This window comes from Rhodovulum sp. BSW8 (assembly GCF_003314725.1).
In the GTDB taxonomy this organism is placed as follows: Bacteria; Pseudomonadota; Alphaproteobacteria; order Rhodobacterales; family Rhodobacteraceae; genus Rhodovulum; species Rhodovulum visakhapatnamense.
The window spans coordinates 1-55,329 of sequence record NZ_QNVX01000001.1 but is presented as its reverse complement, the minus strand read 5'-3'; the positions used below and the strand labels follow the sequence as shown (position 1 = coordinate 55,329).

Sequence of the window (55,329 nt, the reverse complement as noted above, 5' to 3'; positions counted from 1 at the left end):
CATCACCCACCGTCAGTCCGGGAGCTTGAATCATTCAGCCGTAGCGGTTTCAAGCAGATCAATGGGTCCTGAGCCTAGACCCGACGCGAGCCGCAAAAAAACCCTGAAAGCTCCCCGAGCGCGCCCAGATCCGAGGCGATAACGTAAGGGTAGCTGCAAATGGCTTCCCTCGGCGTCACGCTCCATATCAGCCCCCACCCAGGGCGTGGCGCCGAGGCTTCCCTCCCCCAGGACATGGTCCGCGATTTCTAGGCCTGAGCTGTCAGGAGGGCACCGCCACGGGCGGCGTGTAGCGGCAGCCGCGCGGGGGTTGGGTCGGCTGCCATCTTTCCCGCATGATACCAAAGGTCGCCCAAACCGAACGGGCTTTCCCGGCGGCCCCGAACCATTCGCGGCGGGTGGCACCCCCCGATCAGGGTTCTGATACACGCGCTCGGATGCCTCGGGTCTCGGATGCCTCGGGTCTGGCCAGAACGCCCCAGATGCCACACACCTCCCCCGGAGAACGCTCGCGTGCCATCCGCACGCCAAATCCCACGAACCGCCCCCTACCCTCAGGCGTTCGGGCCGGAAGCAGCCGCGGACCGCCAGCCAGGGAACGATCCGGCGGTCCACGATGACCCGGAAAGGCCGCCAGAACGCCAGAGCCCGCCCCCCGGAAGCCGTCTCAAGTCGCCTTTGCCGAGACGTCGGCCTGCAGTCGGCAGGACGCGCCTTTCCCCGCCACGGCCAGAGCCTCTGGCCAGGGCGGTAACCCGGCGGGGCGCCCTGCGGCGGGCCGATGGCCCGGAGGACGGAACCGGTGGCACCCCAATGAACCGGCAACCCGGCCGGCCCCCTCTGGAAAAACGAAAAGCGCCACCGGAGCCTCAGAAACCCGCGCATGGCCCGCCGCATCGGCCCCGCTTCCTGCCCGGGCGATGGGTCCGCGCTTTCGCCATTGGAATTGTGGACGGCAGGTTCTACCCTGCCCCGGGTTCGGGATTGGTGCGGGAGGGTTTCATGCGCGATTTCCAGTTGCCGGGTCGCTCGGCGGTGTTTGCGACCAACGGGATGTGCGCGACCTCCCATCCGCTGGCCGCCAAGGTCGCGGTGCAGATGCTCGAGGCAGGCGGCAATGCGGTCGATGCCGCCATCGCCGGGGCGGTGCTGCTGGGGATCTGCGAGCCGCAGATGACCGGGATCGGCGGCGACTGCTTCGTGCTGGTCAAGCCCGCAGGCGAAAACGGAATCGTCGCGCTGAACGGCTCGGGCCGGGCGCCCAAGGGGCTTGAGGCCGCCAGCCTCCGCGACCGGGGGCTGACCGTCATGCCCACGGATGCTGCCGACGCGGTCACGGTGCCCGGCGCCATCGACGCCTTCTGCCGGTTGTCGAAGGACTGGGGCCGGATCGGGCTGAAGGCGAGCCTCGCCCCCGCCATCCACTATGCCGAAGCGGGCGTGCCGGTCGCGCCCCGCACCGCCTTCGACTGGGGCCGCGCCGCAGATCACCTGAAAGGCGCCGCGCGCGACTTCTACCTGCTGGACGGCGCCGCGCCGACCGCGGGCCAGGTCTTCCGCGCCCCGAAACAGGCCGAGGTGTTGCGCCGCATCGCGATGGACGGACGCGCGGGGTTTTATGAGGGTGAGGTGGCCGAGGACATGGTAGCCTCGCTGACCGCGCTGGGCGGCACCCATACGCTGGAGGATTTCGCGGCCACCGCCTGCGATTACGGCTCACCGGTCAGCGGCAGCTACAAAGGCGTCGAGCTGGTCGAGCATCCGCCGAACGGTCAGGGCGCGACCGCGATCCTGATGGCGAACATTCTGGCGAATTTCGACCTGCCGTCGATGGACCCGCTCGGGGCCGAGCGCGCCCATCTCGAGGCCGAGGCCGCCAAGCTGGCCTATGACGCACGGAACCGCTTTGTCGCGGACCCGGCCCACATGACCCGGCTCGACCACATGCTGGCCTCCGAAACGGCGGCAAAGCTGGCCGCGCTGATCGACCCCGACCGGGCGATGGCGAGCCCCGCGCAGCTGTCGGAATCGGTCCACAAGGAAACCATCTACATCACCGTGGTCGACCGCGACCGGATGGCGGTGTCGCTGATCTATTCGATCTTCCACAGCTTCGGCTCGGGGTTGGCCTCGACCAAGTTCGGCATCAACTTCCAGAACCGGGGCGCGGGCTTCAGCCTGACCAAGGGCCATCCGAACGAGGCCGCGGGCGGCAAGCGGCCGATGCACACGATCATTCCGGCGATGCTGAAGAAGGACGGCAAGGTCATCATGCCCTTCGGGGTGATGGGCGGGGCCTATCAGCCGAACGGCCATGCCCGGGTCCTGACCAATATCGTCGATTACGGGATGCATCCGCAGCAGGCGCTGGACGCGCCCCGCAGCTTTGCCGATCAGGGCGAGCTGCTGGTCGAACGCGGCTATGCCGAGGACGTGCGCGCGGCGCTGGCCGCCAAGGGGCATGCGGTGGTCACCCCGCCCTCGGCCATCGGCGGGGCGCAGGCGATCCTGATCGACGACGAGACCGGCGTTCTGCAAGGCGCATCCGACCCGCGCAAGGACGGCTGCGCGCTGGGCTACTGAAGCGGAATGGAGGCGGTCAGTTCAACTGGAACTGCAGGGGATACTGGCCGTCCTCGAACTCGCCGAACAGATCCGACAGGTCCGGGTGATCGACCGGCTCGCCGGTATCGTCGGCCACGAGGTTCTGCTCGGACACGTAGGCCACGTAATAACTGTGGTCGTTCTCGGCCAGCAGGTGATAGAACGGCTGGTCCTTCGAGGGGCGGCTTTCCTCGGGAATCGCGGCATACCAGTCTTCGGTATTCGAGAACATCGCATCCACGTCAAAGACCACGCCACGAAACGGATGCTTCCGGTGACGGACCACTTGACCCAGATGATATTTCGCGTGCGCTTTAAGCATGCCGTTGGAACCCCCGACTTCGAACACTAATCCCGGAGGCATACCCTTGTCCATGCGGCACCACGCTCCCTGGGGAAACACTCTGTGAACCTTATACTTACGGTCCTCGAGATTGTCGCCCCGGTATTCCTTCTGGCCGGGGTAGGATATCTTTGGGTCCGGCTCGGAAACGAATACCGGGTCCAGTTCGTCACCCAACTCGCGATGACGCTGTCGGTTCCCTGCCTGATCTTCACCGCGCTGATGAAGACCCAGATCGAGCCGCAGGCGCTGACCGCGCTGTCGCTGGCCGCGGCGGCGGCCTATGGCGGGGTGACGCTTCTGTGTTTCGGCACGGTGCGGCTGGCGCGGCTGGACCGGCGCACCTATCTGGCGCCGATCATCTTCGGCAATACCGGCAATATGGGCCTGCCGCTGGCGCTGTTCGCCTTCGGCGAGCGCGGCTTCGATTATGCGGTCGTCGTCTTCGCGGTCATGGCGATCTATTCCTTCACCTTCGGGGTCTGGCTGGTTTCGGGCGGCGGCTCGCCCCTGAAGGTGCTGAAAGAGCCGCTGGTCTGGGCCACGGTTCTGGGCGGGCTGTTCCTGTGGCAGGGCTGGCAGACGCCGACCTTCCTGACCAACGCGCTGAGCCTGATCGGGCAGATGGCCATTCCGCTGATGCTGATCACCATGGGGGTGGCCATCGGCCGGCTGCATCCGGGCCACCTGCCCCGCGCGGTCTGGCTGAGCCTCGTCAAGCTGGCGATCTGCCTGGGCGTCGCGGCGCTGGTGGGGCTGTGGTTCGGGCTCGACCGGGTGGCGCTGGCGGTGCTGGTGCTGCAGATCTCGACCCCGGTCGCGGTGACCTCCTACCTTCTGGCCGAGAAATACGGCGCCGATGCCGAGGCCGTGGCGGGGCTGGTTGTCGTCTCGACCCTGATGTCGGTGGTGGCGTTGCCGCTGACGCTGGCTTTCCTGATCTAGGCGGCCCGCCGCGCGGGCGCAGCTTGGGCGTTTCCCCCGGCGCCGATTTCACCTATGATGGTTCCAAACAAGACAAAAAACGGCAGTCGATACAGGTCAACGAGAGACAGATGGGCAGGTTCCTTCTCATCGCCGCATGCCTTTTTCTGGCGGCATGCGGTGACAAATCTCCGCCGCGCAATGTGGAAGACGCCTGCGCCATCGCGCGCGAGCGGCCCCAATACATGCGCGCAATGGAACGCAGCGAACGCCGCTGGGGCGTTCCGGTGCCGGTCCAGATGGCGGTGATCCATCAGGAAAGCAAGTTCGTGGGCGATGCCCGGACCCCCCATCGCTTCGTGCTGGGCATCATTCCGATGGGGCGGCAAAGCTCGGCCTATGGCTACGCCCAGGCCATCGACGGCACCTGGGACATGTACCGTACCAGCACCTCCAATCGCGGGGCGCGGCGGGACGACATCAACGACGCCACCGATTTCATGGGCTGGTACATGGCCGAGTCCCGCACGAAGCTCGGCATCCCGCTCAGCGATGCGCGCAACCAGTATCTGGCCTATCACGAAGGCCATGCCGGGTATGCCCGCAGCAGCTATCGCAGCAAGGCCTGGCTGATGGCGGTGGCGAACCGGGTCGAGGACCGGGCGCAGCTTTATTACGCGCAACTCATCACCTGCAGCCGCTGAGCCCCGCGCCGTGCCCGGGACCCGGACCGAGCCGCCCCCCGGACCGGCCGGGGGTCAGTGCCGCATGCGGTCGTTGGTTTCCTGGATGATGTTGAAAAGCCGGGCCCCCAGCGGCATCCCGGTCTTCAGCTCGCCCAGCACAACGGTAGTCTGGCTGCCGGTCTCGTCGGTGACGATCCATTGCCGCAGCTCGATCGGCTCGTTGGTGAAGACCAGTGTGATGGTGCCGTATTCGGGATGCTCGGGGTCCTGCGCGACGACGCGGGTCGAACTGCCGTCCTCTTCATGCCCCACAACCATCCGGGCGCGGCCCAGATCGACCTGACGCTCGAGGATCAGGTTCAGGGGCGTCCGCTTCAGCGGATACTGTTCGGGCGGCTGGTTGGATTTCTCGTCGAAGACCGCGACCTGCCCGCCGCCCGCCATCACCAGTGCCTTGTCGGGCGGAGCGTATTCGAACCGGGCCCGGCCGGGGCGCCGGATCGACAGCACACCGGTCGAGATCGAGCCGTCGGCGTTGATCTGGGTGAAATCGGCCTGCGCGGTCTGGAAGCTGTTCAGGTAGGCCGACAGAGAGGACAGCGGGATCGGGTCCGCCAGAGCAGGCGTGCCCGCCAGCAGGGCCGCGAGGGCCAGGGAAAGACGAAACGGTTTCATGGCTGCCAATCTAGCGCCGCGGACCGGGTATTTCACCTGCCCGGCCGTCACGAATGGGCGACCCGCCGCTCACGCCTGTTCCGGCACGAGGATCTCGCGCTTGCCCACGTGGTTGGCGGCACTGACCACGCCCTGATCCTCCATCTGCTCGACCAACCGCGCGGCCTTGTTGTAGCCGATGGCCAGCTTGCGCTGGATATAGGAGGTCGAGCATTTGCGGTCCTTGATGACGATCGCCACGGCCTGATCGTACAGCGCGTCCTCGCTGTCGGTATTGCCGCCCAGCCCCAGCACCAGGTCGATGTCGCTTTCCTTGTCCTCGTCCGGTCCCTCGACCACGCCGCCCACGTAATCGGGCGGGCCGAAGGTCTTGAGGTAGTTGACGATCTCCTCGACTTCCTCGTCGCTGACAAAGGGGCCGTGCACGCGCGAGATGCGCCCGCCGCCGGCCATGTACAGCATGTCGCCCATGCCCAGCAGCTGTTCGGCCCCCTGTTCGCCCAGAATGGTGCGGCTGTCGATCTTGCCGGTCACCTGAAAGCTGATCCGGGTCGGGAAGTTGGCCTTGATCGTGCCGGTGATGACGTCGACCGAGGGCCGCTGGGTCGCCATGATCAGGTGGATGCCCGAGGCCCGCGCCATCTGCGCCAGCCGCTGGATGCAGGCCTCGATCTCCTTGCCCGCGACCATCATCAGGTCGGCCATCTCGTCGACGATGACGACGATATAGGGCAGCGTCTTGGGCAGGAATTCCTCGGTCTCGAAGACGGGCTCGCCGGTCTCGTCGTCAAAGCCGGTCTGCACCGTGCGCTTGAACATCTCGCCCTTGGCCATCGCGTCGCGCACCCGGCCGTTATAGCCCTCGATGTTGCGCACGCCCATCTTGGACATCTTGCGATAGCGTTCCTCCATCTCGCCCACGACCCATTTCAGCGCGACGACGGCCTTCTTGGGGTCGGTGACGACCGGGGACAACAGATGCGGGATGCCGTCATAGACCGACAGTTCCAGCATCTTGGGGTCGATCATGATCAGCCGGCATTCATCCGGCGTCAGCTTGTACAGAAGCGACAGGATCATGGTGTTGATCGCGACCGACTTGCCCGACCCGGTGGTCCCAGCGATCAGCAGGTGGGGCATCTTGGCCAGGTTCGCGACAACCGGATCGCCGCCGATATCCTTGCCCAGCGCCAGCGGCAGCCGCTGTGCGCTGTCGCCGAAATCGCGCGCCGACAGGATCTCGCGCAGCACCACCTTCTCGCGGCGGGCATTGGGCAGCTCGATCCCGATCACGCTGCGCCCGGGCACGGTCGAGACCCGGGCCGACAGCGCCGACATGCTGCGCGCGATGTCGTCGGCCAGGCCGATGACCCGGCTGGCCTTGAGACCCGGCGCCGGTTCCAGCTCGTACATGGTGACGACGGGGCCGGGCCGGACCGAGACGATCTCGCCCTTCACGCCGTAATCGTCCAGCACGTTTTCCAGCATGCGGGCATTCTCTTCCAGCGCCTCTTCGCTGAGGTAATGCCGCTCGATGGTGTCGGGATTGGTCAGGAGCGACAGCGGCGGGTGCTGATAGCCGTCTTCCGAATCGTCGAATTGCAGGCCCGGCTGGGCCTCGTCGCGGGCACGCCGCGAGGGCAGGACCGACTTGCGCGGCGGCTGCTCGACCAGCTTGCGCGGCTCGACCACCGGGATCGAGGGGCGCGGCGGCTGGGCGGGCTGAGGCGCAGCCTCGTAAGGCGCCTCGTAAGGGGAGACGAACCCATCCTCGTCCTCGAAGGCATCGATCTCGGGCACGTCGATCCTGGCCCCCGGCGCGGGCGCCTGCGGCACGGTCAGCGCGGCGCTGCGCACCACCGGCGGCTCGGGGCGGAAGCCCGTCGGCACCGGCGCGCTGCGGGTCGCGCGCGACCGGATCACGTCGGCAATCCGCGCCCGGATGCGTTCTTCGGCGGCAGGCGTCATCGCCGGACCGTCCTCGTCCTCGTCATCGATCAGATCGGGATCGGCCCGGCGGCGAAAGACCGGCAGCCGCGAGAACAGGCCGCCCCGGGCGGGCGCCTCCTCGGCGTCGTCATAATCGTCCCCGTCGTCGTAGTCCGGGGCGACGGGGTCGGCCCGGGACGAACGGCGCGCCTGCACCCCCTCGCCATAGCGCACCGCGCCATGCAGGGCACCGCGCAGACCGCGCCCGGTGGCGCCGCGCAGCGCATCATAGCTGAGGATCAGGCCCAGCAGAACGCCGCGCCCGAACCGACGCAGCTCGTCCCGGTCGACGCCCATAACGAACAGCCCCAGCGCCAGCGCGCCCAGCCAGACCAGCGCCGACACAAGCTTGAGTCCGACGATGGTGTCGATCGGCACAAGCCCCAGCACCGCGCCCAGCACGGTATCGCCGAACAGCCCGCCCATGCCGAAGCTGTGGGTCCATTCGGGCGTCGGCACATGGGTCGCCGTATAGACCGAGGCCAGACAGACCAGGAAGGGCGCGAAAATCACCCGCGACAGCGCCCGGTCCTCGCCCCAATGGGCAGCGAGCCGGACACCCCAGGCCGCGGGCACCGCGACCAGCGCCCAGCCGCCATAGCCCACGACGATGTAGATCGGCGAGGCGATCGAGGCGCCGAACCGGCCCAGAAGGTTCTGCGCCGGGGCATCGGTCGCCGACAGCCAGCTCGGGTCGTCGGTCACGTAGCTGCCCAGCGTCATCGCCAAAAGCGCCGCCAGCAGCATCAGACCGATGCCCAGAAGCTCCTTGCCCCGCCGCTCGATGGCGGCCTGGGTGGTCTGGTCAAGCAGGGGTTCGCGCCGTTTCATCTGATAAGAAGCCATGCCCTTGCCCCCTCAACCGTACAGACAGTCGCGCAACCGGACCAGCGCCGCCGCCATTTCATCCTCGGGCGCCACCATGGCCACGCGGACAAAGCCCGCACCCGGATTGGCGCCATCGACCTCGCGCGAAAGATAGGCGCCGGGCAGAACCCGCACCCCCGTCTCGCACCAGAGCCTCAGCGCCGCCGTTTCGCCATCGGCGACCGGCAGCCACAGGAAGAACCCGGCCTCGGGCGGCCGGTAGCCCGGCACATCGCCGAGGATCTCGTCGGCGCGGGCGTATTTGCGCACATATTGCGCCCGGCTCGCCTCGACATGGACCTCCTCGGCCCAGAGCCGTTCTGCCGCGCGCTGCAGCGGCAGCGGTAGCGGCGCCCCGGCATAGGACCGAAGCTGCTTGATCCGGCGCAGGCTTTCCGGCCCGCCGGCGGCGAACCCGGACCGCAGCCCCGGCAGGTTCGACCGTTTCGAAAGCGAATGGAACGTCACCACCCGTTCCGGATCGGCCCCAAGCTCCTGCGCGACGGTCAGCGCCCCCGTGGGCGGGGTGTCACGATAGATCTCGGAATAGCATTCGTCGGCGAAGATCCGGAAATCGTGCTTTTCGGCCAGCCGGATCAGGTCGGCCCAGTAGTCGCGGTCGGCCACCGCGCCCTGCGGATTCGAGGGCGAGCAGAGATAGGCGATGGCAACGCGGTCCAGCAGCTCGGGCGGCAGCGCGGCGAAATCGGGCAGAAAGCCGGTTTCGGCGGTCGCGGGCACATAGACCGGATCGGCCGCCACTGCCAGCGCGGCCACGGCATAGACCTGATAGAACGGGTTCGGCGTCAGGATGACCGGCCGGGCGCCCGCTTTCGTCTCGGGGCACAGCGCGAGGGCTGCATTGAACAGCCCCTCGCGGGTGCCGTTCAGCGTGGTGATCTGGGTTTCGGGATCGAGCGCCACGCCGTAACGGCGGCCGACCCAGCCCGCGATGGCCGCGCGCAGTTCAGGTGTGCCCTCGTTCGGAGGATACTTGCCAAAGTCATGGGCATGCTCGGCGACGATGTCGGCGACCCAGTCGGGAAAGGCGTGCCTCGGCTCGCCGATGGTCATGTGCACGGGCACGCCGCCGGGCTCATGCACATCCAGAAGACGCCTGAGTCGCGGGAACGCGTAGTCCGGAAGGTTCGAGAACCGCTCGGGAAAGGTCATGGACCCCAATCTTGTCTGTCGTACTGCCTCGGTTCGGAGTCGTCAGGGCGCTCCGATTGTGCCTCACGATAGACCTTCGCCGCGCCGGGGTCCAGAAAGCCCGGCGCGGTCAACCCGGTGCCGGGCGAAGTTGTGGCATTTAGGTCAGGGCGCGTTCCGCCGCCGCGCCGATCCGCAGCAGCCGCTCTTCCGACATCGGCAGCCCCAGGAACGAGATCCCCGTGGACGGCACGCCGGTCGGCAGGGTCAGCACCGCGCTGCCCATCAGGTTGCCGATCCGGGTGTTGCGCAGCGCCAGCAGGTTCTCGGCCATGAAGAACTCGGAATCGGCCAGCAGCCGGTCGACATTGGGCGGCAGGATCGGACAGGTCGGCAGCAGCACCGCGTCATATCCCGCGATCCGCGCGGTCCAGGTCGCACGCAGCCGGTCGAGCAGCTGCCAGGCGGCGACATAGTCGGCCCCCAAGAAGGTCTTGCCGCCCCGGAACCGGTCCAGCACCGGCGGATACATCTTTTCGGGCTCGGCCTCGATCATCGTGCGCCAGGTTCCGTAGGCCTCGGTCGCGAACAGCACGCCCGCCAGCGCCAGCGCTTCGGCCACCTCGGGCGCCTGCCCCCGGACAATGGTCGCGCCCTCTTCGGCAAGCCGCCCGATGGCATGGTTGAACCCCGCCCGGGGCGCATCGCGCAGCCCGTCAAGCGCGACCGTCTCCAGCACCAGGAACTGTGTGCCCTTCAGGCTCGGCTCGGACAGATCGGCCGGTCGGCCCCCTTCCAGCGCGGCCAGCAGCAGGGCCGCATCCTCGACGGTCCGCGTCAGCGGCCCGACCGTGTCGAATTTCGGGCAGAGCGGCACCACGCCCTTCAGCGAGACCCGCCCCGAGGTGGTCTTGAGCCCCACCAGATCGTTCCAGACCGCCGGGATGCGCACCGAGCCCCCGGTATCGGACCCGATCGCGCCCGCCGCCAGCCCGAAGGCGACCGAGGCCGCCGCCCCCGAGGACGATCCGCCCGGCGCGCCCTTGGGGTCGTTGATGCAGGGCGGCGTCGCCGTCACCGGGTTCAGGCCCAGCCCTGAAAAGGCCAGTTCGGTCATATGGGTCTTGCCCAGGCAGACCAGACCGCCCGCAGTCGCCGCGGCCAGCACCTCGGCATCGCGGTCGGGCACCCGGCCCTGCAACAGCGCCGCCCCGGCCTCGGTCGCGGTGCCCGCGCTGTCGAACAGGTCCTTCCACGAGATCGGCACCCCGTCGAGCGGCCCGAGCCTGAGCCCGGCCCGCGCCCGGCCGCGCGCGGCCTCGGCCTCGGACAGCGCGCGCGCGCGGGTGGTGCGGGCATAGATCCGGTCGCGCAGCGGATGGCCCGCGATCTCGTCGAGGAAGGTCGCGGTCAGGTCCACCGGGTCGATCTTGCCTGTCTCGATCCCGCGGCCCAGATCGCCTGCACTCATTCCCAACCAGTTCTGCACCATACCCGGCCTCCACCGTCCAAAAACCTGCGCGCGAGGCTAGCGGGGCCGGGGCTTATGGACAATCCCGGGCGGACCGCCATATTCACGCCATGACCTACGATTCCGAGATCCTGATCGTCGGCGGCGGGCTGAACGGCCCGGCGCTTGCGCTTGCGCTGGCCCGCGCCGGGCTTTCCGTCACGGTGATCGACGCCCTGCCCCGGGCCGACCGGTCCGGCGACCGCTTCGACGGCCGGTCCTATGCGCTGGCCCTGGGCTCGACCCGGCTGCTGTCGGCCATCGGGGTCTGGCCCGGGCTCGTCCATCGCAGCCAGCCGATCCTCGAGATCGTCGCCTCGGACGGGCGCGCGGGCGAAGGGGCTGCGCCCTTCTTCCTCGACTTCCACCATGGCGAGATCGAGGAAGGCCCGATGGGCCACATGATCGAGGACCGCTACCTGCGCCAGGCCATGCTGGACGCGCTGGAGGCCGCCCCCCGGATAGCGACCCTGTCGGGCGAGACCGTGATCGCGCAAGAGACCGACGCGACCGGCATCGCGGTGACGCTGGCCTCGGGGCGGCGGCTGCGCGGCCGCGTGCTGGTCGGCTGCGACGGGCGCCGGTCGGGCACCGCCCAGCGTGCGGGTATCCGCCGAACGGGCCATGAGTACGGCCAGACCGCGCTGGTCTGCGCCATCGCCCACGAGCACCCGCATAACGGCACCGCGCATCAGTTCTTCATGCCGCCGGGGCCGCTGGCGATCCTGCCGCTGCCCGGCAACCGCAGTTCCATCGTCTGGAGCGAGCGTCACGCCCAGGCCGCCGCGATCCAGGCGCTGGACGACGCGGCCTATCTCGAGGTGCTGCGCCCCCGCTTCGGCGACTTTCTGGGCGAGATCCGGCTGGAAGGCGAGCGGTTCACCTATCCGCTGAGCCTGACGCTGGCCGATGCCTTCTGCGCGCCCCGGCTGGCGCTTCTGGGCGACGCGGCACACGGGGTGCATCCCATTGCCGGGCAGGGCCTGAACCTCGGGCTGCGCGATGTGGGCGCCCTGGCCGAGGTGCTGGTCGGGGCGAAACGGCGGGGCGAGGATATCGGCGCCATCGACGTCCTTGAACGCTACCAGACCTGGCGGCGCTTCGACACGACCCTGATGGCGGCCGGGACCGATATGGTCAACGCGCTCTTTTCGAACGACAATCCGCTGCTGCGGCTGGGCCGCGATCTGGGTCTTGGCGCGGTTGCGGCGCTGCCCGGACTGCGCCGCCGCTTTATCCGCGAGGCGGCCGGGCTGACCGGCGCCCTGCCCCGGCTGATGACCGGTCGGCCGCTTTAGAAGCCGGTCTTTCAGCGTTCCAGAACGAAATCGCCCGGCCATTCGGCCGGGCGTTTCGTTTGTCGCTCGATAGGGTTTGCAGCAGGCCTTGCGGCTCAGGCGCCTGCGGGCTGTGCCGCGCCGCGATTGCGCCGCCAGATCGAGAAGTTCAGCGCCCAGGCATAGCTGGTCCAGACCACATAGGGGGCAATCAGCAGCCCCGCGACCATGTCGACCCGCCAGAACGAAATCGCCATGGCCAGAACCGACAGCCACATGCCGCAGAGCACGACCAAAGCGGCGCCCAGCCGGTGCAGGCCGAAGAAGACCGGCGACCAAAGCGTATTGAAAGCGACCTGCAAGCCCCAGATCGCCAGGGCGTAGACCAGCAGCGGGCTTCCCGAGATCGCGACGCGGGTCGCCGCATAGGCCATGCAGATGTAAAGCACGAACCACGCCACCGGAAAGAGCCAGTTCGGCGGGGTCCAATTGGGTTTGTCGATGCGGTCATACCAGCCGTCAGGCGAGAAGAATGCACCGGTTGCGCCAGCCGCATAGGTGGTGGCGAGGAATATTCCGAAGAGGGGCCAATCGATCATCATGGATCTTAAATAGCCTCGCGGCGATATTGTTCCAATGTGGCACCGCGTCTCGCACGTTCCCGGGCCTCGAGCTGGGCCAGAATCGCGATGATCTCGCCCGCGCGGCCCTCGCCCCAGGGGTTGTCGGACGGCCGCCGGGTTGCCGTCGCCTCGACCAGATAGGCGCATTCGGGCAGCGGCTTGCCATACAGCACCGCAGATCGCGGCATGACACTGGCCACCATCGCCTGCGCCGCCGACCAGATCAGCCAGCCAAGCTTCTGGCCCTTGCTGGTATAGGCACGGCGGGTGATGTTGTCGTAATCGGCCCGGCGCACCTCGCGCCCGATGGCGGCATAGATATGACGCGCGGCGAAGATCCCGGGGCGGCACGAGAAGGGCAGCTCGGCCAGGCCCGGCTCGGACCGGAAGTAAAGCCGGTTGGCATCGGCCAGCAGCTTCTGGGTCAGACGGCGGATGCTGGGCGAGGGCTGGGGCCGGGCCAGGAACTCGTCGACGTCGAGCCCGACCTCGGTCATCCACTGCAGCGGCAGGTAGACCCGGCCCTCGGCCGCGTCCTCGCCCACATCGCGGGCGATGTTGGTCAGTTGCATCGCGACACCCAGATCGCAAGCCCGTGCCAGCGCATGCGGATCGCGGACCCGCATCAGCACCGCCATCATCACGCCGACCGCCGCCGCGACCCGCGCCGAATAGTCGTAGACCCCCGACAGCGTTTCATAGCGCCGCCCCATCGCGTCCCAGGCCATGCCCTCCAGCAGCGCCTCGGGCAGGGTGCGCGGCATCTCGAACTCGTCGACCACCGCCGCGAAGGCGCGGTCGCAGGGTGCGTTCCGGGGCTGACCGCGATAGATCAGGTCCAGCCGCTCGCCCAGCATCAGCACGGCGGCCGACTTGTCATGGGTCAGATCGACCGCATCGTCGGTCAGCCGGCAGAAGGCGTAAAGCGCCAGCGCCGGGTCGCGGACCCGGGCCGGCAGCAGTTTCGAGGCGGCATGGAACGAGTAGGACCCGGTGCGGATCGAGTCCTCGCAATGCTTCAGATCCGCCGGGTCGATCATCTCAGCCCGCCGCGACACGATCCGCATCCGGCACGAGCTTGGCCATCACCTCGGCCGAGGTGACGACGCTGGGCAGGCCCGCGCCGGGATGGGTGCCCGCGCCCACCAGATACAGGCCCTCGACCTCTTCGCTGATGTTGTGCGGACGGAAATTGGCGCTTTGGAAGATCCGGGGCTCCAGCGAGAACCCGGCGCCGAAGGGCGACAGATATCGCGCCTGGAAGCTGTTCGGCGTGAAGACGAGGCTGGTCGAGACATGCTGCCCGAGCCCCGGCATCAGCTTTTCTTCCATGAAGTTCAGCACCATCTTGCGATAGCGTTCGGCATTGGCCGTCCAGTCGACCGGGTGATCGGCATGCAGGTTCGGCACCGGCGACAGCGCATAGAAGGTGTCGTCGCCCTCGGGCGCGGCGGTCGGGTCGGTGACGCTGGGCCGGTGGATGTAAAGGCTCATGTCGTCGGCCAGCTCTTCGGGCTTGAAGAAGATGTCCTTCACCAGGCCCTTGTAGCGCGGCCCGTTCAGCACGGTGTGATGGCCCACGTCCTTCCACATGCCGCGGGTGCCCTTCGTGCCGAAATACCAGACGAACAGGCCCATCGACCACCGCTTCTTGGCCAGACTCTCGTCGGTCCAGCGCCAGCGGCGGGTGTTGCGCAGCAGGTGGCTGTAGGTGAAGCCCGAGTCGGCGTTCGAGACGACCACATCGGCATCGAGGACCTCGCCCGAGGCCAGCTTGACCCCGGCCGCCTTGTGCTTCTTGACCAGGATCTCGTCGACCTCGGTCTGCATCCGCAGCACGCCGCCCTGATCCTCGATGACGCCCGCCATCGCCTTGGCGATCGCGGCAACGCCGCCCATCGCGTAATGCACCCCGAATTCCTTCTCGAGATGGCTGACGAGGATATACATCGAGGTGACGTTGAACGGATCGCCGCCGATGAACAGCGGATGGAACGACAGCGCCATGCGCAGGCGTTCGTCCTTCACCCGGCTTGCGGCATGGGCATAGACCGAACGGTCGGCGCGCAGCATCCCGAAGATGTGCAGGACCTTGGCCAGCTCCTTCCACTCGCTCATCGGGCGGCGGCCGAGCCCCTCGAAACCGAACCAGTAGCGTTTCTCGCTGTCCTTCAGGAACTGGTCATAGCCCGCCAGATCGCCGGGCGAGAGCCGCGCCACTTCGGCCCGCATCTGTTCGGTGTCCTGCCGGGCACGGAAGCGCTCGCCATCGGGGAAGACGATCTCGTAGAACGGGTCCATCGGGACCAGCTTGACGTCCTTGTCGAAATCGCGCCCGCAGGCGGACCAAAGGTCGCGGAAGACCTGCGGCACGGTGACGATGGTCGGCCCCAGATCGAAGCGGTGGCCGTCCTGCCAGATCGCCGATCCGCGCCCGCCGGGCACGTCGAGCTTGTCGACGACGGTGACGGAATATCCCTTGGCGCCCAGACGCATGGCTGCGGCCAGCCCGCCCAACCCGGCTCCGATTACAACGGCGTGCGGGCGTTTGGCCCGAACGGCTTCATCCGCCAGGGCGGGATCGACTCGTGTCATCATGTCGCTAGGTTAAACCTGTCTAGTTTAGTTTACAATGCTTCTACCGGATACGCGCCGGGGGCGGCAGGTTCCTTGCGGTCGCACCCCGAAGAGCCCAGAAGATGACCGACAGCCGTTTAGGAGAGTCGCATATGCAAGTCGTCACCATCAGCTTTTTTCGTTATGACAACTGGGCTTCGCGCCTCGAGGCGCTGAGCCAGATGGCCCGCGGCCGCTACGCCTTGAAGACCGTTCCGGGGCTGGAATTCTTCAAGCTTCTGGGCACCGGCTCGGATGAGGGGTTCAATCCCCGCCCCAACGTCAACGTCAACGCGATTCTCTGTGTCTGGCCCGACATGGCGACCGCCAAGGCGGGCCTGAAGGGCTCGATCACCCACCGGACGCTGCGCGATCATTCCTGCGAGGCCTACACGATCTACCTGTCCCCCACCTCGGCCCGCGGCATGTGGTCCGGTGTCGAGCCGCTGAAGGTCACCGAAAAGGCCGAACCGGGCCCGCTGGCCGTGCTGACCCGCGCCACCGTCAAGCTGCCCATCGCGCTGCAGTTCTGGAAGCACGTGCCGCAGATCCAGAAAGAGGTCGCGGCCGACCCGACCTGCGTCTTCCACATGGGCATGGCCGAGGTGCCCTGGGTGCAGCAGGTCACCTTCTCGCTGTGGAAGGGCGCCGGCACGATGGCGGGCTTTGCCCATGGCGAGACCCCGCATGGCCACGCGATCCGGGCCGCCTATGGCGATCACTGGTTCAAGGAAGACCTCTATGCCCGCTTCAAAATCCTTGAGGAAGAGGGTACGTGGGAGGGCGGAAGCCCGATGGCCCTGCTGAAGTCCGACGCCAAACCGGCTGCCCCGGCCCCGGCCGCCCCGCCGGCGACCGAAGCTCCGGCCGCCAAGGAACCCGCGGCCGAGAAACCCGCGAAGCCCACGAAGGCCCCCAAGAAATCCCGGGGACCCAAGAAATCGAAAGTGACCGCATGACTCAACCCTTTCCCTTCTCCGCCATCGTCGGCCAGGAGGAGATGAAGCAGGCGATGATCCTCACGGCGATCGACCCGGGGATCGGAGGCGTTCTGGTGTTCGGCGACCGCGGAACCGGCAAATCGACGGCCGTGCGCGCGCTGGCCGCCCTTCTGCCGCCGATCCACGCGGTCGCGAGCTGCCCGGTCAACTCGCCCTCGCTGGACCGGTGCCCGGACTGGGCACACCTGACCTCGACCGAGATCGTCACGCGGCCGACCCCGGTGGTCGACCTGCCGCTGGGCGTGACCGAGGACCGGGTGGTCGGCGCGCTCGACATCGAGAAGGCGCTGACCAATGGCGAGAAGGCGTTCGAGCCCGGCCTGCTGGCGCGGGCGAACCGCGGATATCTCTATATCGACGAGGTCAACCTGCTGGAGGACCATATCGTCGACCTGCTGCTCGACGTCGCCCAGTCGGGCGAAAACGTGGTGGAACGGGAAGGTCTGTCGATCCGGCACCCGGCGCGCTTCGTGCTCGTCGGGTCCGGCAACCCCGAAGAGGGCGAACTGCGCCCGCAGCTTCTGGACCGCTTCGGCCTGTCGGTCGAGGTGACCTCGCCCAAGGACATCGACACCCGGATCGAGGTGATCCGCCGCCGCGACACCTACGAGATGGACTATGAGGGCTTCATGGAGAAATGGCGCCCCGCCGATGCCGAGCTGCGCGACCGGATCGTGGCCGCCCGTGGCCATCTCAAGACCATGGCCAGCGACGAGTCCGTGTTGCGCGACTGCGCCGAGCTGTGCCTGGCACTGGGCTCCGACGGGCTCAGGGGCGAGCTGACGCTGCTGAAGGCGTCGCGCGCGCTGGCGGCCTTCGAGGGGGCCGACGCGGTGACCCGGGCGCATGTGCGCCAGGTCGCGCCCTCGGCGCTGCGCCATCGCCTGCGCCGCGATCCGCTGGACGAGGCCGGGTCCACCACCCGCGTGGGCCGCGTGGTCGAGGAGGTGCTGGGTGAGTCTGCCTGACGGCATCTGGACCCGGGTCGAGATCGGCCTGAACGCACTGGCCGTCGATCCGGCCGGGCTGGGGGGCCTGTGGCTCCGCGCCCGGTCGGGGCCGGTGCGCGACCGGGTGATCGAGGCCCTGCCGGCCCTGCCCCTGCCCCTCAAGCGCCTGCATCCTTCCATTGGTGACGAACAGCTGTTCGGCGGCATCGACCTGACGGCCACGCTGTCCTCGGGCAAGCTGGTCGAACGGGCGGGCCTTCTGGCCGAGCCCGCGATCCTCGTGCTGCCGATGGCCGAACGGACCCAGCCGGGCCTTGCCGCGCGGCTGGCCGGGGCGATGGATCAGGGCACCGGGCATTGCCTGATCGCGATGGACGAGGGCGCCGAGCCGCAGGAAACCCTGCCCGAGGCGCTGACCGACCGGCTGGCGCTGCATCTCGATCTCGACGCCCTGCCCTTGGGTCAGACCGGGCGCATCGCGATGGATACCGAGGCGCTGGCCGCCGCTCGCGCCCGGCTGCCGGGCGTCCGTGCGGGCGATAAGGTGCTCGAAGACCTGACCGTGCTGGCGGTGCGGCTGGGCATCGACTCGTTGCGCGCGCCGATGCTGGCGCTGAAGGCCGCCAAGGCGCTGGCGGCACTCGCGGGCAATGACGCGGTCGATCAGGACGATCTGACCGCCGCCGTCCAGCTGGTGCTGGCGCCCCGCGCGACGCAATTCCCCGAAGAACCGGCCGAGGACGACCAGCCGCCGCAGGACGACCCGCCCCCGCCCGAGCCCGAGCAGGGCGACAAGGACCAGAACGAAGGCGAGGCGCAGTCGCTGGACGACCTGCCGCTGCAGGACATCCTGCTGGAGGCCGCCAAGGCGACGCTGCCTGCGGACCTGCTGGCGAACCTTGCCGCGAAGAAGGCCCAGCGCGCGGGCGGCGGCATTTCGGGCGCCGGCGCCAAGCGCAAGGGCAACCGGCGCGGCCGGCCGATCCCGGCCCGGCGCGGGCGGCTGGATACCGGCGCGCGGCTCGACGTGATCTCGACGCTGCGGGCCGCCGCACCCTGGCAGACCATCCGCAAGCGGGAATCGAGCTTCGAGCGGCCGCTGCATATCCGCACCGACGACTTCCGCATCAAGCGCTTCGAAGAGAAGTCCGACCGGCTCCTGATCTTCGTGGTCGATGCCTCGGGTTCTGCGGCGATGACCCGTCTGGCCGAGGCCAAGGGCGCGGTCGAACTGCTGCTGGCCGAGGCCTATGCCCGGCGCGACCATGTCGCGCTGGTCGCGTTCCGGGGCGAGGCGGCGGAACTGCTGCTGCCGCCGACGCGGTCGCTGGTACAGACCAAGCGGCGGCTTGCGGCGCTTCCGGGCGGGGGCGGCACGCCGCTGGCGGCCGGGCTGAAGACCGCTCTGGAACTGGCGATCCAGTCCAAGGGGCGGGGCATGACGCCGACGGTCGCGCTGCTGACCGACGGGCGGGCGAATATCGCGCTCGACGGCACCGCCAACCGGACGATGGCGGCCGAGGATGCGACGCGAATGGCGACCGCGATCCGCGCCAACGGCTATCCGGCGATGGTGATCGACATGGGCCAGCGGCCCGAACGGTCGCTGAAGGCACTGGCCGACACGCTGGGCGCGCCCTACATCCCCCTGCCGAGAGCCGACGCCAACCGGCTCTCGACCGCCGTATCGGCCGCTCTCGACGCCTGAGGGAACGCATGGACTGGACCCGGGACGGAAGCGATTGGCCGAACCGGGAGTTTTCCCGGTTCGTGCGTCATCGACCGCATTACTGGCATCTGCAGGTGGCGGGCGACGGGCCCGTCGTGCTGCTGATCCACGGCACCGGCGGCGCGACCCATAGCTGGCGCGATGTCTTTCCCATTCTGGCCGAACGCTATCGCGTGGTGGCGCTTGACCTGCCCGGTCAGGGCTTCACCCGGCTCGGCGCGCGGCAGCGCTGCGGGCTCGATGCGATGAGCCGCGACATCTCGGCCCTGCTCGATGGCGAGGCGCTGCTGCCGGACGCCATTATCGGCCATTCGGCCGGGGCGGCCATCGCCCTGCGGATGGTGCGCGACCTGAAACGGCCGCCGAAGGCGCTGGTCGGGCTGAATGCCGCGCTGGAAAGCTTCAAGGGGCCTGCGGGCTTCGTCTTTCCGATGATGGCGCGGATGATGGCGCTGAACCCGTTCTCGGCCTCGGAAATCTCGCGCTGGCTGGGAACGGCCGCCGGGGTCGAATACATGATCGCCGGGATCGGCAGCGAGCTTTCGCCCGAGGGGCTGGCGCTTTACCGTCGGCTGGTGGCCGACCGCCACCATACCGACGCGACGCTGGCCATGGTCGCGCAATGGTCGCTGGACGGGCTGCAGCACGACCTGCCCTCGATCGACGTGCCGACCCTGCTGATCGTCGGAGAGGACGATCGGGCGGTCCCGGTGTCGGGCTCGGTGCAGGCGGCGGCGCGGCTGCCGCGAGCAGAGCTTGCACGGTTCCCGGGGCTTGGCCATCTGGCCCATGAAGAGGCCCCCGAGGCGGTCACCGCCCGGATCGAGGCCTTTCTCGACGACCGCCTCTGACCGGCGGCCCGCGGTGCGGGAACAAAAAAGGCCGCCGGGAAGGCCGGCGGCCGTTTCGCGCGACAGGCGCCGCTTATTCGTGGGTGCCGAAGCTCGCGATATAGGCGAAGACGTCGCGGATTTCCTGTTCCTTGACGCGCTGGTTGGTCATCAGCCCGCGGCCCTTGGGGTCCTGGGTGAATTCGCGCAGGAAGTCGGTCGGGCCGGGCACGTAATTGACCAGCTCGTCCTCGGTCCAGACCAGACCCTTTTCGCCGGCCTCTTTCATGAGGTCGGAATACTTGAAACCCTCGATGGCGGCGGCATGACGGCCCGGCATCTTGAAGAGGTTGGGGCCGACCTTGGCATTGCGCCCGGCGACCACCTCGCCCGCGTCATTCTCGACGATGTGGCAGGTCTGACAGATCTTGTTGAACACCTTCTCGCCTTCAGCCGGATCGCCGGTCACATCGACGGCAAGCGCCGGGCCGGCAATCAGGGCTGCCGCGGCAGCGGCGAGCGCGAATTTCGAATTCATGGGTCTCTCCCTGACTCAACTGAACCGGTGCATACCATGGAACGCAGCCCCGGGAAGGTCAATCTATATGGGTCGCTAAACAAAGGGTTTCCGACCAATGGATGCATCCGCCGCGCCCCTGGAGCCGCACACGTCGGGCGCGACTTTCTGGTTTTAAAGGATTTCCAGGATCGGATGCCGAAGCCCGCAGAGTGCCGCGATTCGCCCGCCTTGCCCCGGTCAGGTCCGGGTCAGGTCCGGCCAAGATCGTTCGGGCGGATCTTGTCGTCCTCGGACCGCTCTTTGCGCTCCGGCAGCATCCAGCGCCAGAGCCGCTCGTCCGGCAGCGGCAGCACCATCAGCCAGTGTTCCAGAAGCGCCAGCGCGGTGATCGCCGTCAGCAGCGCAAAGCCCACCGTGTCATGCGGATCGCTGACCGCAAACAGCCGCTCCATGAAACAGGCGACCGCGAAGGTCAGCGCCGAAATCGAGAAAGGGAAAAGCCAGTTCAGCCGCGAGATCTTGAAATGGCTGGGCAGATGCGCAAGCGGCGTCGGCAGGAACTCGACATTGATCTTGGGCACGCCGAGGAAAAGGTTCAGCTTGGCCGAGATCCGCGCGAAGAACAGGATGATGAAGGTCCAGACCCCGACGCCGTTGGCGGAATCGTGGCTGGTGACCAGCATCGCGAAGAGAATGACCACCAGCAGCGTCTCGTGATAGGCGATGGTGCCATAGGCGCGCATGAACCGCTCCCAGCCGCGCGCATGCGGGTGACAGCGGGTGGTGTTGGGGCCGGTGACGACCCCGGTCAGGAAGGCCAGCTCCACCCAGCCCCAGATCGCGATGGCCGCGAGAAAGGCCAGATAGGCGGTCGCCACGGTTTCCACATGGCGGGTCATCTCGAACAGCCACACCCCGCCGCCCAGAAGCGGCAGGGCCATGACCGTCGCCCGAAGATGCGCAAGGCGTCCCCGGTGTTCGGCGCGGCGCACGACGATCAGGATTGCCCCGGTCGAGAACCACCAGATGAACAGGGCGGCCAGCGCCGCGAACCACGCCGTTGCGATCAATAGACAGGCTCCATGCGGGTCGAGGCAGGCACCTCATGCCGTTGCGCCGGAATGGTCAGAAGCGACAGGAACGCCCGGGCTGCCTTGGCCGAACCCGCCCATTCCGCGAGCTTGCCGGCGGCCCCGCCCTGCCGCCGTGCCGCGTCGATGGCGACGCTGGCCTCCTGCAGGGCCGTCAGCCCCTTCGCCCAGCGCGGATGGTCGATATCGAGCGTGATCGGAAAGATCTGTTTCGACAGGTCCGAGGTTTTGCGGAAGACCTCATGCCCGTACCAGTCGGTATCGACGCCCAGCGCCTTGTGGAAGGCGGGCCGCTGGTGGTCGCGCACATGCATGGTGGCGAAGACCGCGGTCAGGAAGAACTTGATCCACAGGACATTGACGCCCGAGGTCAGCTTGGGGTCGGTCTTCATCAGCAGCGCGAAGGCCTCGCCATGGCGGAACTCGTCATTGCACCATTCGCGGAACCACTTGAAGATCGGGTGGAACCGCTTTTCGGGGTGCTCTTCGAGATGGCGGAAGATCGTGATGTAGCGGGCATAGCCGATCTTCTCGCTGAGATAGGTGGCGTAGTAGATGAACTTGGGCCGGAAGTAGGTGTACTTCTTCTTCTGGGTAAGAAAGCCCAGATTGACCGCGATCCCGGCCTCGCGCAGCGCGTCGTTGATGAAGCCCGCATGGCGCGCCTCGTCCCGCGCCATCAGCTGGAACAGCTCGGTCACGTCATGGTTCGAGCCGCGCCGCTTCATCTCCTTGTAAAGCACGCAGCCCGAGAATTCGGCGGTGCACGAGCTGATCAGGAAGTCGATGAACTCCTTGCGCAACTCGGGCTCCATCCCGTCCCAGTCGACATGGTCCCAGGTCTCGTCCTTGCGGAAATGGCCCTTGTTCGGGTCGGCCTGCATCTCGGCGATCAGCGCGTCCCAGTCGGCCCGGACCGGCGTCACGTCGATGGCGTCGAGCGCCTCGAAATCGGTGGTGTAGAAGCGCGGCGTCAGCAGCGTGTCCTGCATCGCGACGGCGGTCGCGGTCTCGCTGTCCAGAACGGCCTGCTGTTCCTGGATCGCCAGGCCTTCCTCGACGGTGGTGGCATCGGCGGTATGGACGTTCACAGCTTCACCTCCTCGGAAAAGGAGAATTCGCAAAGCTCCATGAAGTCCAGATCCCCGGTCAGCCGCGTCCACAGACGTTCCAGCGGCGTCGCCCGGGTGATGACGGCGATGCGGTCTTCCCTTACCACTTCGCCATAGGGGGCCATGATCTCGGGGCCTTGCACCAGCACCTCGTCGCCCGGATGCACGACGGCTCCGTTGTTGAACCGCACATGCGCATGCAGGCTGTCGAACTTGTGCGAGACCTCAACCGTACACGGTGCGGTCTCCTTCCGTCGGGTGAACATTCCCATCTTTCGGTTCCCTGTTTTTGAGTGTGGAGGGCATGTTCCCGATCCCTCCGGTCAGTCCAGCAGCCGCGCGAAAGCTGCCGTGTTGTCGGCGCCGAAGCCGACCAGTTCCGCACGCCAACCGGTCCGGTCGTCGTACAGCGAAATCCGTCCGTCCTTGAACCGGACCAGCCGCACCGGGGCGTCGAGCGCCACACCGGCCTGCTTGCGCTTGAGCTCGAGCGCGCGCCAGACCCCGGCCACGAAGCCGCCCTCGTTTGGGGCGAACTCGAAGACCTGGGTGCCTTCGGTGTCGTAGACCTTGGCCGAGCCGTCGATCTTGGCGTCGATCACGATCTGGCGTTCCACCGCCACCGGCGCCCCGGCATCGGGCAGCGCGTCGAGCGGCCGGTCGGTCAGCCGGGCATAGGTGACGAGGATCAGCGCGAACAGCGCGACCCCGAACATGCCCTTGATGAGGATCGGCGGGATCTTCTCGCCGTGATCGTAGGGGCCGGTGTGCCGGTTGTTGCGTGCCATGTCTTAGTCTTACTCCGCTGCAAGCGTGTCGTCGTCCCCGACACGCGTGAGCCTGGGTTCGGAGACCCGCGTTTCCGCCGCGTCGGCGATCAGTCGTGCGACCTTCGCCGCCTCAGGGATGCAGCGGAACGCGGGTTCCGTGCGGGCCATCCGCCACGGGCGGACATGGGGCCAGCACAAGAGGTACGAGAACTTGGTGGTTCCCATCAATTCGAAGGCGATCGAGCCCGTGCCGGACTTTCTGAGGTCCAGATTGGCATTGCCGATCCAAGTGTAGGGCAGGTTCAGCGTCATATCGAGCGCCGCCCCGATGCGAAGGGCCACGCGCCGGTTGGTGACGGTATAGACGGTCGCCCGGGCCTGGACGAAGGCCGTGATCAGCAACAACAGGCAGACCACGGCCCCCAGGACCAGGAAGAACGAGGACGCGACCGCCGCCTGCGACCAGGGCATGGTCTCGGCGGCGACGATCATGCGCCAGAGGAAGAGGACGACGAAATAGCTCGCCACCCAGTAAAGCGCGAGGCTTTCCCGGGCGAGCGCCCACCACGCGGGCCGACCCTGCCAGAGGATGTGTTCCCCCTCGGGCAGGCGTTCCGGCAACCCCTTGATGGGTTCGACAGCGAAATCGTCGTCGGACATTGAGTCCCTTCCTCAGAACTGCGGTTCGAGCCGTTCGGCGGGGTCGGCGTAAAGCTTGCCACCCGCGTAATAGGCACAGACCTTGTCTTCTTCGAGTTTGGTGATCTGGCCCGACGACTTGATGGTCGGGACGCCGGCAAAATGCTTGCCGTAGATCGAGTGCACCGAAACTTCGGGCTTGAACCAGCCGATCTTGGCCAGCTGCATCGGCAGCAGGCGGCGGCCGCCGCCATGGGCGCCGTCAAGTTCCAGCTCGAGATAGCGCACCAGCTGTTCCGGCTCGTCGACCCACATGTCGACAATGGTGCCGACCTTCTCGCCGTCGCCCGCGATGACCGGCATGCCGCGCGGGTCGCGACCGGCCGAGACCTTGAAGGTCTTCAGCGCCGACAGCGGCTGGATCTTCGGATGGCCGCGGCCGTCAAGCTCGGGCTCGTCCTTGCGGGCAACCCAGGCGGCCGGACCCACGCCGTCGACCATCGGGTCGCCGGTCGGCTCCAGCGGGTAGCCGTTGTTCTTGGTGACCTTCTTCAGCGCCAGATCCGCGTTGCGGGGATCGGTCTGCATGTCGGGCACGGTTTTCTCGCCCTGGCCGTGCGGCAGCTTGAAGGTCTTCGCCGCGGGCAGCGGGAACATGCCCTGGTTCGGCGCGGGGTTCCCCATCTCGTCTTCCAGCGGGTAGCCCTCATGCATGTTCATCCGTTGGAGATAGAAAATCAGCCCAGCGAAGAACAGCCAGAACGACCAGATGGCCAGACTGGCGATGTCGAAGTTTCCGAAAAAAGCGTTGACCATGGGTATCGGTCCTCCGGGTCAGGTTGGGAAGTCGGCCAGCCCGATCTTGGCCGAGGAATCCCTGTTGGGATGGTTGCGGTCCTGCGGGCGCACAAGCGGCCCCAGAACCATGAGTGTCACGAAGAGAAGGACGATCTCAATGTGGTAGACCGCCGCGTATCCGGTGGCCGGCGTGTTGAGCCCTTCGCCCAGAACGCCCGCCGTCGCAAGATGCCCGATTCCGTCCCGAAGCCCGCCGCCCAGCGCCACGGCCAGCCCCGAGGCGGTCGCCTGCGCGGCCCCCCAGGCGCCCAGCGCAAGCCCGCGGCCCGCGAAATCCCGGACCGGCAGCGCCATCGCCGCGGTCAGCGTCGAGACAGAGAAAAGCCCGCCGCCAAAGCCGATCAGCATGGCGCCAAGGAAAAACAGAAGGCCCGAATGCAGCGGCCCGGCAAAGATCACCAGGGAGAAGGCCACGATGCCGCCGAGGATGCCAAGCGCCCCCATCCGGTGCGAATTCATGCCATGCCCGAGCCAGCGCGCCGCCAGACCGAAGCCCACCAGCGCCCCGAAGGCCCAAAGCGCGGTCAGAAGCGTGGTTGACGACACCGACAGCCCGAGGATCTGCCCGCCATAGGGTTCAAGCAGCACATCCTGCATCGAGAAGGCCAGCGTGCCGACGAAGACCACCGCCAGCAGACGCCCGGCGCTGCCGCCCCGCACGAAATCGCGCCAGGCATCGCCAAAGCTCGGCTGCGGCGCCTCGCGCTCTTCCCTGGACATCGGGCACATGCGCTCCTGTTTCCAGAGCGCGACGAGGTTCAGCAGGATCGTCACGACAGCCGCGCCCTGCACCACCCGGATCAGCCGGATCGACGAGAAGTCGCGCAACAGCCAGCCGATGACGATGGACGACAGGCCCATCCCCAGCAGGAACATCACATAAAGCAGCGCCACGACCCGCGGCCGGGTCTCGTCGGTGGCGCGGTCGGATGCCAGCGCCAGCCCCGCGGTCTGGGTCATGTGCAGCCCCAGCCCCGTCATCAGGAAGGCGATGGCGGCAAAGACCTCGCCCGCCCAGGTCGGGCCCAGCGTCTGGTCGCCCGACAACAGCAGCAGCGAAAACGGCATGATCGCCAGCCCGCCCATCTGCCAGAGCGTGCCGAACCACATGTAGGGGACGCGCTTCCAGCCGATGGCCGATCTGTGGTTGTCGGACCGGAAGCCCATCAGCGCGCGGAAAGGCGCGACCAGAACCGGCACGGCGATCATCATCGCCACGACCATCGCGGGCACCGAAAGCTCGACGATCATCACCCGGTTCAGCGTGCCCAGCAGCATCACCGTCGCCATCCCCACCGACACCTGGAACAGCGACAGCCGCAGCAGCTCGTGCATCGGCAGCCCGTCCGAGGCGGCATCGGCGAAGGGAAGGAACTTCGCCGACAGCTTCGTCAGGGGATGAGGCTTCTTGCTCATCTTTCAAGCTCCATGGCCTGGCTGATGTAGAACCCCTTGGCGACCCGCGCGACGGCACGAAGCCGTCCCTTCACGCCGGCCTTGCGCAGGGCGCCCGCGATCCGCGCCTCGGAATGCGGAATGATCCGGGGCGAGCGGTCCGACCGCGGAAAGAGCTTGCCCGCCACATGCATGACGCTCAGCAGCGGTGTCTTCGGCGCGACGGTGAAGACGATCTTGCCACGGGTCCGGGGCGCAAGCTTGCCCAGGGCCTCGGCGATGTCGCGGGCCTTGTAGTGGATCAGGCTGTCCATCGCCATGACATAGTCGAAACTGCCCAGCCGGTCGCTCAGCATGTCGCCCGCCACGAAGGTGATCTGGCGATGATACTTATCAGGGATCCGGCTTTTCGCCACGTCCAGCAGGCTTTGCGAAATGTCGCAGGCCACGACCTCGGCGCCGCGCTGGACCAGCTCCAGCGTCATCGGCCCGGCGCCGCATCCGGCGTCGAGCACCCGACATCCGGTCAGGTCGTCGGGCAGCCGCGCCAGCATCGCGGCGCGCATCTGGTCGCGCCCCTCGCGCACCGTCTGGCGGATGCGCGACACCGGGGCATCCGAAGTCAGATGCTCCCATGTCTTGGCGGCGGTACGGCCGAAATAGGTCTCGAGTCGTTCCCGGGTGCGGGCGTAGCTGTCCATCAATCGAACCCAAGCAGTTCAAAGATTTCACGGTCGGGCAACGGATGCGGTGCCAGGGGCTCGGTTCCGGCCCAGAGCAGCTCCGCCAGCCGCAGGTATTCGGCACGGCACTGAACGATGTCCTCGTCGTCGGGCATCTCGAACAGCGTCTTCTTCATCAGCCGCGAGCGGCGGATCGCATCGACCAGCGGCATATGCGCGATACGCTCGAAGCCCACGCGCTTGCAGTACTTGTCGACCTGGTCGGTATCTTCCGACCGGTTCGCGATGCAGCCCGCCAGCCGCACGTTGTAGTTCTTCGACTTGGCCTGAACCGCGGCGATGATCCGGTTCATGGCGTAGATCGAGTCGAAATCATTCGCGGTCACGATCACCGCCCGGTCGGCATGCTGCAGGGGCGCGGCGAAGCCGCCGCAAACCACGTCGCCCAGAACGTCGAAGATCACCACATCGGTGTCTTCCAGCATGTGGTGCTGTTTCAGCAGCTTGACGGTCTGACCGACGACATAGCCGCCGCAGCCGGTGCCCGCGGGCGGGCCGCCCGCCTCGACGCACATCACGCCGTTGAAGCCCTCGACCATGAAATCCTCGGGCCGCAGCTCTTCGGGGTGGAAATCCACCTCCTTGAGCACGTCGATCACCGTGGATTGCAGATGCCCCGTCAGGGTGAAGGTCGAATCATGCTTGGGATCGCAGCCGATCTGCAGAACGCGCTTGCCCAGCATCGAGAAGGCCGCCGACAGGTTCGACGAGGTCGTCGACTTGCCGATCCCGCCCTTGCCATAGACCGAAAAGACCTTGGCCCCCTCGATCTTCATCGTTTCGTCCTGATGGACCTGGACGGAGCCTTCGCCGTCTTCGCCCTTCAGCACAGGAATGTCGTCTCTGGGGCTCATTGGTTCCCTCCGTTCGCGGCTTATTCCGCCGCCACTATGCCTTCGAGCCGGTCTTCCAGCTCATCGGCCGCCGCCTGCAATGCGGCCAGGGTTTCGGCGTCGGGTTGCCAGTAATTGCGGTCATGGGCTTCCAGAAGGCGGTTCGCCATCCGGGCCGATGCCGCAGGGTTCAGGCTGGCCAGCCGTTTTCTCATTTCCTCGTCCAGGACGAAGGTTTCCGACAGCCGTTGATACACCCACGGTTCCACCTGGCCGGTTGTCGCCGACCACCCGAGAGTGTTGGTGACCTGCGCCTCGATCTGGCGCACGCCTTCATGCCCGTGCTTGAGCATGCCTTCGAACCATTTCGGGTTGAGGCTGCGCGACCGGGTTTCCAGGGCCACCTGATCCTGAAGCGTGCGCACCTTGCCCTCGCCCCGGGTCTGGTCGCCGATATAGACGGCCGCATCCTGCCCGCCCCGGGCGCGTTTCACCGCCCGCGCGATGCCGCCCAGCGTGTCGAAATAGTGATCGACAGTCGTCACGCCGAGTTCGACGCTTTCGAGGTTCTGATAGGCGACGTCCACATCCTTCAGCGTCTGCTGCAACAGGGCCGCATTGGCCCTCGACTTGCCGTCGCGCCCATAGGCGAAGCTTTTCCGCGCCTCGTAGGCATCCGCCAGCTCGTCCTCGTCGCCCCAGGCGCCGCTGTCGACCAGCCCGTTGACGTTCGAGCCATAGGCGCCCTCGGCATTCGAGAAGACCCGCAGCGCCGCGGTTTCCATGTCGACGCCCATCTTCTCGGCATGTGCCAGCGAATGGGCCCGGATGAAGTTCTGCTCCAGCGGCTCGTCCTCGGCCATCGCGGCCTTCCAGGCGGCCTCGGCCAACATGCGGGTCTGCAGCGGCAGCAGGTCGCGGAAGATGCCCGACAGCGTCATCACCACATCGACCCGCGGCCGGCCGAGTTCTTCCAGCGGCACCAGATCGGCGCCCGCCAGACGGCCGTAATTGTCGAACCGCGGCTTCGCGCCCATCAGCGCCATGGCCTGGGCGATGGGGCCGCCGTCGGATTTGATGTTGTCCGACCCCCACAGCACCATCGCCACCGAGCGCGGCAGAGCCGCATGGGCGTCCAAGAGCTTCTGCGCCTGCTTCGCGCCTTCCAGCATGGCGAACTGGGTCGGCATGCGGAACGGGTCGAAGGCATGGATGTTGCGCCCCGTCGGCAGCACGTCGGCCGACCGGATCAGATCGCCGCCGGGCACCGGCTTGATGTAGCGCCCGCCCAGCGCGCGCATGATCGCGGGCAGTTCGGTGTCCTGCTGAAGCCAGTAATCGACCTTCTCGCGGGTCTCGGCATCGGTATCGGTCATCACCCGCAGATGCTCGGCCCGTTCCTCGGGCGTCACCGTGCGGCCGACCACATGCAGCCCGTCGGGGATCAGCGCGTCCTCGGTTTCCAAGAGCTTCAGCCACAGCTTTTCGGGCGGCGTGCCGGTCATGTCGACGGCGTCGGCCTGGGCCGCGATCAGCTCTTCCAGATCGGCCTGCTCGGGCGAGCCGGGCTCGGTCTGGCGCCAGCGGGTCAGGCTGTCCTTCAGCTCCTGCAGGCCCTTGTAAAGCCCCGAGGCAGCCAGCGGCGGCGTCAGGTGGGTGATCGTCACCGCGTTCGACCGGCGCTTGGCCAGCGTCGCCTCGGACGGGTTGTTCGACGCATAGAGATAGACGTTCGGCATGTCGCCGATCAGCCGGTCGGGCCAGTCGCGGAAGCACATGCCCGCCTGCTTGCCCGGCATGAATTCCAGCGCGCCATGCATCCCGAAATGCAAAAGCACATCCGCGCGGAAGGTGTTCTTGAGCCACAGATAGAAGGCGCTGAAGGCATGGGTCGGCGCGAAGCCCCGTTCGAACAGAAGCCGCATCGGGTCGCCCTCGTAGCCGAAGGTCGGCTGGACCCCCACGAAGACATTGCCGAATTCGCGGCCCAGCACGAAGACGCCGCGCCCGTCCGACCGGATCTTGCCCGGGGCAGGCCCCCAGACGGATTCGATCTCGGCCAGCCAGGGCGTGCCGCGCACCAGATCGTCGGCGGGCACATGGGCGGCCACGTTGCCTTCCTGCCCGTAGGTCTTGGCATTGCCTTCAAGGATCGCGGTCCGCAGATCGTCGACCGTGGCGGGCAGTTCGCCGGTCTCGTAGCCCTCGGACTTCATCCGGTGCAGCGTGTTGAAAAGGCTTTCGAAGACAGACAGATAGGCAGCGGTGCCGATGGCGCCCGCATTGGGCGGGAAACCGAAGAGGACGATGCCGACCTTGCGGCTTTCGGTTTCCGACCGGCGCAGCCGGGACAGCCGTTCGATCCGGGCGGCCAGCGTCGCCACGCGCTCGGAACAGGCGGCCATTTCCTTGGCCTCGCCCTTGTGGGTGCAGTCGCGCGGGCAACCCTTGCAGCCCTCGGGCCCGTGGCGGCCGCCAAAGACGGTGGGTGAGATCGCCCCGTCGAGTTCCGGCAGCGCGATCAGCATGGTGGTCTCGACCGGGCCGAGCCCGCCAGAGGATTCGCTCCATTGACCCAGCGTCTGGAATTCCAGCGGATGGGCGGCGATATAGGGCACGTCGAGCCCGCTCAGCACCTCGACCGCGGCGTCGCTGTCGTTATAGGCCGGACCGCCGATCAGGCTGAACCCGGTCAGCGACACCAGCGTGTCGATATGAACGCTCTGCTCGCCGGTGAAATAGGCGGCGATGGCGGGCCGGGCGTCGAGCCCGCCCGCGAAGGCCGCGATCACCCGGATGCCGCGTTCTTCCAGCGCCCGGATCACCGCATCGTAATGGGCAGTGTCCGAGGCAAGGATGTAGGAGCGCATCAACAGGATGCCGACGGTCGCGACCGGTGCGGCGGGCTGCGGCAGGTCCTTGATGTCGGTGGTGATGCGATGCGGGATGTCGGGATGGTACAGCCCGGTCTCGGGATATTCGATCGGCGCCTCGGACGGGCCGCCGCGCCAAGAGGCGTCCTTGGCATAGCGCGAGATCAGAAAGCGCACCATCTGCTCGACATTGTCGTCGGACCCGCCCAGCCAGTATTGCATGGTCAGGAACCAGGCGCGCAGATCCTGCGCCTTGCCCGGCAGGTATTTCAGCATCTTGGGCAGGCGGCGCAGCATGGCCATCTGCTTTTCGCCGCCGGTCTTGACCTGACCGTTCTCGTCCCGGACGTTGCCGCGCAGCTTCTTCAGAAGCTTCATCGGCCCCGAGGCGGGCTTGGACATGTCCAGATCGCCCATCCGGGTCAGCTGGACGATCTGCTTGTCGGCGATGATGCCGATCATCGCGTCGCAATCGTCGCGGCGGGCTTTCAGCTCGGGCAGGATGGCGTTGATATGCTCCTCGATGAACAGAAGGTTCACCAGGATGATGTCGGCATTCAGAACGTCGTCCTTGGCCCGGACCAGCGCGCCCGGGTTTTCCGACCAGGTCGCGGCGGCGTGAACCGTCACCCGGAGCCCGGGGAAATCCTCGGCAAGACGCTCGGTGACCCGCTCGCAAGGACCCGCAGAATGCGAATCCAGCGTGACGATGACTACTCGATACCCGGGGTAATGACGTTCATCGCGCATAATGGGCCTTCGCCTCGTACAAGGTTTCGACACTGATCTCGTGCACGCCCTTCTCAAGCGCGAACTTCTCGGTATTCCGCTTGGCCTTGCCGCGCACGAAGAACGGGATCTTCTTCAGTTCCTTCTCGGCTGCGCTCAGCCAGACGATCTCGCCCTCGGCCGGGGCCGCGACGGCGGCGGCTTCCTGATCGGCCTCGGGTTCGGCCTCGACGGTCCTCGCCTTGGCAGCCCCGCCATGATGCGAGGCACCGGCATCGTCGTGGAACTCGAAATCCTCGCGGAACATGTGCAACAGGTGCTCTTCGAGCCCCATCACCAGCGGATGGACCAGCGTGTCGAAGATCACGTTGGCACCCTCCCAGCCCATTTGCGGGCTGTAGCGGGCGGGGAAGTCCTGAACGTGCACGGGCGCCGAGATCACGGCGCAGGGAATGCCCAGCCGCTTGCCGATATGGCGCTCCATCTGGGTGCCGAGGATCATCTCGGGCGCCAGGTCCTCGATGGCCTTCTCGACCTCGAGGTAATCGTCGCTGATCAGCGCCTCGACCCCGAACTCCTTGGCAAGCTTGCGGATCTCGCGGGCGAATTCGCGGTTGTAGCAGCCAAGCCCGACGACCTCGAATCCCATCTCGTCGCGCGCGACGCGGGCCATGGCCTTGACGTGGGTGGCATCCCCGAACAGGAAGACGCGCTTGCCGGTCAGATAGGTCGAGTCGACCGATTGCGAATACCAGGGCATCCGCAGGCGGGCATCGTCGGCCTTGGGTTGGACGCCCGCGATCCCGGCCACCTCGGCAATGAAATCGCGGGTCGCGCCGACGCCGATCGGCACCGTCTTGGTGAAGGGCTGGCCGAGGTTTTTCTCCATCCAGCGCGCCGCGGTCTCGGCATGCTCGGGATACATCAGCACGTTGAAATGCGCGGCCCCCATCCGGGCGATGTCAGCGGGCGCAGCCCCCATGGGCGCGACCACATTGACCGAGATGCCCATCTCTTCCAGCAGCGCCGTCACCTCGACGATATCGTCGCGATGCCGGAAGCCCAGCCCCACCGGCCCGATCAGGTTGGCCGAGACATGGGCGGTGCGCTCCATCGGCCGGGCGATGGCCTTGACGATCTGGTAGAAGGTCTCGTCCGAGCCGAAGTTTTCCTTGCGCTGATAGCTCGGCAGCTCCAGCGGGATCACCGGAATGCCCAGATCCATGGTCGCGGCCATGCCTTCGGGGTCGTCCTGGATCAGTTCGGCGGTGCAGGAAGACCCCACGATCATCGCCTGCGGCTTGAACCGGTCGAAGGCGTCATGCAGCGAGGTCTTGAAGAGGTTCGCGGTGTCCTCGCCCAGATCGCGCGCCTGGAAGGTGGTGTAGCTGACCGGCGGACGGTGGTTGCGCCGTTCGATCATCGTGAACAGCAGGTCGGCATAGGTGTCGCCCTGCGGCGCGTGCAGCACGTAATGCAGACCCTTCATGGCGGTCGCGACACGCATCGCGCCGACATGGGGCGGGCCTTCATAGGTCCAGACGGTCAGCTTCATGCCGCGCCCTCCAGCCCGGCCAGAATTGCGCGGCGGCGCAACGGGCGGGCGAAGAGACCGGCCAGATCGCCGGCCTGCTCATAGAAATGGACAGGCGTGAACACCAGTTCGATGGCCCATTTCGTGGTCATGCCTTCGGACTCCAGCGGGTTCGCAAGCCCGAGCCCGCAGACCGTCAGGTCGGGCCGGGCGGCCCGGCAGCGGTCGAGCTGCAGATCGACATCCTGGCCCTCGGCGATCACCGGCCCCTCGGCCAGAAGATCGAGATCGGGACCGACGATCTGCTTGTTGATGAAGGGGGCGCCGACCTCGACCGCGGTCATGCCGCATTCGCGGGTCAGGAAGCGCGCCAGCGGAATTTCCAGCTGGCTGTCGGGGAAGAAGAAGATCGACTTGCCGCCCAGCGTCTCGGCGGCCGCCGCGATGGCCTTGCGGGCCCGGGCGCGCGGGGCGTCGGTGACCTTCGCGAAGGTTTCGGGCGAGACCCCGAATTCCTGCGCCACGGCCCATAGCCAGGCGGTCGTCCCCTCTTCGCCGAAGGGGAACGGCGCGGGCAGGATGCGCGCACCGCGGCGTTCCAGCCCGGCGGCGGTCTCGTTCAGGAAGGGCTGGGTCAGCGCAACGACGGTATTCGCCCCCACCCCGGGCGCTTCGGCCGCGCGGTGGGCGGGCAGGCAGCGCACCGGCGCCACGCCCATCTCGGCCAGCAGCGACAACGCCTGATCCTCGACCACATCGGGCAGCGCGCCGACCATCAGCAGCTGACGCTCGTCGGTCTTGGGCAGGGTCGGCACCATGGTCGCGAGGCAGGCATCCTCGCCCTCGGTGAAGGTCGTCTCGATCCCCGAGCCGGAATAGTTCATCACCCGCACATGGGGGGCATGGCGTTCGGTCAGCCGTTCGGCCGCGCGGTGCAGGTCAAGCTTGATCACCTCGGACGGGCAAGACCCCACCAGGAACAATTGCTTGATGTCGGGACGGCGCGCCAGCAGCCGGTCGACCTCGCGGTCGAGTTCGGCATTGGCGTCGGCAAGCCCGGCCAGATCCTTTTCCTCGAGGATGGCGGTGCCAAAGCGCGGCTCGGCGAAGATCATCACGCCCGCGGCCGATTGCAGCAGATGCGCACAGGTGCGCGAGCCGACCACCAGGAAGAAAGCGTCCTGCATCTTGCGGTGCAGCCAGATGATCCCGGTCAGACCGCAGAACACCTCGCGCTGGCCGCGTTCCTTAAGGACGGGCGCGTTGCGGCAACCGGCGGCGGGCGGGGCGGGGGTAAATCCGGTCATGCGGCGACCTCCGTTGCCTCACCCTGCAACCGGGCCATCCGCAGCTTCCACAGGAACTGCCCGGCATTGATGACATAGGTGCTGTAGGCCGCCAGCGCGATCAGCATCTGGCCGGTCGGGCCCACGCTGCCGGTCAGCAGCGCCCACAGATACAGCGTATGCAGCGCAATCACCGCCATCGAGAAGACGTCTTCCCAGAAGAAGGCGGGCGCGAAGAGATAGCGGCCGAACACGACCTTCTCCCAGATCGCACCGGTGACCATGATGGTGTAAAGCACCAAGGTCTTGATCACGATCGAGATCGTGGCCGCCTCGTAGCCCGCCCCGGTCACAAGGTACCGCAGGACGAGAACCAGCGAGACCAGAAAGACCAGGAACTGCAACGGCGCCAGAACGCCCTGCACGACGGTCCACTTGGTCGAGTCGCGACGGCGACGCTCTTCCGGCGTATAGAGTTGGACCGCCCTTGGGGCGGTTCCCACGTTTTCCGGCATCCTCCGACTCCCTGACAGACGGTGGCTTGGGCCTCACGTTAGACCTCTGGCGCGGAAAGTGTCAATTGTAATTTACACTCTTTCCGTTTACACTCCTCTCGATCCGAGGGGTGTCGAGCGCCCGGGGCAGAGCAAAAGAGCCTATATTTTCTAAAGGCTTGCCTGCGCCGTCTTGATTCCTCCAGCCACGAGGGCCAACAAGTGTCAATCGGCTTTGACAACGCTGGACAGTCCCCAGAGCGCGTTGCGCACCGGTCGTATCGAATCCGCCGGGCCGGTCCTCGGCCGGGGGCGTATCATGGCTGAGCCGCAGAAGTCGATAGCGCCTGCCGGGCCGCCCTCCCGCCCCTGCGAGCGTCATGACGAGGTCGAAACCCTCGCGAGCCAGGTGCTTTCGGCGCTGGCGCAGCGCTCGGGCGACGGGGCGGAGGCGGTGAGCTCCAAGATTCTGGCCGAATTCTGCGCCGACGTGCTGCGCGGCGACCGGTCGATCCGGACCGGCGCGCTGGCCACGCTGCGCCGCCACGGGATTTCCGCGACCGCCATCGTCGACGGCTATATCCCCGCCGCCGCGCGCGAACTGGGCGACCGCTGGTGCCGCGACGAACTGAGCTTTGCCGACGTGACCATCGGCGCGGCGCGGCTGCAGGCGATGCTGCGCGAACTGGGCGCGGCCAATGCCTGCGACATGCTGGCCGCCTCGGACGCGCCCAATATCATGATGATCGTGCCGCATGACGAATTCCACACGCTGGGCGGCATGACCGCCGCCAACCAGATGCGCCGCATGGGCGCGTCGGTCTGTCTGGCGCTGGGCCAGACCGAGGACGAGATCCTGCAAAAGGCCATGGCGCGGCAATTCGATCTGGTGGCGATTTCCGTCTCCTGCCGCCAGAAGCTCGACTCGACCCGGCGCCTGGTGAACGGCTTGCGCCGGGCGCTCGGCTCCGGCGTGCCGATCGTGATCGGCGGTCGGGTTGCCGACGGGGCCGAGGATATCTGCGCGCTGACCGGCGCGGACGCGGCCACATCGGACGCGCACGAGGCGTTGCGCCTTTGCGGCATGGACAGAAGAACGCTGGCGCCCGGCGCCGGCCGGTCAGGGCAGGACCAGTGACGGGGAGGCGGCCGGGACGGCCGGAAAAGGGCGCGTGACGTCAAGGGGCACCAAATACTGGAACAGCGGCGCGATCCCTCTCATCGCGCCCGAGATGCTGGGCGAAATCATCGCCACGGCCTGCGACGTCGCGATCGTCCTCTCGCCCGAGGGTCGCGTGCTGTCGGTCTTGGTGAACAAGGACCATCACGCCCATGGGCAGCTCGATCACTGGGAAGGCCGCGACATCCGCGACGTGCTGACCCAGGACAGTCGCCCCAAGCTTGACGCGCGGCTCGAGTTCTTCGCCCGGGGCGGCGAGACCGGAAAACCGGTCGAACTGAACCATGCCGATGGCGAGGGCTGGTCTTTCCCGGTCCGCTATTCCTTCCACACCATCGGCCCCGACGGCAGCACACTGCTGATGCTGGGCCGCGACCTGCGCCCCATCGCCGAGATGCAGATGCAGCTCATCGAGGCGCAGATGGCGCTGGAGCGGGACTACGAGACCCAGCGCGAATACGACACCCGCTACCGCGTCCTGTCCGAATCGACCCGCGACGCCTTCGTCTTCGTCGGAACCAAGTCGGGCCGGGTGGTCGATGCCAATCCGGTGGCCTGCGAGCTTCTGGGCGCCGAGCGTGCCGAACTGATCGGCAACGCCTTCGCCCAGGAATTCGACGGCCGCCGCCGGGCCGAGTTCCTCGAGGCGCTGAGCCAGGTGGCCCTGTCGCCCGAGGCGCATCCGCTGCCGCTGGAAACCCGGCGCACCCGGGTCCGGATCCGGCTGCGCCCGATTGCCTTCCGCGCGGCGGGCGAGCCGCTGATCCTGTGCCGGCTGGACCGGACCGAGGACCGCGAGCCCAATGGCGGCGAGATGGGCGAGACGCTTCTGGCCTTCTACCGCCAGGGCGTCGATGCGCTGGTCTTCACCGACCCGCAAGGCGTGATCCTTGCCGCCAATGACAGCTTCCTCGGGCTTGCCGATGCGCCGCATGTGGGGTCGGTCAAGGGCCGGTCTCTGGGCGATTATCTGGTGCGCGGCAGCGTCGATCTGAGAGTGCTCGTCGAAAACGCCACCCGCAGCGGGCAGATGCGGTTCTTCGCCACCAAGCTGTCGGGCGAATATGGCGCCCAGGTCTCGGTCGAGATTTCGGCCACCTATCTCAAGGACCAGGCCAGCCCCTGCATCGTCTACGTGATCCGCGACGCCAGCCGCATGGAGGGCGCGCGCAAGCCCGGCGTCGCGGTGTCGGACGACGCGATGCGCTCGGTGATGGAGCTGGTGGGCTCCGCCAGCCTCAAGGACATCGTGACCGAAACCACCGATGTGGTCGAAAAGATGTGCATCGAGACCGCCGTCGAACTGACGCGGAACAACCGCGTGGCGGCGGCCGAGATGCTGGGGCTCTCGCGCCAGAGCCTTTATGTGAAGCTCCGGAAATACGGGCTCCTCAGCAGAGACGGGGGCGACTCGTGACGCCCCTGCAGGGAAGCAAGACCCGCCCCGAACGGGGCCAGGAGAATCTGCGGAAGACATGACCGATATCTCGAACGTGCCGAACCGGCGTCTGCCGGACCCCGCCGCCATGGTGACGCTGATCAAGCCGATCACCTGGTTTCCCCCGATGTGGGCCTATCTTTGCGGCACCGTGTCCTCGGGGGTGTCGCCCCTGTCGAAACCCGGCCTCGTGCTGCTGGGCATCGTGCTGGCAGGCCCTGTGGTCTGCGGCATGAGCCAGGCCGCGAATGACTGGTGCGACCGGCATGTCGACGCCATCAACGAGCCCTATCGCCCGATCCCCTCGGGCCGCATTCCGGGGCGCTGGGGGTTCTATATCGCCTGCGCGATGTCGCTTCTGGCGCTGGTGATCGGCTGGCAGCTGGGCCCCTGGGGCTTTGGCGCCACGATCCTCGGCGTTGCCGCCGCCTGGGCCTATTCGGCCGAACCCGTGCGGCTGAAGAAATCGGGCTGGTGGGGGCCGGGGCTGGTTGGCATCTCGTATGAATCGCTTCCGTGGTTCACCGGAGCGGCGGTGCTGTCGGCGGGCGCCCCCTCGGTCTATGTGGTGGTGATCGCGCTGCTTTACGGGATCGGCGCGCACGGGATCATGACCCTGAACGACTTCAAGGCGCTGGAGGGCGACCGCCAGATGGGTGTGAACTCGCTGCCCGTGACCATGGGGCCGCGCAAGGCCGCCTGGGTGGCCTCGATCGTGATGGCGGTGCCGCAGGCGGTGGTGATCGGCCTCTTGGCGCTCTGGGACCGGCCGTTCCACGCCGCGGGCGTGACCGCCGTGCTGCTGGTGCAGTTCTGGGCGATGTCGGTGATGATGAAGGACCCCAAGGGCAAGGCGCCCTGGTATAACGGCGTGGGCGTCGTCCTCTATGTGTCCGGCATGATGATCTCGGCCTTCGCGATCCGGTCGCTCGGAGCGCTCTGATGACGCTGAGCTGGCTGCAGATCGTCCGGCTGGGGCTCGTGCAGATGAGCCTTGGCGCGGTCGTGGTGCTGACCTCGTCCACGCTGAACCGGCTGATGGTGGTCGAACTGGCGCTTCCCGCCGTGCTGCCGGGACTTCTGGTGGCACTCCATTACGCGATCCAGATCACCCGGCCCAGCTGGGGGTTCCTGTCGGACACGCGCGGCCAGCGCACCCGGTTCATCATCGGCGGCATGGCGATCCTGGCGCTGGGCGGCTATCTCGCCGCAACCGGCGTCGTGGTGATGGAAGACCATTACGGCGCGGGGCTGGCGCTCTCGGTCCTGGCCTATGCGCTGATCGGCATCGGCGTCGCGGCCTGCGGCACCTCGCTTCTGGCGCTGCTGGCCACCGCCACCGCGCCCGAACGCCGCGCGGCGGCGGCCACCATCACCTGGCTGATGATGATCGCGGGCATCGGCATCACCGCCGGCACGGTCGGCGCCTTCCTCGATCCCTATACGCCCGCGCTGCTGCTGGAAATCGTGACCGTGGTCACCCTGGGCGCGGTCGCGGTGACCACGCTGGCGGTCTGGGGCATCGAAAAGCGCGTGGTCGCCCATCGCGAACCCGACGAGATGCCGTTCTGGAAGGGCATCGGCGAGGTCTGGGCCGAGCCCCGCGCCCGCGTCTTCACGCTGTTCGTGTTCCTGTCGATGGTCGCCTATTTCATGCAGGAACTGATCCTCGAGCCGTTCTCGGGCCTTGTGTTCGAGTTCACACCCGGCCAGTCGACCTCGCTGTCGGGGGCCCAGCATGGCGGCGTCTTCCTCGGCATGGTCGTGGTCGGCATCGGCAGCTCGGTGCTGCGGATCTGGGCCTTGCGCACCTGGGTGATCCTCGGCTGCCTCGGCTCGGCCGCGGCCCTGACAAGCATCGCCGCACTTGGGCATTTCGGCGCGCATCTGCCGCTGACGCCCGCCGTGGTGCTGATGGGCTTTTTCAACGGCATCTTCACCGTCGCCGCCATCGGCGCGATGATGGCGCTGGCAGGCGAGGGCCGCGACGCGCGCGAAGGCACGCGGATGGGCCTTTGGGGTGCCGCGCAGGCGATTGCCGCAGGCTTTGGCGGCCTTGTCGGCGCCGCCGCGGCCGACGGTTTGCGCCAGATCATGGACGACGCACCCGCCTTTGGCGTGGTGTTCCTGACCGAAGCGATCCTCTTCGTGCTGGCTGCTGCAATGGCCCTGAGGATCATGGATGGAAATCGACCCACAACGGAAAACGCAGGTCTTGTGCCAGGGGAGTAAGACAGATGATTTATGACGTTGTTGTCGTCGGGGGCGGCCCCGCCGGCGCCACCGCCGCAGAGGATCTTGCCCGTTCGGGCAAGAAGGTCGCGCTTCTGGACCGCGAGGGCCGGATCAAGCCCTGCGGCGGCGCGATCCCGCCGCGGCTGATGCGCGATTTCAACATTTCCGACGAACAGCTGGTGGCCAAGATCGACACCGCGCGGATGATCTCGCCCTCGGGCCGTTTCGTCGACATCCCGATCGAGAACGGCTTCGTCGGCATGGTCGACCGCAAGGATTTCGACCCGTTCCTGCGCGCCCGCGCCGAACGCGCCGGTGCCACCCGCTTTACCGGCACCTTCGTCCGGGTCGAGCGCGAGGAGGAAAAGACCTTCCTCGTCTTCCGCGACAAGCAGTCGAAGGAAGAGGTCAGGCTTCAGACCAAGTTCATCATCGGCGCCGACGGCGCGCGGTCTGACGTCGCGCGTGCCGAAGTGCCCGGCGGCGACAAGATCCCCTATGTGATCGCCTATCACGAGATCATCGACGCGCCGATGGCGGTCGGCAACTACCAGCCCAACCGCTGCGACGTGATCTATGACGGCCGGATCAGCCCCGATTTCTACGGCTGGGTGTTCCCGCACGGGCATACCTGCTCGGTCGGGATGGGCACCGGCGTCGACGGCTTCGACCTGAAACAGGCGACCGCCGATCTGCGCAAGATGGCCGGGCTCGACCAGGCCGAGACGATCCGCAAGGAAGGCGCGCCGATCCCGCTGCGCCCCATGGACAAGTGGGACAACGGCCGCGACGTGGTCGTGGTGGGCGATGCTGCGGGCACCGTGGCGCCCAGTTCGGGCGAGGGCATCTACTACGCGATGTATGGCGGGCGCGTGGGCGCGGCTGCGGTCTCGGCGGCGCTGGCCTCCGGCCGCGCGTCGGATCTGAAGCTGGCCCGGCAGATGTTCATGAAGGACCACAAGAACACCTACAAGGCGCTGCAGGCGATGCAGGACGCCTATTACCACAGCGACGAACGGCGCGAACGCTTCGTGTCGCTCTGCCACGATGTCGACGTGCAGACGCTGACCTTCGAATCCTACATGAACAAGAAGCTGACCAGGAAACGCCCGCTGGCCCATATCAAGATCGGGATCAAGAACGTCGCCCACCTGACGGGCCTGGTGTCGCCGCAATACACATGAGCGAAATGATCCCGGCCTGGGTCAACGGCGAACTGACACCGGTCGAGAAGCTGGAGGCCCACCAGAAGGGCCTCCGCCACAAGGCGATCTCGGTCTTCGTTCTGGATGGCGACCGGGTGCTGATCCAGCGCCGGGCGCTGGGCAAGTATCACACGCCCGGCTTCTGGGCGAATACCTGCTGCACCCATCCGCGCTGGGACGAGGAGTCGAAGACCTGCGCCAACCGTCGGCTGGCCGAAGAGCTGGGCATCACCGGCCTGACGCTCGAATTCCGCGAGCAGGTCGAATACCGCGCCGATGTGGGCAACGGGCTGATCGAGCACGAGGTGGTCGACATCTTCGTCGCCGAGGCCGGGCCCGATCTGACCTGGGACCTGAACCCCGACGAGGTGATGGATGCCCGCTGGATCGGTCTGGACGATCTGGCCCGCGAGACCCGCGAGACCGAGGGCGTCTATACGCCCTGGCTGCGGATCTATCTTGAAAAGCACAGCGACGCGATCTTCGGATCGCTCGCCTCGGCCTGAGCGCCTTTTCGGTCCGGGCTTTGGCCCGGGCCGGTTCTTGCCTGCGCCGTCAGGCCCGCCGCACAAGCCGCACCAGCGGCAGGATCGCGAAGCTCGTCACCGCGACCAGCACCGATCCGGCCGCGATCCCCACCACGCCGTCCAGCGCCGCCGTCACGATCCATTCGGTCGCGCCCTTTGCCACCGGGATTGCCCCGGCCACGGCCATCGCCGCGTGGCGGATCGCCTCCTGCGGCAGATGCCACCCCAGTTCGTGGGCGCCATGCACCAGGATCGAGCCGCCGACCCAGATCATCGCGGCCGTCCCAACGACCAGCAGCAGCGTCATGACCTTGGGCATGGCCCGCACGATCCCGATGCCAAACCCGCGCGTCAGCGCCAGCCGTCCCTTCTCGGCCATCGCCAGCCCGATATCGTCGGCCTTCACGATAAGCCCGACCGCGCCATAGACGACGACGGTGATCAGCGCGCCTGCCAGCGCCATCGCCGCCGCCTCGACCCAGATCGTCATGTGGTCGGGCAATGAGGCAAGGATGATGGTCATGATTTCGGCCGACAGGATGAAATCGGTCTTGATCGCGCCCTTGACCTTGGCCTCTTCCAGATGGGCCGCCGACATCTGACCGTCCGGCCCGGCCTCGGCCGCGTGATGGGACGGCCGAAGCGCGTGCCAGATCTTCTCGACCCCCTCGAAGCAAAGGTAACCCCCGCCCAGCATCAGCAAGGGCGCGATCGCCCAGGGCGCGAATTGCGACAGCACCAGCGCCACGGGAAGAAGAATCACCAGCTTGTTGAACAGCGATCCGCGGGCAATTCCCCAGACGATGGGCAATTCGCGGGCAGGCGAGAAACCCTGAACGTATTTGGGCGTGACCGCAGCATCGTCGACAACCGCCCCCGCCGCCTTGGACGAGGCCTTCACCGCCTGCCCCACCACATCGTCCACCGAAGCGGACGCAACCTTGGCGATCGCCGCCACGTCATCGAGCAGCGCCAGTAACCCGCTCATCGCCTGTCTCTATCCTGTTCTGCCCCGTCGTCCTGCGGCGCAAGGATAGCGCACCGCCCGGCCGGGTCCAATAGCGGCAGCCGGGCCGGGGGCGCCCTGCGGCATCCGCCCCGAGCCGGGATCGGGATCGGGATCGGGATCGGCAAGCCCCCGCCCGACCGGGCGCCAGAACAATCCTTTTGAAATCAGGGATTGACGCAATGCTGCTGTTGTTTTTGAGTTGTATTAATCGTAATGACAACCCGAGCGCGATCTTCTCTCTCGGTCGCCTGGAACCATCAGGGTAACTGCCATGGACTCCGACCAGCGCCAGCCGGCCGAGGCCCGTTTCGTGCGCCCGGTCGACGGCTTCTGCCAACCGCTGCCCCAGGCCAGTCTGCGCCGCGTCGCGCAGGAGGCCCTGATGCGCGTCGCCCGCCTGCCCTGCCCGTCGCCCAGCCCCTTGCCCAGCCCGTCGCCGTCGCCACCACCGTCGCGCCACCCACGCGCCGAGCCGCCCGCTCTGGCCGAGATCGAAGCGCTGTGCGCGACGCTCGCGACGGGCGATCTTTTGCAGTCCCGCCAGATCCTCGATGCCCATCTGGCGGCGGGGCGCGACAAGACCTGGATTGCCGAGGCGCTGTTGCCCGAGGCGGCAAGGCTGATGGGCCGCCGCTGGGAAAGCGACGAGGTCAGTTTCGTTCAGGTGGGGCAGGCCGTGGGCCGGCTTCAGCGGCTTTTGCGGCTTGTGCGTGCCGAGGCCGGCCCCCGCCCGGTCGATCCGGCGCGGCGGGCGCTTTTCGCCACGCCCGAGGCCGAAACCCACACCTTCGGGGTGATCGTGGCTGCCGACATGTTCCGCGACCACGGCTGGGAGATCGAACTGTCGCTGTCCGAACCGCAAGACAGGCTGATCTCCGACCTGACCCAATCGCGGGTGCGCCTTCTGGGCCTGTCCGCCGCCGGACCCCGGTCGGCACTGCCGCTGACGCGGCTGGTCGAGGCGGTCAAAGCGGCGCTGCCCGAGATACGGGTGCTGATCTGCGGCAAGATCCTGCACAACTGCCCCGAAATCGCGCGCCAGATCCCTGCCGACGGGCATGCCGACGACCTGGAGACCGCGCTTTCCCTGGCCGACCGGCTGGTCCTGGAGGCGCGCCCCTGACAGCCCCCCCCCCTGACAGCCCCACCCAATGCCCGCACCCGCTCGCAGCACCCTCGCGCAGCACCCGCTCACAGCACCTGGGGCCGCACCCGGGGCGCCGTGCCGCAGACCGGGCGCGAATTGCACGATCCTGTCGAAAGTGACCGACGCCTTCACGTGCCAGTAGCAAGGACATACGCTCTGCGCTAAAATACCTCACTTGACAGCAGCGCAGAGGCCGCTCGGCCCTCTTCCTCTTCAGCATGGCACCGCCCGGGAACGGCGCCCAAGATCAAGAAAGGGAGCTCGGCATGACAAAGGACTTGATGATCGCGCGTCATCGCGAGGACGCCTTGCATGAGGTGGCCGAGACGCTGGACGGGCTGACGATGTATCTGAGGGCAATCGACAACAAGGCAACCTCGGAACCGGCGCTGGGAAAGCTTGCGCTGCGGATCGAAGGACTCGCCGAGTCGGTCCGCGGTGAGATCGGCCGCCGACGTGCCGCACAAATGCGAACGTATCGGCATCTTCACTGAGGCCGTGCTGCGCCCCGCACCTGTCTGAGGCAACGGACAGTTTCCGGGGCCGGGCGGACCCCAGGGGCTGTCGGCAGCCCCAAGACGGCCAGACGGTCCGCAGGAGGACTTTGGCCGGGTCTTGTGTCTTCGGTCGTTCCCGCAGTCATTCCGCACGGGGTCCGATCCGGCGGCCTGCCCTGTCCTGCCCTGTTATGACTTGACGTATTGACGAAACCATCGGTGCCGGGCAGCGTTCATGACCAACGTCTGGACCCTGTTCGATTGAAACGGTATGGATACTTTTCGTAACCCCTCGTTCCCCGGGGTCTGCACGACCAAGCGAAACCTCGAAGCCCTCAGGCGCAGCGACCTCGCGGCGGCAGTGCTGATGGAGCGGATCGTCCGCGACGCCTACGATTCGAAAAGTTCCAGCGCGATCCAGCCGCTGCAATGGTCGATCCTGCGCTATGTCGAACGATCGCCCGAAGACCGCTGCACGCTGACCCTCATCGCCAGCTATCTGGGCCTGACCCATGCCCCGGTCAGCCGCGCGGTCAGGACGATGCGCGACCGCGGGCTTGTCGGACAGCGCAGCCATCCGCGCGACGCCCGCAGCGCGATCATCTCGTTGACCGAGGCCGGGCGGGCGGCGCTGGAGCTTGACCCGATCCGGAAGATCGGCTTACTTGTGGGCACCCTGCCGGACAGCGAGCGGGCCGCGATCAAGCGGGCGCTCCGGTCCATCGCGATTTCCCTTTCGTCCTGAGGAGACCTCGATGCCGAAGGTCGTGGTGATCGACGATGACGTCGAGATTCTGAAGATCTTCCCGCGTCTCTTGGCCGGAAGCGAGTTCGAGCCCTGCTGTACCTCGGATGTCGAGACCTTTCTCGAGCGCGTCCGCAGCGAGCGGCCGGTGGCCGCCATCGTCGATTTCTGGTTGCTCGACAATACCGCGCTGCCGCTGCTGGACCGGCTTCGGGCCGAGGGGCTGGACCTGCCGGTGGTGCTGATGTCGGGCGGCGGCGGTGGCCATTCGGCACTGATGGCCGAGACCCTCGGCGAGGTCTGCGGGATCGTCTCGTTCCTGCACAAGCCCTTCCGGCGAGCGGAAGTGATCGAGGCTCTGCGCGGCGCGGCGGCGGTCGCGCTGAACTGACCGCAACGCCCGACCGGGGTATGGGTCAGGCCGCCAGCGGCAGGTAAAGCGACACCCGCGTCCCCGCCCGAGAGCTGGCGATGTCGAGGCCGCCCTGCGCGCTCCGGGTGAAGCCCTGCACCATCGCAAGGCCCAGCCCCGTTCCCTCGCCCGCAGGTTTGGTGGTGAAGAACGGCTCGGTCACCCGGCTCAGGATCTCGTCGGGGATGCCGCTGCCGGTATCGGTGATCGAGATTTCCGCATAGGCGCCACGCGGCAGCCGCGAGCCGTCCAGCATCGGGCGCGGCGCGGTCAGGCGCACCGGACGGGTTTCCAGCGCCAGCCCGCCCCCCAGCCGCAGCGCATCGCGCGCGTTCAGCAGCAGGTTGATCAGCGCCGCCACCAGCTGGTCCTGCGCGACCTCGACCAATACGGGCGCCTCGGGCGGCGCGATCCGCATCCGGATCGTGGGCGGGATCAGCGGCCGCACCAGCGACCGGACCTCTTCCAGCGCCAGGCACAGATCGACCCGGTCGCGGCCGGCCGGTTCCGCGCGCTGCGCAAAGGCCAGAAGACGGCGGGCCAGCGCTGCGGCGCGGTCGGCCGCCGCCGCGGCCTCGGCGATACAGCGGTCGCGGTCGGTCGGGTCGGAACTGTCGCGGTAGAAATCCAGATTGGCCTGCAGCGCCATCAGCATATTGTTGAAATCATGCGCGATGCCACCGGCCAGTTCGCCCATCGCCTGCATCTTCTGAGCCTGCAGCGACCCGTAGGCAGCGGCCTCGGCGGCCAGTCTCAGGCGGCGTCCGGCCCAGATCGCATGGGCGAAATAGCCCAGCATCGCCAACCCCGAGCCGGTGGCCGCCCCACGCACCGCCATCGAGTCGATCCGCGGCAGCACCATCGCGACCAGCACCATCAGCGCCAGCCCGATGACCGCCGTCTCGGCCAGGACCAGCCAGCGCTGGCTGTCGCCGCGCCGGATCAGGAACACCATCGCGCAGCCCAGCATGGAAAGCGCGGTGATCCGGACCGCCGCCTCGTCCTCGGTCCCAAGCGTGGCCGGAAGCCACAAAAAGGACACCAGCGCCGCCAGGAACAGCCCGCCGGCAATCCGCGTGTCGTGCGCCGTGCAGATCCGGCCCCGGCTCCGCAAAAAGGCAAGATAGGCCAGATTGGCCAGGCCATAGCCCGCCATCCAGATCAGCACCGCCGCCCATCCCGCGGCCTCCTGCAGAACGGCGCCGCCCACCGCCACGCCCAGCCCCCGCAGCAGAAGTTCCTGGGGACGTCCGAATTCAAGCGCGTAAAGCCGGTCGATTTCCCTGCGGTGATCCATACTGTCCTCGGAGCCGAGACGCATCGCGGCGCGGATCTTGCCAGCGCAACCCGCGCTTGTCACCTGCGCCCTGCAGGCGGGTCTGTCCGAAGACCTGCCCTAAGGTTCGGTTAACCTCGTCCGCCCTAGACTTCGGCCCGACACTGACGCAGGCTTGGGCCGATGCCATCCATCCTTTTCGTGCATGAGAACTTTCCGGCCCAGTTCGGCGGCATCGCCGGCTATCTGGTCGCGCGCGGCTGGGACGTGGTCTTCGCCACCGCCGCCGATGGGTTCCCCCGGGACCGCGTGACCCGGATCGCCGCAAGCGGGCTGCGGGTGCTGGGCTATGGCCGCCACCGCGACGTGGACAAGGCCACCCACCGCTATCTGCGCGGCACCGAACGTGCGGTGCTGAACGGACAGGGTCTGGCCCGGGCCGCGATCGCGCTGCGCCAGCAGGGATTTGCGCCCGATCTGGTGGTGGCCCATTCCGGCTGGGGCTCGGGCAGCTTCGCCCGGGTCGTCTGGCCCAAGGCGCGATTCGTGCCCTATCTCGAATGGTGGTACAATTACCCGCCCGTCGACATGGAGTCCGAAAGCACCGACTCGGCCGAGGACCGCCATGCCGCCACGCTTTGCCGCAACCTGCCCTTCCTGCTGGACCTGCAGGCGGCCGACGCGATCCTGGTGCCGACCACCTTCCAGCGCGACCAGCTGCCCGACTGGCTGCAGGCGCGGACGACCGTGATCCATGACGGCGTCGACATCGACGCGCTGGTCCGCCCACCGCCGGGCGAGCCGCCCTTCACGCTGGAGGGCCTGCCCGACACGGCGCCGCTTGTCACCTATGCCACGCGCGGCATGGAGCCGATGCGCGGCTTTCCCGAATTCATGGCCGATCTGGCCCGGCTTCAGGCCGAGGACGAAACGCTGCACGCGGTCGTCGCGGGCGAGGACTCGGTGCATTACGGCGGCCGCCTGCCAGAGGGCGACAGCTGGAAGGCGCGCGCCCTGGCCGCGCATGGCTTCGACATGACGCGGCTGCATTTCACCGGGCGGCTGCCCGCGGGCCGCTATCGGGCGCTGCTGCGCCGGTCCGACGCGCATGTCTACCTGACCCGGCCCTTCGTCCTGTCCTGGTCGCTGCTCGACGCGATGGCGGCGGCCTGCCCGATGGTCGTCTCGGATACCGCCCCGGTGCGCGAGGTGGTGCCGCCCGACGCCGCCCGTTTCGTCGAATTCCAGACCCCCGGCGAGATCGCATCGGGCATCGCGGCCCTTCTGGCCGACCGCGCCGCCGCCCGCACCCTGGGCGCGCGTGCCCGCGCCCATGCCGTCGCGCATTACGCTCAAGGCGACCTTTACCCGAAACGCGAGGCGTTCTTCCGCGCGGTGATCGGCGGCCCGGCCGGATCCGGTCAGTAGGTCTGGGCGCGGCGGATGCCGTGCATCTCGTTGGCCCGCGCCATCGCTTCGCCCAGCGTGCGGACCCCGACGGCCTGCAGCTCGTCCAGCATGTGGCGGAAGACCTCGGCGGTGGCCAGCGCATCGCCCAGCGCCGTGTGCCGGTGCTCGGGGTCGAGCCGCACCCCGAAGCGGCAGGCCAGCGCATCCAGCGTGTGATCCTCGGCATGGGGATAAAGCGCGGCCGACAGCAGCACGGTGCAGAGCACCGGATGATCGAAGCAAAGCCCCAGCCGGTCTTCCTTCATCTTCAGGAAGGCCATGTCGAAGGCCGCGTTATGGGCGACCAGCACCGAGCCCTCGCAGAAGGCGTGAAATCGCCGCCCGACCGACACGATGTCGGGCACACCGCGCACCATGGCGTCGTCGATGCCGTGGACCGCGGTCGACGAGGCCGGAATGTGCCGCCCCGGATTGACCAGGGTGTTGAAGACCTCGCCGCGCAGGATGCGCCCGTTCACGATGCGCAGCCCGGCGATCTGCACGATCTCGTCGCCCTGCCGCGGAGCAAGCCCGGTGGTCTCTGTGTCGAAGACCACGTAGCCGAGCCCGGCCAGCGGGCGGTCGGCCAGCGTCCCGGCCGCCGCGCGCGGCAGCGAGAAGTCATAGAATTCCGGCCGCGGATCGGCGGGCGTCAGCACCGGCGCCGCCGCAGCCACCAGCGGCAGGACCAGCCGGTGCCCGGTCTCGGTCGGCTCGGCCCAAAGCTCGGTGCCATGGCCTTCCAGCGCATCGCGGCCGAGATATTCGCCATAGCCCGCCGAAAGCGGCGCCGCGAGCCAGCGGTCGATCTGCCCGTCGCTGACCGGCGCGCCCGTCCAGTGCAGCTCCAGACAGACCTCGCGGCCCTCGGGCACGGCGCGCAGCACGAAACCGCCGCGCTGGCCGTCCGCCCGCAGCCCCTCGATCACCCGGCCCAGAAGCTCGGAAATGGCGAAGCCGTCGCAGCGGATGAACTGGCGCCCGCCCTCGAAGCGCAGATCCTCGGGCAGGCGCGCGGTCAGCGCATCGAAGATGTCGTCCGAGGCGACGGCGGGCATCGGCCAGCGCCGGGTGGTGGCGACGCCATAGCGGTCGGCCACCTGGTTCATGCGGTCGACCAGCATCGCCTGTTCGCTGCGCAGCTGGGCAAAGAAGGTCGACCGCATTGCCCCCGCCATGTCGGGATCGGACTCGATGGCGTCGAACAGCGCCCCGATGGCCGCGGTCGGCCGCCGCACTGCCTCGAGCATGGTGTTGAACAGGTGGTCAAGCTCGGCATGCGCCTCGAGATCCTCGGTCGCATCGTGGAAGATCAGCACATAGCCCACGCGCTGCCCCTCGACCGCGACGGGGCTGACGCGCGCCATCAGGAAACGGTCGCCGCTGTCGGTGGCGGCCAGAAAGCGTTCGGCCTCGGCCTCGCCCCGGGCCGCCCGTGCGCCCATCCGGTCGAGCGCGTGGGTCAGCGGTTCGGACCTGAGAAAGGCGGTCAGCGGCCGGTCGAGCCCCAGATCGCCCAGAAGCCCAAGCGCCGCGCGGTTGTACAGCATGATCCGGTGATCGAGCGTGGCCACCACCACCCCTTCGGCCAGATCGCGCAACAGCGCCTCGAACATCGCCTTCTCGCGGTTCAGCGCGGCGGTGCGGTCGGCGATCGCCCGGGCCTGCGCCTCGCGCGTCGCGGCCAGCGCATCGTGGATCGCATTGGCGGCAGGGGCCAGCGCCCCCAGATAGCGCGCGGGCGCCTCGTCGATATCGGCGGCGATGTCGACGCGGGCCCGGGTCTGCAGATCGGCCGCCAGCGCCTGGATCGGCCGGGCAACGTTCGAATCGAACAAGAGCCCCACCCAGGCCGCGAGCCCCAGCAACCCGCACCCCGCCAGCACGCCCGCGATGACATAGCCGTCGGCCGGCCCGCCCGCCCGGGCATGGCCGAACCAAAGGCCCAGCCCCAGCAGAACCGTGCCGCCCAATGCCAGCGCCCCGAAGAACAGCGCGAATCGAACTCTCAGCCCTAGCCGCTCATGCATCCATGTCTCCCCCCAGCAGCGCACGGATCTGGGCCGTCAGATCCGCGGTCGCAAAGGGTTTTGTCAGGAACGCATCCGCGCCCAGTGCCAGACCCTTGCGCCGCTCGACCTCTCCACCGCGCGCTGTCATCATGAGGACCTTAACATTCCTGAGGTCCTCGTCCTGCCGCATGATCTGGCAGATCTCGTAGCCCGAGCGTTCGGGCAACATCACGTCAAGCACCACCAGATCGGGCCGGTCCTCCTCCATGGCCCGGAGTGCGGCATTGCCGTCGCTTACCCGCCTTGTGTCGTAGCCCTGGCGCGCAATCAGGAATTCCAGCGCCAGCGCGATGCCGTCCTCGTCCTCGACCAGCAGAACCGACTTCTCGCCCATGCCTGCCGCTCCTCAGTCCTGCGGCACGCAGATCGCCCGGACCAGCGGATCGCCCGGCGCCAGCGGCTGCCAGTCGGCCACGGCCGGGTCGGTCAGGGCGGCGTCGGTGGCCTCGGCCCGGGCGGGCGCGGCGCAATCGATCAGCACCGTGACCGTGCGCGCCGCGTGCCAGCGCGCCAGCAGGTAAAGCTCGACCAGCCGGACCTCGGGGGCATCGGGGCGGGTCTGCGCGCCGATCAGATTGGCCGCCATCAGCCGCGTGGTGACCGGGGCGACCAGCGTCCAGGGCTTCCAGGCGATGGCCTCGTCTACCCGGGTCACCTCGACCACGCCTTCCGGCAGGCTGGCCACGGTGCGCGCGCCCCAAGTGTATTCCGACCAGAGCGCATAGGCCAGCATCGCGACGGCCGCCGCCAGCGGCACCGCAAAGCGCGGCAGGCGGCGGCCGCTCAGCCGGTTCACCACCAGCACCAGCCCGCCCGTGCCGATCCCGGCAACGATGATCGCGATCAGTTCGATATACATGGCCTACCCCATCACGCCCCGGCCCTGCCCGGCCGAGGACTGCATTGTCTTGATCACCATGAACGCGTCGCGCAGGTGGTTGCGTTCCAGTTCGGACAGCTGCGCGGGCGGCATGAAATTGTCGGGCCGCGCGCCCGCCCGGATCTGCGCCGCCTGATGGCGCAGCCGGGTCTCGGCGATGAAGTCATATGCGTCGATCAGGTCATGCGCCCCCGCCTTCGAGATCACGCCCGCCTCGCGCGCCGCCTCCAGCCGCTCGCGGGTGTTGACCGCCTGCAACTCGCCCCGGAGCGCATAGACCCGGCCCAGATCGACCACCGGCACGACGCCCGAATGCTTCAGATCGACCGTGTCCTTGTGCTCGCCCGACCGGATCAGGGCAAACCCGCGCAGAAGCCCCAGCGGCGGCGTGTGCTTCAGCGAGTTCGACACCATATGCGCCACGAAAATCGAGTTCCTGCGGGCCATCGCCAGGGTCTCGGCCTGCAGGTCGCGAAACAGCGCGGTGTCGCCATGGATCGGCCTGAGATCGAACATCACCGAGGCCAGCATCTGAGCCTGATTGTCGGGCTGGGCGATCCAGCCCGCGAAATAGTCGCGCCAGACCCGGCGCGGCTGACGCCAGCGCGGATTGGTCGCCATCATGTCGCCCGGGCAATAGACGAAGCCGCAGGCATGCAGCCCGTCCGAGACGAAGGCCGCCAGCGCGAGGAAATAGGCATCCTGCCCGGGCTCGAAGGCGTCGTCGAGGATCAGGCAATTGTCCTGATCGCTTTGCCCGGTCTGCTCGCGCCGGCCCTGACTGCCGCAGGCAAGCCACAGATAGGGCACGGGCGGCGGGCCCAGCTCGGCCTCGGCCAGCACCAGCAGGCGCCGCGTGATGGCATCGGTGATGTCGGTGATCCGCCGGGTGATGGCGCTGGCCCCGGCCCCGGCGCTGACAAGCTGTGCCAGAAGGCTTGGCACCTGTGCCACGACGCGGGCCATCTCGGCGGCGCTGCCCGCATCGACGATATCGGCGATCATGTGGCTGGCGGTCGCCGCCTGCTGGCGGAACAGATCGGTGCGCCCGATCAGCCCGACGATGCGCCCGCCCTCGGCCACGGGCAGATGGCTGATATTGTGATCGGCCAGCCGCATCAGCGCATCCAGCCCCAGCGCATCGGGCGCGATGGTGATGAGATCCGAGGTCATCACCCGGGCGACCGGCGTGGTGCCGTCCAGCCCCTCGGCCAGCACCTTGTTGGCCAGATCGCGCACCGTGACGATGCCCGCGGGCGTCTCGCCCTCCATCAGGATCACCGACGAGATCCCCTTGGCGCGCATCAGCCGCGCCACGTCGCGGACCTCGGCCCCGACCGGGCAGGTCACCGGGGTGCGGGTCATCAGGTCGGACACTTTCAGCGCGGTCAGCCCGGCCGCATCGGCGCCGCTGTCGGCGGGCCGCGCCGGGGACGCGCGCTGGAACCAGGCGGCAAAGCTCGGCACATCGTCGATGAGGTCGTAGAACCGCTCTTTCGGCAGGCGGATCAGCACCGCATCCTCGGCCACCCGCGCGGTCAGCGTCGCCCGCCCCAGCCGCAACAGCCCGCGCTCGCCGATCACGTCGCCGGGGCCGCGCAGCGCGACCGGGCCCGATCCGTCGGTCTCGATCTCGACGCTGCCGCTTTCGATCACCAGAAGCGCCTCGAGCCGCTCGCCCTCGTAGGACAGCGTCTGCCCGGTCTCGGCGACGATCCGGGTCAGGCTGGGCCCAAGGGCCTCAAGCGCGGCCGCGGGCACCATGTCGAAGGGAGCGTAACGGGTCAGGCTGGCCAGGATATCGGCATCGGTCTGGGACATGGCTCTGCTCCTGCGCCGGCAGCGGGATCGTTCAACTACCTAAAAGGAAACGCGCGCCGTCAATACATGGCGCGGCAGGAACCGGAAAAAGGGGGCGGAACTCCGCCCCCTTCCCTGTTTCGTCAGTGGCCGGTCGCGGCACCGGCCCCGCGCGGGACGCGGATGCTTTCGACCAGTTCCACCACCTCGCGCGGCGGTGTCCGGGTCACGGCCGAGACCCCGAAGGCGACCGCGAAGTTCAGGACAGCGCCAACCGTGCCGATCGACAGCGGCGAGATGCCGAACAGGTAGTTGGCCGGAACGTCCTCGAAGGTGGCGGTGCCGGGGATGAAGAACCAGCCCTTGTAGAGGAAGATGTAGACGGCGGTGAAGATCAGACCGACCAGCATCCCCGCGATGGCGCCTTCCTTGTTCACGCGCTTGGAGAAGATCCCCATCATCAGCGCCGGGAAGATCGTCGCCGCAGCCAGCCCGAAGGCCAGCGCCACCACCTGCGCGGCAAAGCCGGGCGGGTTGAGGCCAAGCCAGGTCGCGATCAGGATCGCACCGGTCATCGAGATCCGCGCGGCCAGAAGCTCGCCCTTCTCCGAGATGTTCGGGTTGATCGAGCCCTTGATGAGGTCATGCGAGATCGCCGACGAGATCGCCAGCAGCAGACCCGCCGCCGTCGACAGCGCCGCCGCCAGCGCCCCCGCCGCCACCAGCGCGATCACCCAGGAGGGCAGCGCCGCGATTTCGGGGTTGGCCAGCACCATGATGTCGTTGTCGATCTTGGTGACCTCGTTGCCCTGCCAGCCGCGTTCGGCCGCCAGCGCCTGCATCTCGGGGTTCTTGTCGTTGTAGTACTGGATCAGGCCGTCGCCGTTCAGATCCTGCATGACCAGAAGCCCGGTCTGTTCCCAGGTCTTCACCCAGTTCAGCTTGGGGTCGGTCTGGATCGCCTCGAGGCTGATCGCGTCGCCGTCAAGCGCATTGCCCGCGACCGCATTCGGCCACATGGTGGTCGTCAGGTTCAGCCGCGCCATCGACCCCACGGCCGGGGCCACGGTGTAAAGCAGGGCGATGAAGACCAGTGCCCAGCCCGCCGAGGTGCGCGCGTCGGCCACTTTCGGCACGGTGAAGAAGCGGATGATGACATGCGGCAGACCCGCCGTGCCGATCATCAGCGACATGGTGAAGAGGAACATGTTCAGCATGTTCGGCGTGTCGGCGGTATAGGCGGTAAAGCCCAGTTCCGTGACCACCTGATCAAGCTTGGCAAGGAAGGTCTGGTCGCCGCCGCCCGGCGCATAGTCGCCGATCAGCCCGAGCTGGGGCAGGAACGACCCGGTCAGCGCCAGCGAGATGAAGATCGCCGGGATGGTGTAGGCGATGATCAGCACCACATATTGCGCCACCTGCGTGTAGGTGATGCCCTTCATGCCGCCGAACACGGCATAGGCGAAGACGATGGCCGCGCCGATGTAAAGCCCGGTATCGGTCGAGACCTCGAGGAAGCGCCCGAAGGTCACGCCGACGCCGCGCATCTGCCCGATCACATAGGTGATCGAGATCACGATCAGGCAGATCACCGCCAGAAGCCGCGCGCCGCCCGAATAGAACCGGTCGCCAATGAATTCCGGCACGGTGAACTTGCCGAACTTGCGCAGATAGGGGGCCAGCAGCAGCGCCAGCAGCACATAGCCGCCGGTCCAGCCCATCAGGAAGGCCGACTGGGTGTAGCCGCCCGCGGGCGCCAGCGCGATGATCCCGGCCATCGAGATGAACGAGGCCGCCGACATCCAGTCGGCGCCGGTCGCCATCCCGTTCAGAACCGGGTGAACGCCCCGGCCCGCAGCATAGAATTCCGCGGTCGAGCCCGCCCGGGCCCAGATCGCGATCCCGACATAGATGGCGAAGGTGATGCCGACGAAAACGAGGTTGAGGGTAAACTGATCCATCTGGTCCGGGCTCCCTTACTCATCCACGCCGTACTTGCGATCCAGCCCGTTCATCAGCCAGGCATAGACGAAGATCAGCACGAGAAAGACGTAGATAGAGCCCTGCTGGGCGAACCAGAAGCCCAGATCGGCGCCGCCGATCATGATGCCTTCCAGCGCCGGCCGGAGCACGATGCCCAGACCGAAGGATGCGACCGCCCAGATCGCCAGGCAGATGAGGATGATGCGCACATTCGCGCGCCAGTAATCGGAGTCCTGTCCGGACATTGGGGTCCTCCCTTGTGTCGGTTAGAGGGAACCGGCCGCCCACCTCCCGTTGCGGGCGACCGGAGTGCATCGAGAAATATCGCGCGGGGGACGCGGGGCGCGCGCACGCGCCCCTAGCCGCGGTTCATCCTGTTATTGATGAGCTCGTCGACGACCGAAGGGTCGGCGAGCGTCGAGATGTCTCCGAGGGAGCCGAAATCGTTCTCGGCGATCTTGCGAAGGATGCGGCGCATGATCTTGCCCGAGCGGGTCTTGGGCAGGCCCGGGGCCCACTGGATGATGTCGGGCTTGGCGATCGGGCCGATCTCGGTGCGGACCCATTTCTCCAGCTCCTTGCGAAGCTCTTCCGTCGCCTCGACCCCGTTCATCAGCGTCACATAGGCGTAGATGCCCTGACCCTTGATTTCGTGCGGGTAGCCCACCACCGCGGCCTCGGCGACCGCCTGATGCGCGACAAGGGCCGATTCCACCTCGGCCGTGCCCATCCGGTGGCCCGACACGTTGATCACGTCATCGACCCGGCCCGTCACCCAGTAATAGCCGTCCGCATCGCGGCGGCAGCCGTCGCCCGAGAAG

At 67.5% G+C, this 55,329-nt stretch carries 49 protein-coding genes and 1 pseudogene; 19 read left to right on the top strand and 31 right to left on the bottom strand.

Annotation, left to right across the window (positions count from 1 at the left end; all coding sequences use genetic code 11):
- The first annotated feature begins 1,002 nt into the window (after positions 1-1,002).
- Positions 1,003-2,583, top strand: a complete 1,581-nt coding sequence (locus tag DSD19_RS00250; RefSeq protein WP_113668118.1) for a gamma-glutamyltransferase family protein — start codon at positions 1,003-1,005, stop codon at positions 2,581-2,583.
- A gap of 16 nt (positions 2,584-2,599) precedes the next feature.
- Here DSD19_RS00250 and hspQ read toward each other — a convergent pair whose 3' ends face one another.
- Positions 2,600-2,926 (bottom strand): heat shock protein HspQ, encoded by a 327-nt coding sequence (hspQ, locus tag DSD19_RS00245; RefSeq protein ID WP_075787250.1) that lies wholly within the window; start codon positions 2,924-2,926, stop codon positions 2,600-2,602.
- Positions 2,927-3,010: 84 nt separating this feature from the next.
- Between hspQ and DSD19_RS00240 the strand changes: the two genes are divergently transcribed.
- Together DSD19_RS00240 and DSD19_RS00235 are read left to right on the top strand one after the other, a co-directional pair.
- Complete coding sequence (locus DSD19_RS00240; RefSeq protein WP_113668117.1) at positions 3,011-3,892, top strand: AEC family transporter; 882 nt, start codon at positions 3,011-3,013, stop codon at positions 3,890-3,892.
- A 110-nt stretch (positions 3,893-4,002) separates the two neighbouring features.
- Complete coding sequence (locus tag DSD19_RS00235; protein ID WP_075787252.1) at positions 4,003-4,575, top strand: lytic transglycosylase; 573 nt, start codon at positions 4,003-4,005, stop codon at positions 4,573-4,575.
- Positions 4,576-4,629: 54 nt separating this feature from the next.
- On the opposite strand, the gene DSD19_RS00230 is transcribed toward DSD19_RS00235, so the two are convergent.
- The 4 genes from DSD19_RS00230 to DSD19_RS00215 form a co-directional block, all read right to left on the bottom strand.
- Entirely contained in the window at positions 4,630-5,232 is a 603-nt protein-coding gene (locus DSD19_RS00230) for an outer membrane lipoprotein carrier protein LolA (protein ID WP_113668116.1), read from the bottom strand.
- Positions 5,233-5,301: 69 nt separating this feature from the next.
- A complete protein-coding gene (locus DSD19_RS00225; protein ID WP_113668115.1) occupies positions 5,302-8,067 on the bottom strand; it encodes a DNA translocase FtsK in 2,766 nt (921 codons plus the stop codon).
- Positions 8,068-8,079: 12 nt separating this feature from the next.
- Positions 8,080-9,261, bottom strand: a complete 1,182-nt coding sequence (locus DSD19_RS00220) for an aminotransferase class I/II-fold pyridoxal phosphate-dependent enzyme (RefSeq protein ID WP_113668114.1) — start codon at positions 9,259-9,261, stop codon at positions 8,080-8,082.
- A gap of 139 nt (positions 9,262-9,400) precedes the next feature.
- Entirely contained in the window at positions 9,401-10,711 is a 1,311-nt protein-coding gene (locus tag DSD19_RS00215; protein WP_113668113.1) for an amidase, read from the bottom strand.
- 110 nt (positions 10,712-10,821) lie between these two features.
- Here DSD19_RS00215 and DSD19_RS00210 point away from each other — a divergent pair, with 110 nt between their 5' ends.
- On the top strand, positions 10,822-12,048 hold the full coding sequence (locus DSD19_RS00210; protein WP_113668112.1) for an FAD-dependent monooxygenase: 1,227 nt from the start codon (positions 10,822-10,824) through the stop codon (positions 12,046-12,048).
- 95 nt (positions 12,049-12,143) lie between these two features.
- On the opposite strand, the gene DSD19_RS00205 is transcribed toward DSD19_RS00210, so the two are convergent.
- The 3 genes from DSD19_RS00205 to DSD19_RS00195 are packed head-to-tail and all read right to left on the bottom strand — an operon-like array spanning position 12,144 to position 15,248.
- Positions 12,144-12,626, bottom strand: a complete 483-nt coding sequence (locus DSD19_RS00205) for a TspO/MBR family protein (RefSeq protein ID WP_337248258.1) — start codon at positions 12,624-12,626, stop codon at positions 12,144-12,146.
- An 8-nt stretch (positions 12,627-12,634) separates the two neighbouring features.
- A complete protein-coding gene (gene crtB, locus DSD19_RS00200; RefSeq protein ID WP_113668119.1) occupies positions 12,635-13,690 on the bottom strand; it encodes a 15-cis-phytoene synthase in 1,056 nt (351 codons plus the stop codon).
- A gap of 1 nt (position 13,691) precedes the next feature.
- Positions 13,692-15,248: a phytoene desaturase gene (locus tag DSD19_RS00195; RefSeq protein WP_113668110.1), complete on the bottom strand. Its 1,557-nt coding sequence runs from the start codon at positions 15,246-15,248 to the stop codon at positions 13,692-13,694.
- 131 nt (positions 15,249-15,379) lie between these two features.
- Here DSD19_RS00195 and DSD19_RS21980 point away from each other — a divergent pair, with 131 nt between their 5' ends.
- From DSD19_RS21980 to bchO, 4 genes are read left to right on the top strand one after another with little or no spacing between them, the layout of a single operon-like run.
- Positions 15,380-16,225, top strand: coding sequence for a hypothetical protein (locus DSD19_RS21980; RefSeq protein ID WP_075787259.1), 846 nt, complete (start codon positions 15,380-15,382; stop codon positions 16,223-16,225).
- Entirely contained in the window at positions 16,222-17,235 is a 1,014-nt protein-coding gene (bchI, locus tag DSD19_RS00185; RefSeq protein WP_075787260.1) for a magnesium chelatase ATPase subunit I, read from the top strand. The genes DSD19_RS21980 and bchI overlap by 4 nt, the downstream gene beginning before the upstream one ends.
- Positions 17,228-18,925: a magnesium chelatase subunit D gene (locus DSD19_RS00180; protein ID WP_243627574.1), complete on the top strand. Its 1,698-nt coding sequence runs from the start codon at positions 17,228-17,230 to the stop codon at positions 18,923-18,925. The genes bchI and DSD19_RS00180 overlap by 8 nt, the downstream gene beginning before the upstream one ends.
- A gap of 8 nt (positions 18,926-18,933) precedes the next feature.
- Positions 18,934-19,797: an alpha/beta fold hydrolase BchO gene (gene bchO, locus DSD19_RS00175; RefSeq protein WP_113668108.1), complete on the top strand. Its 864-nt coding sequence runs from the start codon at positions 18,934-18,936 to the stop codon at positions 19,795-19,797.
- A 73-nt stretch (positions 19,798-19,870) separates the two neighbouring features.
- Here the strand turns inward: bchO and DSD19_RS00170 are convergent, their stop codons facing one another.
- The 14 genes from DSD19_RS00170 to bchF form a co-directional block, all read right to left on the bottom strand.
- A complete protein-coding gene (locus DSD19_RS00170; protein WP_113668107.1) occupies positions 19,871-20,314 on the bottom strand; it encodes a cytochrome c family protein in 444 nt (147 codons plus the stop codon).
- 230 nt (positions 20,315-20,544) lie between these two features.
- Positions 20,545-21,366, bottom strand: coding sequence for a putative photosynthetic complex assembly protein PuhE (puhE, locus tag DSD19_RS00165; protein WP_341800920.1), 822 nt, complete (start codon positions 21,364-21,366; stop codon positions 20,545-20,547).
- Positions 21,363-22,478, bottom strand: a complete 1,116-nt coding sequence (gene acsF / locus DSD19_RS00160; protein WP_075787263.1) for a magnesium-protoporphyrin IX monomethyl ester (oxidative) cyclase — start codon at positions 22,476-22,478, stop codon at positions 21,363-21,365. The genes puhE and acsF overlap by 4 nt, the downstream gene beginning before the upstream one ends.
- The gene (locus DSD19_RS00155; protein WP_075787264.1) at positions 22,475-22,771 is read right to left on the bottom strand and encodes a hypothetical protein; all 297 of its coding nucleotides are present in this window, start codon (positions 22,769-22,771) and stop codon (positions 22,475-22,477) included. Before DSD19_RS00155 ends, acsF begins: the two co-directional genes overlap by 4 nt.
- A gap of 51 nt (positions 22,772-22,822) precedes the next feature.
- Positions 22,823-23,287, bottom strand: a complete 465-nt coding sequence (gene puhC / locus DSD19_RS00150; protein WP_075787265.1) for a photosynthetic complex assembly protein PuhC — start codon at positions 23,285-23,287, stop codon at positions 22,823-22,825.
- A gap of 9 nt (positions 23,288-23,296) precedes the next feature.
- Entirely contained in the window at positions 23,297-23,929 is a 633-nt protein-coding gene (gene puhB, locus DSD19_RS00145; RefSeq protein WP_113668106.1) for a photosynthetic complex putative assembly protein PuhB, read from the bottom strand.
- A 12-nt stretch (positions 23,930-23,941) separates the two neighbouring features.
- Positions 23,942-24,724: a photosynthetic reaction center subunit H gene (gene puhA, locus DSD19_RS00140; protein ID WP_075787267.1), complete on the bottom strand. Its 783-nt coding sequence runs from the start codon at positions 24,722-24,724 to the stop codon at positions 23,942-23,944.
- An 18-nt stretch (positions 24,725-24,742) separates the two neighbouring features.
- Positions 24,743-26,182, bottom strand: coding sequence for a PucC family protein (locus DSD19_RS00135; protein WP_113668105.1), 1,440 nt, complete (start codon positions 26,180-26,182; stop codon positions 24,743-24,745).
- Positions 26,179-26,862 (bottom strand): magnesium protoporphyrin IX methyltransferase, encoded by a 684-nt coding sequence (bchM, locus tag DSD19_RS00130; RefSeq protein ID WP_075787269.1) that lies wholly within the window; start codon positions 26,860-26,862, stop codon positions 26,179-26,181. Before bchM ends, DSD19_RS00135 begins: the two co-directional genes overlap by 4 nt.
- Complete coding sequence (gene bchL / locus DSD19_RS00125) at positions 26,862-27,758, bottom strand: ferredoxin:protochlorophyllide reductase (ATP-dependent) iron-sulfur ATP-binding protein (RefSeq protein ID WP_075787270.1); 897 nt, start codon at positions 27,756-27,758, stop codon at positions 26,862-26,864. The genes bchM and bchL overlap by 1 nt, the downstream gene beginning before the upstream one ends.
- A gap of 20 nt (positions 27,759-27,778) precedes the next feature.
- Positions 27,779-31,360 carry a magnesium chelatase subunit H gene (locus tag DSD19_RS00120; RefSeq protein ID WP_113668104.1) on the bottom strand — a complete coding sequence of 1,194 codons (3,582 nt, stop codon included), beginning with the start codon at positions 31,358-31,360 and terminating at the stop codon, positions 27,779-27,781.
- Positions 31,350-32,894, bottom strand: a complete 1,545-nt coding sequence (gene bchB / locus DSD19_RS00115) for a ferredoxin:protochlorophyllide reductase (ATP-dependent) subunit B (protein ID WP_113668103.1) — start codon at positions 32,892-32,894, stop codon at positions 31,350-31,352. Before bchB ends, DSD19_RS00120 begins: the two co-directional genes overlap by 11 nt.
- Positions 32,891-34,180 (bottom strand): ferredoxin:protochlorophyllide reductase (ATP-dependent) subunit N, encoded by a 1,290-nt coding sequence (locus DSD19_RS00110; protein ID WP_075787273.1) that lies wholly within the window; start codon positions 34,178-34,180, stop codon positions 32,891-32,893. Before DSD19_RS00110 ends, bchB begins: the two co-directional genes overlap by 4 nt.
- Complete coding sequence (gene bchF, locus DSD19_RS00105) at positions 34,177-34,674, bottom strand: 2-vinyl bacteriochlorophyllide hydratase (RefSeq protein WP_075787274.1); 498 nt, start codon at positions 34,672-34,674, stop codon at positions 34,177-34,179. The genes DSD19_RS00110 and bchF overlap by 4 nt, the downstream gene beginning before the upstream one ends.
- A 298-nt stretch (positions 34,675-34,972) precedes the next feature.
- Here bchF and DSD19_RS00100 point away from each other — a divergent pair, with 298 nt between their 5' ends.
- Genes DSD19_RS00100 through idi form a run of 6 tightly spaced genes read left to right on the top strand, consistent with a single transcriptional unit; the run spans position 34,973 to position 41,217 of the window.
- Entirely contained in the window at positions 34,973-35,791 is an 819-nt protein-coding gene (locus DSD19_RS00100; protein ID WP_113668102.1) for a B12-binding domain-containing protein, read from the top strand.
- Between the two features lie 34 nt (positions 35,792-35,825).
- Complete coding sequence (ppsR, locus tag DSD19_RS00095; protein ID WP_113668101.1) at positions 35,826-37,250, top strand: transcriptional regulator PpsR; 1,425 nt, start codon at positions 35,826-35,828, stop codon at positions 37,248-37,250.
- A 58-nt stretch (positions 37,251-37,308) separates the two neighbouring features.
- Positions 37,309-38,214, top strand: a complete 906-nt coding sequence (chlG, locus tag DSD19_RS00090) for a chlorophyll synthase ChlG (protein WP_113668100.1) — start codon at positions 37,309-37,311, stop codon at positions 38,212-38,214.
- Complete coding sequence (locus DSD19_RS00085; RefSeq protein ID WP_075787277.1) at positions 38,214-39,503, top strand: BCD family MFS transporter; 1,290 nt, start codon at positions 38,214-38,216, stop codon at positions 39,501-39,503. The genes chlG and DSD19_RS00085 overlap by 1 nt, the downstream gene beginning before the upstream one ends.
- Before the next feature lie 5 nt (positions 39,504-39,508).
- Positions 39,509-40,690: a geranylgeranyl diphosphate reductase gene (locus tag DSD19_RS00080; protein ID WP_075787278.1), complete on the top strand. Its 1,182-nt coding sequence runs from the start codon at positions 39,509-39,511 to the stop codon at positions 40,688-40,690.
- Positions 40,687-41,217: an isopentenyl-diphosphate Delta-isomerase gene (gene idi / locus DSD19_RS00075; RefSeq protein WP_113668099.1), complete on the top strand. Its 531-nt coding sequence runs from the start codon at positions 40,687-40,689 to the stop codon at positions 41,215-41,217. The genes DSD19_RS00080 and idi overlap by 4 nt, the downstream gene beginning before the upstream one ends.
- Positions 41,218-41,266: 49 nt before the next feature.
- On the opposite strand, the gene DSD19_RS00070 is transcribed toward idi, so the two are convergent.
- Positions 41,267-42,226 carry a DUF808 domain-containing protein gene (locus tag DSD19_RS00070; protein WP_075787280.1) on the bottom strand — a complete coding sequence of 320 codons (960 nt, stop codon included), beginning with the start codon at positions 42,224-42,226 and terminating at the stop codon, positions 41,267-41,269.
- A gap of 292 nt (positions 42,227-42,518) precedes the next feature.
- On the opposite strand from DSD19_RS00070, the gene DSD19_RS00065 reads away from it, so the two are divergent.
- From DSD19_RS00065 to DSD19_RS00050, 4 genes are all read left to right on the top strand, one after another.
- On the top strand, positions 42,519-43,370 hold the full coding sequence (locus DSD19_RS00065) for a B12-binding domain-containing protein (RefSeq protein ID WP_113668098.1): 852 nt from the start codon (positions 42,519-42,521) through the stop codon (positions 43,368-43,370).
- Between the two features lie 290 nt (positions 43,371-43,660).
- Positions 43,661-43,888, top strand: coding sequence for a hypothetical protein (locus DSD19_RS00060; RefSeq protein WP_075787282.1), 228 nt, complete (start codon positions 43,661-43,663; stop codon positions 43,886-43,888).
- 274 nt (positions 43,889-44,162) lie between these two features.
- Positions 44,163-44,636 (top strand): MarR family winged helix-turn-helix transcriptional regulator, encoded by a 474-nt coding sequence (locus tag DSD19_RS00055; protein ID WP_113668096.1) that lies wholly within the window; start codon positions 44,163-44,165, stop codon positions 44,634-44,636.
- Between the two features lie 10 nt (positions 44,637-44,646).
- Positions 44,647-45,027: a response regulator gene (locus tag DSD19_RS00050; RefSeq protein ID WP_113668095.1), complete on the top strand. Its 381-nt coding sequence runs from the start codon at positions 44,647-44,649 to the stop codon at positions 45,025-45,027.
- 25 nt (positions 45,028-45,052) lie between these two features.
- On the opposite strand, the gene DSD19_RS00045 is transcribed toward DSD19_RS00050, so the two are convergent.
- A complete protein-coding gene (locus DSD19_RS00045) occupies positions 45,053-46,345 on the bottom strand; it encodes a sensor histidine kinase (RefSeq protein WP_113668094.1) in 1,293 nt (430 codons plus the stop codon).
- A 162-nt stretch (positions 46,346-46,507) separates the two neighbouring features.
- Here DSD19_RS00045 and DSD19_RS00040 point away from each other — a divergent pair, with 162 nt between their 5' ends.
- Complete coding sequence (locus DSD19_RS00040) at positions 46,508-47,752, top strand: glycosyltransferase (protein WP_113668093.1); 1,245 nt, start codon at positions 46,508-46,510, stop codon at positions 47,750-47,752.
- Here the strand turns inward: DSD19_RS00040 and DSD19_RS00035 are convergent.
- From DSD19_RS00035 to DSD19_RS00005, 7 genes and pseudogenes are all read right to left on the bottom strand, one after another.
- A complete protein-coding gene (locus DSD19_RS00035; protein WP_113668092.1) occupies positions 47,746-49,803 on the bottom strand; it encodes an exonuclease domain-containing protein in 2,058 nt (685 codons plus the stop codon). The two genes, DSD19_RS00040 and DSD19_RS00035, sit on opposite strands and share 7 nt — an antisense overlap.
- A complete protein-coding gene (locus DSD19_RS00030) occupies positions 49,796-50,179 on the bottom strand; it encodes a response regulator transcription factor (protein ID WP_113668091.1) in 384 nt (127 codons plus the stop codon). The genes DSD19_RS00035 and DSD19_RS00030 overlap by 8 nt, the downstream gene beginning before the upstream one ends.
- Before the next feature lie 12 nt (positions 50,180-50,191).
- Complete coding sequence (locus DSD19_RS00025) at positions 50,192-50,704, bottom strand: hypothetical protein (RefSeq protein ID WP_113668090.1); 513 nt, start codon at positions 50,702-50,704, stop codon at positions 50,192-50,194.
- A 3-nt stretch (positions 50,705-50,707) separates the two neighbouring features.
- Positions 50,708-52,546, bottom strand: coding sequence for a DUF294 nucleotidyltransferase-like domain-containing protein (locus DSD19_RS00020; RefSeq protein WP_075787290.1), 1,839 nt, complete (start codon positions 52,544-52,546; stop codon positions 50,708-50,710).
- 122 nt (positions 52,547-52,668) lie between these two features.
- Entirely contained in the window at positions 52,669-54,486 is a 1,818-nt protein-coding gene (locus DSD19_RS00015; RefSeq protein WP_075787291.1) for a sodium:solute symporter family protein, read from the bottom strand.
- A 15-nt stretch (positions 54,487-54,501) separates the two neighbouring features.
- Positions 54,502-54,753 carry a DUF4212 domain-containing protein gene (locus DSD19_RS00010; RefSeq protein WP_075787292.1) on the bottom strand — a complete coding sequence of 84 codons (252 nt, stop codon included), beginning with the start codon at positions 54,751-54,753 and terminating at the stop codon, positions 54,502-54,504.
- 113 nt (positions 54,754-54,866) lie between these two features.
- Positions 54,867-55,329, bottom strand: a pseudogene (locus DSD19_RS00005) (acetyl-coenzyme A synthetase); the annotation flags it as partial.

What these genes read in the sequence shown, in the direction of transcription:
- DSD19_RS00250 (WP_113668118.1), top strand. Translation starts at nt 1,003, where the DNA reads ATGCGCGATTTCCAGTTGCCGGGTCGCTCGGCGGTGTTTGCGACCAAC.
- hspQ (WP_075787250.1), bottom strand. Translation starts at nt 2,926, where the DNA reads ATGCTTAAAGCGCACGCGAAATATCATCTGGGTCAAGTGGTCCGTCAC.
- DSD19_RS00235 (WP_075787252.1), top strand. Translation starts at nt 4,003, where the DNA reads ATGGGCAGGTTCCTTCTCATCGCCGCATGCCTTTTTCTGGCGGCATGC.
- DSD19_RS00230 (WP_113668116.1), bottom strand. Translation starts at nt 5,232, where the DNA reads ATGAAACCGTTTCGTCTTTCCCTGGCCCTCGCGGCCCTGCTGGCGGGC.
- DSD19_RS00225 (WP_113668115.1), bottom strand. Translation starts at nt 8,067, where the DNA reads ATGGCTTCTTATCAGATGAAACGGCGCGAACCCCTGCTTGACCAGACC.
- DSD19_RS00220 (WP_113668114.1), bottom strand. Translation starts at nt 9,261, where the DNA reads ATGACCTTTCCCGAGCGGTTCTCGAACCTTCCGGACTACGCGTTCCCG.
- DSD19_RS00215 (WP_113668113.1), bottom strand. Translation starts at nt 10,711, where the DNA reads ATGAGTGCAGGCGATCTGGGCCGCGGGATCGAGACAGGCAAGATCGAC.
- DSD19_RS00210 (WP_113668112.1), top strand. Translation starts at nt 10,822, where the DNA reads ATGACCTACGATTCCGAGATCCTGATCGTCGGCGGCGGGCTGAACGGC.
- DSD19_RS00205 (WP_337248258.1), bottom strand. Translation starts at nt 12,626, where the DNA reads ATGATCGATTGGCCCCTCTTCGGAATATTCCTCGCCACCACCTATGCG.
- crtB (WP_113668119.1), bottom strand. Translation starts at nt 13,690, where the DNA reads ATGATCGACCCGGCGGATCTGAAGCATTGCGAGGACTCGATCCGCACC.
- DSD19_RS00195 (WP_113668110.1), bottom strand. Translation starts at nt 15,248, where the DNA reads ATGATGACACGAGTCGATCCCGCCCTGGCGGATGAAGCCGTTCGGGCC.
- DSD19_RS21980 (WP_075787259.1), top strand. Translation starts at nt 15,380, where the DNA reads ATGCAAGTCGTCACCATCAGCTTTTTTCGTTATGACAACTGGGCTTCG.
- bchI (WP_075787260.1), top strand. Translation starts at nt 16,222, where the DNA reads ATGACTCAACCCTTTCCCTTCTCCGCCATCGTCGGCCAGGAGGAGATG.
- bchO (WP_113668108.1), top strand. Translation starts at nt 18,934, where the DNA reads ATGGACTGGACCCGGGACGGAAGCGATTGGCCGAACCGGGAGTTTTCC.
- DSD19_RS00170 (WP_113668107.1), bottom strand. Translation starts at nt 20,314, where the DNA reads ATGAATTCGAAATTCGCGCTCGCCGCTGCCGCGGCAGCCCTGATTGCC.
- DSD19_RS00155 (WP_075787264.1), bottom strand. Translation starts at nt 22,771, where the DNA reads ATGGGAATGTTCACCCGACGGAAGGAGACCGCACCGTGTACGGTTGAG.
- puhC (WP_075787265.1), bottom strand. Translation starts at nt 23,287, where the DNA reads ATGGCACGCAACAACCGGCACACCGGCCCCTACGATCACGGCGAGAAG.
- puhB (WP_113668106.1), bottom strand. Translation starts at nt 23,929, where the DNA reads ATGTCCGACGACGATTTCGCTGTCGAACCCATCAAGGGGTTGCCGGAA.
- puhA (WP_075787267.1), bottom strand. Translation starts at nt 24,724, where the DNA reads ATGGTCAACGCTTTTTTCGGAAACTTCGACATCGCCAGTCTGGCCATC.
- DSD19_RS00135 (WP_113668105.1), bottom strand. Translation starts at nt 26,182, where the DNA reads ATGAGCAAGAAGCCTCATCCCCTGACGAAGCTGTCGGCGAAGTTCCTT.
- bchM (WP_075787269.1), bottom strand. Translation starts at nt 26,862, where the DNA reads ATGGACAGCTACGCCCGCACCCGGGAACGACTCGAGACCTATTTCGGC.
- bchL (WP_075787270.1), bottom strand. Translation starts at nt 27,758, where the DNA reads ATGAGCCCCAGAGACGACATTCCTGTGCTGAAGGGCGAAGACGGCGAA.
- DSD19_RS00120 (WP_113668104.1), bottom strand. Translation starts at nt 31,360, where the DNA reads ATGCGCGATGAACGTCATTACCCCGGGTATCGAGTAGTCATCGTCACG.
- bchB (WP_113668103.1), bottom strand. Translation starts at nt 32,894, where the DNA reads ATGAAGCTGACCGTCTGGACCTATGAAGGCCCGCCCCATGTCGGCGCG.
- DSD19_RS00110 (WP_075787273.1), bottom strand. Translation starts at nt 34,180, where the DNA reads ATGACCGGATTTACCCCCGCCCCGCCCGCCGCCGGTTGCCGCAACGCG.
- bchF (WP_075787274.1), bottom strand. Translation starts at nt 34,674, where the DNA reads ATGCCGGAAAACGTGGGAACCGCCCCAAGGGCGGTCCAACTCTATACG.
- DSD19_RS00100 (WP_113668102.1), top strand. Translation starts at nt 34,973, where the DNA reads ATGGCTGAGCCGCAGAAGTCGATAGCGCCTGCCGGGCCGCCCTCCCGC.
- chlG (WP_113668100.1), top strand. Translation starts at nt 37,309, where the DNA reads ATGACCGATATCTCGAACGTGCCGAACCGGCGTCTGCCGGACCCCGCC.
- DSD19_RS00085 (WP_075787277.1), top strand. Translation starts at nt 38,214, where the DNA reads ATGACGCTGAGCTGGCTGCAGATCGTCCGGCTGGGGCTCGTGCAGATG.
- DSD19_RS00080 (WP_075787278.1), top strand. Translation starts at nt 39,509, where the DNA reads ATGATTTATGACGTTGTTGTCGTCGGGGGCGGCCCCGCCGGCGCCACC.
- idi (WP_113668099.1), top strand. Translation starts at nt 40,687, where the DNA reads ATGAGCGAAATGATCCCGGCCTGGGTCAACGGCGAACTGACACCGGTC.
- DSD19_RS00070 (WP_075787280.1), bottom strand. Translation starts at nt 42,226, where the DNA reads ATGAGCGGGTTACTGGCGCTGCTCGATGACGTGGCGGCGATCGCCAAG.
- DSD19_RS00065 (WP_113668098.1), top strand. Translation starts at nt 42,519, where the DNA reads ATGGACTCCGACCAGCGCCAGCCGGCCGAGGCCCGTTTCGTGCGCCCG.
- DSD19_RS00060 (WP_075787282.1), top strand. Translation starts at nt 43,661, where the DNA reads ATGACAAAGGACTTGATGATCGCGCGTCATCGCGAGGACGCCTTGCAT.
- DSD19_RS00055 (WP_113668096.1), top strand. Translation starts at nt 44,163, where the DNA reads ATGGATACTTTTCGTAACCCCTCGTTCCCCGGGGTCTGCACGACCAAG.
- DSD19_RS00050 (WP_113668095.1), top strand. Translation starts at nt 44,647, where the DNA reads ATGCCGAAGGTCGTGGTGATCGACGATGACGTCGAGATTCTGAAGATC.
- DSD19_RS00045 (WP_113668094.1), bottom strand. Translation starts at nt 46,345, where the DNA reads ATGGATCACCGCAGGGAAATCGACCGGCTTTACGCGCTTGAATTCGGA.
- DSD19_RS00040 (WP_113668093.1), top strand. Translation starts at nt 46,508, where the DNA reads ATGCCATCCATCCTTTTCGTGCATGAGAACTTTCCGGCCCAGTTCGGC.
- DSD19_RS00035 (WP_113668092.1), bottom strand. Translation starts at nt 49,803, where the DNA reads ATGCATGAGCGGCTAGGGCTGAGAGTTCGATTCGCGCTGTTCTTCGGG.
- DSD19_RS00030 (WP_113668091.1), bottom strand. Translation starts at nt 50,179, where the DNA reads ATGGGCGAGAAGTCGGTTCTGCTGGTCGAGGACGAGGACGGCATCGCG.
- DSD19_RS00025 (WP_113668090.1), bottom strand. Translation starts at nt 50,704, where the DNA reads ATGTATATCGAACTGATCGCGATCATCGTTGCCGGGATCGGCACGGGC.
- DSD19_RS00020 (WP_075787290.1), bottom strand. Translation starts at nt 52,546, where the DNA reads ATGTCCCAGACCGATGCCGATATCCTGGCCAGCCTGACCCGTTACGCT.
- DSD19_RS00015 (WP_075787291.1), bottom strand. Translation starts at nt 54,486, where the DNA reads ATGGATCAGTTTACCCTCAACCTCGTTTTCGTCGGCATCACCTTCGCC.
- DSD19_RS00010 (WP_075787292.1), bottom strand. Translation starts at nt 54,753, where the DNA reads ATGTCCGGACAGGACTCCGATTACTGGCGCGCGAATGTGCGCATCATC.